The following is a 42,432-nucleotide window of genomic DNA, read 5'->3' as shown; positions in this document are numbered from 1 at the left end:
ATAATTATGAGTTAGCTCTAGGGGGATTAAATTGAAAACCTTCTATTATAGCATAGATTTTTTTTGCAAGAGGTCTATTATTGTGATGCAACCGGACACGATATCAGATCAGGAGATAAGATTAGAAATAATATCAATTATTGTTGACTGTTGACTGTTGACTGTTGACTTGGGGTGGAAAAACTCTAATGGTTGAGTGTTAACGGTTGACTCGATTTTATTATTGTGATGCAACCGGACACGATATCAGATCAGGAGATAAGATTAGAAATAATATCAATTCCGGTTGCGCCGGAATGATATCAAATCCGCGCTTCAAAAGTCGGGCGTAAACTAGAATCAAGCTGCCAACAAATAATTCGCGCAATTTTCCGTTTTTTGACTCACAGTCAACAGTCAACAGTCAACAGTCAACAATCATGGGATATCTGTTCGTAGCGGCAACCTCACGGTAAAGGTTGCCCCTTGTCCCTCACCAGGACTTTCTGCACTAACAGTACCGCCGTGGATCTCTACTAAATGACGGACAATCGAGAGTCCTAGCCCTAATCCACCCTCTCTGCGAGAGTGGGTACTATCGGCCTGACGGAAGCGATCGAATACATAGGGGAGAAAATCAGGGTGAATACCCTTACCAGTATCGCTAATTTGGATTTGAGCCATTCCATCAATGTAGTCTAATGCGATGTCAATTCTTCCTCCGGCTGGGGTGAATTTAATCGCGTTTGAAAGTATATTCCACAGCACCTGTTGTAAGCGGCTTGGATCGCCCAACACTTTTCGGGTTAAAGGACTGATGCTGCACTCAAGTTGAATATTTTTGGCTTCTGCTGCCAAACGAACCACCCCGATCGCATTTTCAAGCAGAGGATTCAGCTCAATTTGAGCAGGGTTGAGCCGAAATTGGCCTGTGCTAATCCGCGAAACGTCTAAGATGTCATCGATGAGCTGGTTTTGTGCTCTGGCGGTGCGCTCGATCGTTTTTAGCGCCTCCTCGGTTTTAGCCGCGTCAAATTTTCGCTGGCGTAGCAACTGTGTCCAGCCCATCATCGCATTGAGCGGCGTCCGCAGTTCGTGAGAGAGGACGGACAAAAACTCATCTTTGCCGCGGTTGGCCGACTCAGCCGCCGCGCGAGCCGATTGTTCCTGAATCAGGAGTTGGCTGTGTGCTTTCTCCAACCGCTTTTGCTCGGTGATATCCTCGATCGCCAACAGAATCATCTGTGTATCGCCGATCGGAGGCATTTTGCGGGCATTGAGCAGCATTATTTTATACCCGATCTTCTCAAAGTCATGCTCGACCTCAAAATCTTTAAACTCGGCATTTCCTTCCAGAACTTCCTCTAAGAGCGATCGCAACTGGGGAATATTCCACTGTCCGTTACCTAGATCGAAGATCGCTCGCTGCTGAGTTTGGACGGGCAGAACATGAAACGTCTCGTAGAAAGCCTGATTTGCCGTAATCGCCCGCAGGTTTAGATCCAGCACTAGCAGCGGTTCCCGCACGGTTTCGACGATCATTTCGGCGTAATTTTTCGCTTCCATCAAGTGCTGGGCGCTCAGTTTTAGTGCGTTGATATTCACCAACATCACCACAGCCCCATCAATCTTGTTGTCGATCGTCCGATAGGGTCTAATGTGCAGATCGTACCAATGACCATCTCGATCTTGAACCTCCTGAACTTTCAAATTGAGCGTGCGGATCACCTCTAAAATCTGTTGCTCTAAGTCCGGCACTATCAACTTGTGAGTGATGTCGCTCAAAGACCGCCCGACATCGCTAGACATCAAGTTGAAGATGCCTTCGACTGCGGGAGTAAACCGGCGGATTCGCAGGTCGCCTCCCACCATCAGAATCGGAATATTGATGCTGGCCAGCAGATTCTGTAAATCGTTGCTCACCTGAGTTGATTCAACATTGCGCCGCTGCAGTTCCTCATTAATCGTGTTAAGTTCTTCATTGGTTGCCTGAATCTCTTCTTTCGCCGTTTCGAGTTCCTCATTCATGCTTTGCAACTCTTCGTTGCTCGACAAAATCTCTTCGTTGGCGGCTCTTAAATCTTGATTAGCGGCTTGATGCTCGTGGACGATCGCTCCGAGGTGTTCTTTTGTGATTTTCAGTTCCTGTAGCAGCCTTTCTATCTCCAGGCTTTCACCCTTTTTCGGGTGGGAGTTGACTCTACCATTTTCCACCGTCTCCGAAGACACAGGGATCTGCGGCTGGTCTTGAAACAACACTAAAAAATAGTCTTTTGCCACAGGGCCGGCTTGCAATGGAATCACATTAATTTTCACCTGCCGGAGGATCTTGCCGTCTCTAACTTGCAAGCCTTCCCATGCGATCGGCTGCTTCTGCTGTGAGGCTTGTTGAATGGCAGTGCGCAGTTCCACGCGCAATCCTTCTTTTGCCATTGTCAGCAAATTCAAGCTCGCCCTACCGGGAGACGGTTCTAGGTAGGCACTCGTCTGTCCTCGAAATTGCAGAATCTCGCGGGCTGCGTTAATCACGACCCCGACAGGGGCATAGTGATTCAAAACAATGCGATCGGCGTCTTTCTCCAGTTCGGTTTCGTCCAACCTTTCCGTCGCCAGCGGTGGAGGGTTGAGGGGTGTCACAGGATAGTGGTTAGCAGTTAAATCAATGCTGAGCCAATGCGACAGCAGTTTTTTAGCATAAATTTTATTCTTTTTGTCGAATAGCGTAAACAATTCTGAAAAATCACCAACCGTTTCCGAAGTGCCTAACAGCAAAAAGCCTGCGGACTGAAGCGCGTAGTGGAAAATTGGCAGCAACTTTTTCTGCAACGGGGGGCCGAGATAGATCAGCACGTTCCGACAGGTAATCAAATCCATCCGGGAAAACGGCGGATCGCCGATCAGGTTTTGTCTAGCAAAGACGCAGAGTTCGCGCACGGGCTTAGCGATTTGGTATCCGCCCTCGACTCGGACAAAGAACCGATTTAGGCGTTCGGGTGAAATATCCGCGACTTGGGCCGGCGTATAAAAGGCACTGCGGGCCTGGGCGATGGCAGTTTCGCTGATGTCTGTCCCATAAATCTGAATCGGCAGATTAGTAGATCGAGCCGCTAAAAACTCTAGCAAGCAGATGGCGATCGAGTAAGCTTCTTCACCCGTTGAACAGCCGGCAATCCAAATGCGGATCGGTGTTTTCGAGGATTTATCTTTGACGATTTCGGGAAAAACCTTGCTGCTTAAGGCCTCAAAGCTTTCGGGGTCGCGGAAAAAGCTGGTGACATGAATGAAGACATCGTGATAAAGCGCCGTTACTTCTGTCGGGGTGTTTTGGAGATATTCGGCATAATCCTCGATCCGTTCCAGCTTGTACAGCAACATCCGCCGCTGCATCCGCCGCTGCAAGGTGGTTTGTTTGTAGTGAGTAAAGTCAACTCCTGTAGCCGCGCTCAGCAAACTGTAGATCGTGGCGATCGCATCTTTACTTTCGATCGCATCTTCGCTGGTGGTCGATTCTGTCGCAGGCCGATCTGCAATGTAGGGATGATGGCCGATCTCTGCTATTTTCTGGGCAATTTTTTCCGGTGGCAAGATAAAGTCTACCTGACCCGTAGCCACCGCAGTGTTGGGCATACTGCTGAATTGTGCCGATCCTTGACATTGGGCAAAAGTAATACCGCCCGCGGCCTTAATCGCTTTTAACCCTTGGGCACCATCCCCGTCGGCCCCGGACAAAACGACGGCGATGGCTTGGTTCCCGCGTTCTGCGGCGAGGGAAGCCAGAAAAATATCGACGGACATAAATACCCCGCGTCCTCTGCCGCGAGGCATTAGCTTCAGCACTGATCGATCGATGGTGATGCTCACATTCGGCGGGATAACGTAGACTTGATTGGGTGCTATGAGCATCCCATCTGTCACCTCATGCACGGGCATCAGGGTCGTTCGAGCCAGAATCTCACTCAAGGCACTTTCCTGATTCGCCAACATATGCTGAATTATTACAAACGCCATGCCGGTATCGATCGGCAAATGGCTCAGTAATTCGGTAAAGGCTTCCACTCCACCCGCAGATGCTCCTATTCCGACGACTGGAAATAACTCGTTTTGATTGTTCTGTTGCTTTGGCTCAGCAGCTTCGATATCAGCTTTAGGTTGAGATTTCTGGGAAAATTTTTTCTGACTCATTTTTTCTACCCAATATCGTGCTGGCTGCGTATTATTCTATTGCATTATATATATATATATATATATATTACAATGAAAAATGAGTCATCTACCTGCCGATATATCTAGGCGAACTCGGCGCGTGCGCTCAAGCGATTTTAAAATCCTTATTTTGGAGTTTTCCCTTTCCTAGTAGAGGACAAAAGTGAGACGAAAACTCCCTCCAAAGTTATACTAATTGTACTGTTAAGAGTTGAGAATTAGTGAAGTTTCCAGATTCTGCGATCGTAGCAATTCTATGGATGTTTGCGATCGAGTGGACTTCCCTAAATGCCCCTACTCATCAAAGAACTTCCAACCGGAATCTTTTGGGTTCTTCTCAAGCAAGAGAACACCCTACAGAACCGTAATTAATCTCGTTTTTATGCAGGTTTTGGGGATTAAGAGCGGGATAGCTTTGCTTCACGCAAATTCGCTAGCGCCCCGTCGATATAAACTATCTCTGGATTATTTCTTTAACTGCTTCATAACTTCTTGCTGGGGCGTTTTTACCTTGTGATTCCTTTCCAGAGCATCGTGGATTAGCGGTTGCCAATATTGATCAAATTCAGCAATTACTTTCTGAACTTCTTCTGGTGTTGGAGTTTGAGGCTGTTAATTTGCAGACACAATCTAATAACTAAATTTTTTATTTTCCCACAATCCGGCACTTTTTGCTAAAAGCTTAAATAAAAGTAACAAAAATATATTTTAATTGACTTAGAGAAATTAGGGAAATCCAAGCAGCGCTGCAAAGTTCGGATTCTCAAGACAGGCTACCGGGGGTAACGGCGGTGAGAAAGTGCGATGCTGCGGTGGCGCTACGGATGTTGCTGAGGAAAGTGAAGGATGGGGAGTTTATGGTGCGATGTTCGTGGCGATGGGATGCCGGCAGACTCAAACTGCGGAAGCTTTGGCGGCGCTGTTAAAAATGATGCAGTTCGATCGCGATCGGAATGTGCCTGCAGAAGCCGCTAACTCTTTGTCAATGTTCGGAAGCGAGGCGATTGCTCATTTCGTGGCAGCTTTTCGTGGCGATGACAATTTGCTCGTCCGCCGCAGTATCATGGCTCCGCTGTGCGATCGGCGATCGGCCAAAATTGATTGTCAAAATGCTATACTCAAAATCCGAAAATAGTTGTACAATGTTTTTCTAGTCGTTTTTTACCGCTGCGCCTCCAAAGTGAAAGCAGGTGAAAGCAAGTAAAAAACACTAAGCGCGGGCGTAATTCAGTGGTAGAATGTCAGCTTCCCATGCTGAACGTCGTGGGTTCGAGTCCCACCGTCCGCTTTGACTGAATTTTCATATAATTATGAAAATTAATTAGTGCTATAAATTCAATCTATGGCTTATTTCTTAACCGCTGCTTTATATAAGTTCGTTGAACTACCTGATTTTGCTGAGCTGAAAGCACCGCTACTCGATTGTTGCAACAACAACAACGTCAAAGGCACTATCTTGCTGGCCCAAGAAGGCATTAATGGCACGATTGCTGGCTCGTCTGAGGGCGTACACGCAGTGCTGGGATTCTTGCGTAGTGACCCGCGTTTTGCGGATCTGGTACACAAGGAATCTTTCTCGGAAAAAGCACCTTTTTACCGCCTGAAAATACGCTTGAAGCGCGAAATCGTCACGATGGGGGTACCGGACATTAATCCCCGCCTCATGGCTGGCAAATATGTTAAGCCTGATGAGTGGAATAAGCTGCTTGACGATCCCGATGTTGTCGTAGTTGATGTTCGTAACGACTTCGAGGTATCTATGGGTACTTTTGAAGGCGCTATTAATCCAAAAACAAAAAGCTTTTCCGAGTTACCTGAATGGGTGCTGCGGGAAACGGCTTTACGCAATAAACCCAAGGTGGCAATGTTTTGCACGGGTGGTATTCGCTGCGAGAAATCGACTGCTTTTTTGCGGAGTCAAGGTTTTGAGGAAGTCTATCATCTCGAAGGCGGAATTTTAAAATATTTGGAAACGGTACCGGAAGCAGAAAGTCGTTGGGAAGGTGAATGCTTTGTCTTTGATGAACGGGTTTCTGTTGGTCAGGACTTAAAGCCGGGAAACTATGAACTTTGTCGCGGTTGTCGTCACCCGATTAGTCAGGAAGATAAGGCTTCTGAATTATTTGTGCTTGGTGTGAGTTGTCCTCATTGTCATGACTCAAAAACTGAAACCAAAAAACAAGCCTTATCTGAACGTCAACGTCAGATTGAGCTTGCTAAGGGGCGCAACCAAGTACATATAGGCGCGCGCTACGATGCGAAAGAAAAAGTAGATGGTGCGATCGACTAATATTATTATTCACTAAGTTTAAAGAAACCCCGTTTCTACGAAAAATCTTGTTTAGCGACAAGAAATCTACGAATAAACGGGGTTTCTGACCCGAAAAACCCGATCGTGCGATCGACTAATTATATGTCAGCAACATACCCGATTTTGTATTCCTTCCGCCGCTGTCCCTATGCTATGCGCGCGCGCTTGGCCTTGATGGTTAGCAATCGGGTGTGTGAGTTGCGGGAAGTTGTTTTGCGAGACAAACCACCAGAGATGTTGGAAGTATCTGCCAAAGGTACAGTACCAATATTGATTGATGTTGACGGGCGCGTACTGGATCAAAGTATCGATATCATGTTGTGGGCATTGAGACAACACGATCCTGAAAAATGGTTGATGCCACAGCAAGGTTCTCTTACAGAAATGCTGGAACTAATCGCTCTATTTGATGATAGGTTTAAATATCATCTTGACCGTTATAAGTACCCCGATCGCTATCCAGATGTTGATGCCCAAGTACATCGTTATGAAGGTTCTTTATTGCTGGATCAACTCAACTCACAGTTAAGCACCACTAAATACTTATTTGGTAACAATGTAGCATTGGCTGAAATGGCGATCGCACCTTTTGTTCGTCAATTCGCTCATACCGATCCAGCTTGGTTCAACGAACAGCCTTGGCCTCCGCTACAAGCTTGGTTAGCAGGGTTTACAGACTCGGAAATTTATAGCAGTGTTATGCAGAAATATCCGAAATGGGAATCCGGTAATCTAGGCGTTATTTTTCCTTCTTCGTAATTAGTTATTCAGGACTTACGCACTCAAGGGCTTTGAATCAAGGGTTTGAGATTGTTTCACTACGTTCTCTTCGGACAGAAAATCGTAGTACGTGCCTAAGTCATATTATACTTATTCGCTGTCAGCATATTTATTCAATGCCCAAAATTTTAGTTATCATGCTAAACTTATTTTTTTCAGAATACAAGATTGACTGTCATTTGACTAGAAAAGTGACACAGGCAAAAATCGCATTTTGCTAAAAGTTTTAACTGGAAAGAATTGATTGTAATCTAGTAAGTATTGTCAGGTTGTAATTATGATTGATGTTGGTTCGTTAGTTCGATCGCCCAGAAACGATTTGGGCGTCGGAAAAGTTGTCGAGGTATCGCGTACCGATGCCGTAGTTGAATATTTTTGCTCAGTAAAAAACCGCATCCGCAAAACTGTGCCCTTAAGTCTACTGCAAGAAGCCATACTTCAGCGCCAAACCCGCTGCTACCTCTGGAGTACAAGTCACGAAAGGTGGATTATCGGTCGAGTTTATGACTGGGATGAAGATAAATTAGAGTACGAAATTGACCTCCCCGACAGCCAAAGTTTGCAAGCTGTCGAAACCGAACTTTATGTCCGCTGCAATATCCCGATCGCCGAGCCGATCGACATTTTAGCAGTCAAAGGTCAAGAAACGCCGTATTTTCACGATCGCCGATTGGCATTCGTTCAATCTGCGATCGAACAGCGGGCCGTCAGCCGCGGCATGACCGGTTTAATTTCTGCTAACATAGACCTCTATCCGCACCAAGTTGAAGTCGTCCGGCGCGTCCTAGAAGACCCAATCGTGCGCTATTTATTGGCAGACGAACCAGGACTGGGAAAAACAGTAGAAGCCGGGACAATTCTCCGCCAATTTCTGCTAGATGAACCCAACGGACGCGCTGTGGTACTGGTTCCGAAATACTTGCTCGAACAGTGGCGGCAGGAGTTGGAAAATAAATTCTATTTGTCTCATTTTGCTGACAGAGTGCAGCTTGCTGCTGTTAGCGACATCAATCAAATTAGCCGCAACGCTAACCTGGATTTTCTGATTATTGATGAAGCGCATGATGTGGCGGCCATGGCCACTTCGAGCGATCGCGCTCAGCAGCAGTCCTTTGAACTCTGTCAGAAACTAGCTCAGAAAAGCAAAAATGTATTGTTATTATCTGCAACGCCAGTTCTAGGCCACGAGCAAGATTTTCTAACGATGCTGCACTTGCTAGATCCCACAACTTACCGTCTTGATGACCTGGAAAATTTCAAAGAACAGGTGCAAAACCGTCAAGAAATCGGTCGCGCTTTGCTAAATTTTCGAGAAAATGCCAAGCCTGCTGTTTTGCAAACAAAACTCGCTCAACTTCGCACTATTTTTGCCAAAGATGATTATTTAATCGGATTAGCAACTGAGTTAGAAAGTTGTTTGAAAACGGAAGAAACCGCAGAACAGGCTCGGCTTGTCCGAACTATTCGCACTCACGTTAGCGATACCTACCGCCTGCATCGTCGCATCCTTCGCAACCGCCGGGATGCGGTTGAAGATGTGATTTTCGAGCGAGAGGCTGTCCCCAAAACTGAGTATGATCTGAATGATGAACAGTGGTCGGAAATTCAAACCGTACTCGATAAATGGCGCACAGTCGCTCCCAAGTCGAGCGAATATCAGAGAATTTTTCTGCTATTTTTCCGCGCTTCTGGTACTTGGCTGAATGTTTTAGAACGGGTTGTCAAAGCTCGCTTGGAGAAAAAATCGACTCCTGAACTCGATCGCGAATTTGGACAAAATGACACGGCGGTTTTGACCAAAACTGCGCTATTTCCAGAAGAAAAGGAAATACTGGAAACCTTGCTCAACACCCTAGAAAAGCCCCAGGAAGGACTCGATCGACTGAGTTTGTTACGAATCGCCATTCTCCGATTTCTGGCAGTGGCTTTGAAGGTTCCGCGCGAGTATCACAGCAAACCTCGCGATTTGCTGTCGAGAATCCAACAGCAAATTAAACGGCCGATTCCGGGCGAGCGTTTCCCGAAAATTGTGATTTTTACCAGTTTTACGGCAACTTGTAAAGAGATTGCGGAAAATTTAGCTAAAATCTTTGGTAAAAATGCGATCGCCAGCCATGACACGAGCAAATCGGCTGATGATGTTGAGGCTAGTCTCAAGCGGTTTAAGACTGAACCACATTGTTTTATCTTAGTGTGCGATCGATCGGCGGAAGCAGGGGTAAATCTGCAATTGACAGATTGGTTAGTTCACTTCGATTTGCCGTGGTTTCCCAACCAGTTAGAACAAAGACTCGGCAGAGTCGATCGCATTGGCAGCAAAATGGGAGTGCAATTTTGTTTGTTTGCAGGCCCGGATTTGCCAGAGAGTCCCCACGAAGCTTGGTTTCAAGTTTTAAAAGATGGGTTTGATATCTTCAACAAATCTATTGCCAGCATTCAGTTTTATGCTGAGGACAAAATTCTCAAACTTGAAGAAAAGTTGTTTGCTGAGGGAGGCAAGGGCTTATCCAGCGAAATTGAAGCGATTAAAACTGAAATGGAACAAGAGAAAATCAAAATTGACGAACAGTACGTTCTCGATGAAATTGATACTCTTGATGACAGCGCATCTCAGTATTTTGAACCTCTCGACAACTGTGACGCTAAGCATAAAGAAATGCAGCGGGCTACTGAAGGTTGGTTGTGTCAAGCTCTTCACTTCAAACAAATCGAACATCCGAGTATATCGGGGTTGATGCGCTATAAACCTACTCAAAAAACGTTAATTCCCTCGAAGGATTTGATGACCAGATTGGTTCCTTATTGCCAGCAATATGGTAGTTACAATCGCCGCATAGCTTATCAGAATGCTGATGTCGCTCTTTACCGAATTGGTGAGGGATTGATCGATGCACTTGGCTCTTATATTCGCTGGGACGATCGCGGTCAAGCTTTTGCAATGTGGCGGCATGATGAAAGTTGGGATGCTGCGCCTGGGAAGGAGTGGTTTGGCTTTCAGTTTAATTATTCAATCCAGACTGATGTGCAGCCTGCTGACAAAGTTTTGCAGGCACAAAACATCGAAAATTACAACTTGAAAGCTTTGCAGCGTCGCGCTGATGCTCTGTTTCTGCCAACTTTTGAAACTGTGTTTGTAGATGCTCGCAGCGAAGAAATTTCACTGGTGGAAGATGCGGAACTTCTGGCGATTTTGCAGCGGGCTTATAAGGGGAAAGGCGGGCCGAATCGTGATTACAATTTGTCGAAAAATCGCACGTCGCTGATTGACAGTTTTGTCGATCCGCTAGAATGGGATGATTTTTGTCAAAAGGGACGGGTGGTATCGGAGGAATTGCTGCGCGGGCGATCGGCTTTTGTGGAAATGTGCGATCGATCTGCTGTCAGTGCAGCAATCCAACTCGAAAACCGGGTGAATCAATTGCAGTTGCGCTTGAATCGACTTTCTAAATCGGAACAAGCTTTAGCATCGGTTTTAGCTGATGAAATCAGTACGGAAAGTTTGTTGAGTCAAGCGGTTTTAGCGGGAATTCGCCGCCCGCACATGACTCTTGAGTCTGTGGGATTCATTGTGATTTCTGGGCGTCCTCCTGTAAAGTCGGAGGATGAAGGATAATTTGTTTGGGAGGGCGATCGCTCTTTTTGACCCGATTCGGAAGCACAGGCGAGACGCCCGTGCCACGATGGATGGATATGGATAAAAGGGCGATCGCGCTGGGCGTTGCTGAATAACGGTATGATTTCCGGCAGATCCCCCACTTCTGAATCAAATTCAGTCACTGAAAATCCCAGTGGCAAGAAAGAAGTAGGGGATCTGGTTTGTGTTTTCATACTTCGGATCAGCAACGCCGAAAAAGTTATGTTGCGGATATATGACACTTAATCAACCTCTAAATGCAGTTTGAGAGCAGCATTTACCAACTGCATGATTTCCTCACTCAAACTTCCTACTGCATCGCTGCTGATTCGCTGTTTAGAAATTGTCCGTACTTGCTGTGCTTGCACTTTAGAAGGTTTGGGCAAACCACTATCCTCTGGATTTAGCAACACCTCGAAAGGGTAGACACGGGTTATATTAGAGGTAATTGGTAGAATTGTAACTGTATTGGCAGCACGGTTATTAGCGTCATTGCTCACCACCAATACGGGACGGCGTTTATCTATCTCAGAACCAACCGTAGGACTGAGATTAGCGTAGTAAATTTCACCACGTTTCATCTGTCAATCCATCGGCAACTGTTACATCCCAAGCGGAGTCTACTTCACTAGATGCTTGTCGGTAAGCAGATTCTAATTCTTGATTTCGCAGCAATTCCAAAGCTACTTCAATTACTTGGGAGGGCGATTTGCATCCTTTAGCAATTTTGTAAGTTTCAATAAACTGTAGTAGCGATTGTGATAAGGAAATTGATATTTTTTCAGCTTGCATTATCTTAGCAATTGGTAATTACAAAGATTTTTACTCAATTATAGCACAAGCAGTAAACCAGAGTAAATTTTACTATTTACATCCCGATCGCCCTTTTTGTGGCGAGATGGATGAAAGGGAGCTCGCACTTACGGACTAAACCTCCTCAAAAATTGCGCCTCGCTGCTGTAAATTCACCTGCATCTCCTCATCCATTCCTGAATTGTTCCCGAATCTGGCTGACTCAACCTTCGCACCGCTGAAATTAGTATTTGTTAAGTTCACTTCCAGCAGATTTGCGCCGCTCAAATTGGCACCGCTGAGGTTAGCTAAAGCTAGACTTGCTTTGTGCAAATCTGCGCCACTTAAATCAGCATTTCCTAAGAAAGCGCCACTCAAATCTGCACCACCGAATTTGGCCTTTTGCAGGTTGGCGTCGCTGAAATCGGCATCGTTTAAGGTTGCACCCCGAAAATTTGCCCGATCGAGATTTGCGCTGCTAAAATCCACTGCACTTAAAGTCGTTCCGCGCAAGGTGCTACCCGCGAAATCTAGTGCTGGGTTGAGATTGGCGATTTGGGCCAACTCTACAAAGTTGTCGGTTTCAGCGGAAATAATGCGATCGACTATTTCCTGCAATTCCGATTCAGCTTCCGGGACAATTTCCACTTCGCGGGGTTCAACCGGAGGCAAATTGTAGGAAAATAGCGCCCAACTGAGAGCAGGTTGGAGTTTATGTGTTTGCAGGTATATAGTCAGGATTCTTTCTAAAACCGAATGTTGATTTGGCGTGATTTCGTGTGGCCACAAACCCTCAGCATCTGTGAGATTAATATCTTCTTTAGCAACTTCAAAAGCCGCTGCTATCCGAAATTCTTTGGCAGCCAATTCTCCCAGCTTAACACTTTTTAGCAAACCTTTTAATACTGATTTGCCTTGTTCTACTGCAAAAATCCAAGCTGGGGTTGTATCATCGCTGATTGTGGAAACGTGACAAAATATGCTCTCTGTTTCCTTTGTTTTGTCCGGCTTCTCGCCGCCCTGAACTCCCCGCTGACTTTCGGTTACTAAATTTTCTGCACTGCGTTGAATAGCCAGGGTTTCTTCAATTGGCAAAAGCTTGAAATAACCGACTAACTGACGTGATGCTACGGGTATTTCGCAGTTTTCTAGATACAGTTTGAGCGTCCCGCCTTGCAGACCAAATTTGACGCGGCCGCCGAGCAGGGGTTCCCAATGCTCGTTAAAATTCAGGCTCAAGTGAATATCGAGCTGCTGGGTTTGGGGTGCAACCGATGGAACTGGAATTGCTTCTAATTGCATCCACAAGCAATCTGGGTATTTGTTGTGAGACTCTAGCGATCGCATATCGGGTAGAATTGCTGGCACTACCAGCCTGTAATTGATATTTAAATTATTTTATCATCTCTAATCGATCACAACACAGCTTTTTTTCGTGAGCTAAAATTGTAAATTTTGTTTAATTTAATCCGCAAGTCATTGGTTTTGCTGAATTTGGCTTTTTACCCAATTCCGAAATGCTTTTACTAATTCCAAATAGTCCATTCTTTCTGCTTGTTCCAAAAATATGACAATCTCTAATATCGGTAAGCTGGGAAATGCTAAACTGATCTCGCCCTCAACGTATTCTCCATTTTCTAATCTGTTGATTCTGAGTCGCGACCCATTATAAATCCAAACTTCCGGCACTCCCAGATCCGCATAAACCTGCAAGCTATTTTCCGAACGGCTGGTAATATCAATTTCCACCACTAAATCCGGCGGCGGATCTTGATTCATGTCGATTCTTTTTTTGCCTTTAACTGCACTAACATTTTGGATGTAAAAACATTCATCAGGTTCTACACCGCTAAGTTCAGGACGCTTGAAAGTTGTGGAACCCCGGGGGGCAATATTGAGTTCCAATTCTTCTGCTAGGGTTTCAACAAATCGACCCATTACTTTTTTGTAAAGTTCGTGTTCTGGAGAAGGTACCATAATTTTCAAATTGCCGCGATTATATGTCAGTCGAATTTGCCGATCGCCGATTTCGGCAAGCAAATTTTCGTAGGTTTGCCAACTGATACCCGATAGCTGGACAATTTGTTCGGGCGGGGAGAGAGTTTGAGCAGTCATAGTGCTACTTTGATAAAGAGTTCGTAGGCGCAAGCCGGGGCGTAGCCATCGCACTTTTGCATTATATCATCGAAAAAAGCTCGATCGCTCTTTAATTACTGAGTTAAAATATGCGCTATCGAGCCAGAATGTTTAGTCACCACTCTGCGCCGGAAATACCGAAGACAAATCTAGAGACAACTCTGGAAAACCCGGAATTGCCACCGTCTGATTTGGCAAAACAACTCGTTGCAATTGATAACTATAACTCCCGTTTTGTTTCTGATAAGGTTCGCTGTGCATTTCCAGTTGATTATCCACCAAATTAAATATCCAATAATTAGAAATCCCAGTCTCAGCATAGAGAGACAACTTGATTGTGCGATCGTACTTCAACGTAGAATCGGAAACCTCAATTACCAACAAAATATCAGCAGGCTGCGGGTGAGAAGAGAAATAACGATCGGCTCGATTGCGGGCAATAACCACATCAGGCTCTGGTTCGCTATCAGCAGACAAAATAATTGGCTCTTGTGCGCGCACGCGAGCGCGTCTTGCCAGTAAAATGATTAACTCCTCAACTAAAAGACTGTTACAAAAAGAGTGCAGCCTACCTTTAGCAGCCATAATGATAATTTCTCCGCGAATCAATTCAACTCGGTCATCGGGTTCAAAAAATCCCAGTTCTTCCAAACGGTGATATTCGGCGATCGAGAATCGTTTTGCAGTTACGGCAGTCATAGCTTTTCTTACCCTCTACAATTACCAACCTTTCCAATTAATTTTACTCAAAAATCCCGCCCCGTGCCCTCAATTCAACCTTCAGGGCTTCCGAAATTCCCAGACAACAAAAAAACTTCGCATTGTCAACCACCGTATTTGTCAAATCAGCGCGGCTCAAATCAGCACCATTTAAATTCGCACCACTCAAATTAACACCGCTCAAATCAGCATTCTTAAAATCAGTATTTGTCAAATTTGCATTTACTAAAATCGCATTCGGTAAATAAGCACTGCTCAAATTGGCGTTGGTTAAATTTGCACCGCTCAAATTAGCCCTGGGCAGCTTTGTCCGCAAATCTGCACCGCTCAAATTGGCGCTGCTGAGTTCAGCATCCCGCAAATTAGCATTGCACAAATTAGCATCAATTAAAATAGCAGCGCTCAGCAAAGCACCGCTGAGATCCGCCAAAGTCAAATCGGCGCCTCGGAGGTTAGTTTCGCGTAAATCCGCACCGTTAAAATCAGTGTAGTGCAAGTCAAAACCGCTTAAGTTAGCCCCGGCAAAATCCTCAACCAGGTTCAAACCCACTGTTTCTGTAAGTTGTAGAAAACTCTTATTTTTATCAGTTAAAAACAGTTGCCGGACGATCGCCAATTGCTGCTGTCGGTACTGGTTAGCCTTCTCGTAATCTGCTAAATACTTGTAAGCAAGCTTCAAATTCTTGAGAGCATTGCGCTCAATGCGATCGTCCTTGCTGGCGCGCGCGATCGACAACTGCTCGTCATAACATTCGATCGCACCAGGCAAATCTCCCTTAGCATCGTAAGCTAGCGCCAAATTGCCCAAAGTTTCCAGCTCAGAGCGCCCGTCGCCCGTTTCCCGCGCGATCGCCAAACGCTGCTGCTGGTAATCAATAGCACCAGAAAAATCCTCCAGAGCGCAGCAAGCATTGCCCAGATTTCCCAAAGCATTCGCCTCGCCCCGGCGATCGCCAATTTCCCGCGCTAACATCAAATGCTGCTGGTAGCAGTCGATCGCCTGAGCATAATTTCCCAGCGCTTCGTAAGCTACGCCCATATTACCAAGCGCCGCACCTGATCGGCGCTTATCGTCCATTGAGCGATACAGCGCCAGCGCTTCCTGCCAAGAACCCAGCGCCGCCTCAAATTGGTGCGCCTGATATTGCGAAATCCCCTGCTTGATTAGCTCGCTAGCTTGTTCGCTCATACTGTCAAAATTAGTTAATAACTAAAGTTGATATTAATCGACTCAAAGCGGTAATTGCTAATCGGTCATCAGTAATCGGGAATCGGTATGGCCAATCCCCCTCTCCCCCATCCGTATTTTCACGTCCGTGCAAAAAAAAAAGACAAAAAAAAGAGAGAGCTACCTAAGTAACTCCCTCTGCCATCAGGGTGCATCTACATAACACAATATAACACGAGCGGCATGAGGGGTGTCACCCCCAAACGTGAAGATGTTGTAAAGAAATGTAGATTAATTATAAAGTTACGATCCCGCGAGAAGGGCGAGCTCGGGAAAAACCGATCGCCCGCCGTTGTATCCGCTACACGACCCCCTTAACGATTGCTTAGCCTGGGCCGTTAAGCTTCGCCACCAGCAGCTCATTCGTCAGTTTGGGATCAGCCCGGCCGCCCGTTTCCTTCATCACCTTGCCGACAAAAAAGCCCAGCAGCTTAGTTTTACCGCCTCGGTACTGTTCGAGCTCCTTGGGATTGGCTGCCAACACGGCATCGATCGCTTGATCGATCGCCCCAGTATCCGAAATTTGAATCAAACCCTTGCTCTCAACGAACTTCTGAGGCGAACCACCGTTTGCCAGCAACTCCGGCAAAATATCCTTAGCGATTTTGCCACTGATCGTACCGGCATCAATCAGCGCCAGCAGTTCCGCTAAATCCTGCGGTTGGAAAGGAATTTCTGCGATCGCCAGTTTTTCATTTTTCAGATAAGCAGTAATATCGCCCATCACCCAATTCGCAGCTTGTTTCGCACCAGCACCGGCGGCGATCGATTTTTCAAAATACTCCGCCACCGCTTTGTCGTCAGTCAGCACCCGCGCGTCATAGGGAGAAAGAGCGAGCTCAGTTTCGTAGCGATTGCGCTTTTGGGCCGGCAATTCCGGCAGTTGAGCTTTCAAATCCTGCAATTGCTGGGCCGAAACTTCGATCGGAGGCAAATCCGGTTCCGGGAAATACCGGTAATCGCTCGCGCCTTCCTTAACCCGCATACTGAAAGTACACTGCTTGTTTTCATCCCAAAGCCGCGTTTCTTGGACGATGGTTTCGCCATTTTCCACAGCTTGAATTTGCCGCTCGATCTCGTAATCGATCGCCCGTTCGATCGCATTAAAAGAGTTCATATTTTTAATTTCCACCTTCGTGCCGAACTCTTTTCTGCCCACAGGGCGCACCGAAATATTCACGTCGCACCGGAGCGAACCTTCCTGCATATTCCCGTCGCCTACACCGATGTAGCGCACGATCCGGCGCAATTCTTGACCGTATTCGGCAGCTTCCGCGCCCGATCGCAAATCCGGTTCCGAAACAATTTCGATTAGAGGCACACCGGCACGGTTGTAATCCACCATTGAATAAGTTGAACCGCTCAACCGATCGCTGCCGCCGTGAACCAATTTTCCGGCATCTTCCTCCATGTGCAAGCGAGTGATCCCGATTTTTTTTCTAGTAGAATTTCCCGTCTCATCCACGAGTTCAATTTCTAGCCAACCGTTAGTAGCGATCGGCAAATCGAACTGAGAAATTTGATAATTTTTCGGCAAATCGGGATAGAAATATTGCTTGCGGTCAAACTTACTGTAAGGTGCGATTTCGCAGTTGAGAGCCAGCCCTGCTTTCACCGCATACTCCAGCACTTTTTTATTTAATACTGGCAACACTCCAGGCATTCCCATACAAATTGGGTCAATGTTAGTATTTGGAGCATTGCCAAATTCTGTAGAAGAACTGGAGAAAATTTTAGTATTCGTACTCAATTGACAATGAGTTTCGAGACCGATAATGGCTTCGTACTGAGTTTGGTTTTTTATCGAAGAGGGTGCGGCAGCAGTCATAAGCGATTTTAAAGACTGAATAACTTTAGATTTTATTTTAGCTTTTTATTGACCAAAGTGATTGGAGATTATTTGTAGGTAGCGACGGTTTCATTGGTGTCAACAAGCCCCTCAAACCCGCATTCGGGCTGGTTTAAACCCCTGCCCGACTGTGGGAAAGCGTGTTTAGTTGAGACAAATGGGCATCTGCATACGCAACACCCTGCTACAGATTGGCGATCGACCCAAGCCCCCAGCCATGCCGATCTCCTTGCGATCGCCCCCAAACAACAACTCTGTGCAAAAATATACTGAGCGCCTGCTCCTGCCCGCACCCTTCCCTTACCCAGGAGAGTTTTAGATCGATCCACCACAATTGCCGATCAATCTGCACGCCAAATCCTTTGATTGGAAGTTTTTAATAACGCCGCCCGCCTCCAACGATCGGCTTCACCCACCAACTAAAAATTAAAAATGTATAATTTAACAGGAAATTACATATTTTTAATTTATAAGCTTTAATTTTGAATTCTCAAAGTAACACTTGCCTAAGTGTCAAAACTATGCCTGAAATTCCAGTTGAAAGTGCAGCACTGTTTCAAAACAGCATCACTGAGCTAGAGCAGGCGGAATCAGCCCTCGAACTCGCTTGGAACGAACTCGAAAAACAAACAGCAGAAACCATTGCTCACATTGCCAAAGCCGGCTCAGCAAACACACAGGAAATCAGCGACCGCTTTGCCGAGGCTAAGCAACTTCGGCAGCAACTTCAAACTCAAATAAAAAAAGCCAACTCGCGGCGGGAATTTCACCTAGAAAACTCACCAATGGCAGTTGTAGAGTGGGATCAAGAATTTCGGGTAGTGCGGTGGTCACCAATGGCAGAACAAATATTTGGCTGGAGTGCAGCAGAAGTAATCGGCAAATACTGGCACGAATGGTCAATAGTTCATCAAGAAGACTTCGAGCGAGTGTGCGCCGTCACAAGTCAACTGTTACAAAGCAGAGAACGCCGCAATGTTTGCCACAACCGCAACTATACCAAAGATGGCTCGGTAATTTACTGCGAATGGTACAATTCTGCACTAATCGATGAATCGGGAAGAGTAGTTTCAATTCTCTCTTTTGCCAAAGACATAACCGATTGCCATCGCGCTCAAGAAAAACTGCATCGGCGCGAACAAGCTTTCAGCGCCCTCGCCAAAAATGCGACCGATATCATCGCCCGGTTCGATCGAAAACTGCGCCTCCTTTACATCAACCCAGCAATAGAATCAACAACCGGAAAACTCGCCGCAGAATTGATTGGCAAAACCAACCAAGAATCAGGAATGCCGCCCCACTTGTGCAACCTGTGGGACGAGACTTTTCTGAAAGTTTTTGGCACCGGGAAACAAGAAACCATAGAATTTGAGTTTCCCACTCCCGAGGGCATAAAACATTACCACTGTCGAGTCATTCCCGAGTTTGCGGAAGACAATTCAGTCGCCACACTCTTATCCATAGCCCGCGACATCACAGAACTAAAACAAGTCGAATCCCAGTTGCGACAAAGCGAATCCAAATTTAAAGCCATAGTTGATTCTAACATGATCGGCCTAATTTTTTGGGATCTTAACGGCAGCATTACAGATGCCAACGCGGCTTTTTTAAACACGGTAAATTATACGCGGGACGAGCTGCTTGCCGGACAAGTTAACTGGCAAGAAATGACACCGCCAGAATACGTGCGTTTAGATACAGAAAAAGTTGCAGAACTGAAGGCTAGAAATACGGTTGTCCCCTTTGAAAAAGAATTTATACGCTCCGATGGTAGCCGCGTTCCGGTAATATTGGGCAGCGCATTTTTAGAAGGGACGAAGCAGTTAGGCGTCAGTTTTGTACTGGACTTAAGCGAGCGCAAACAGGCAGAATCAGAACTGCAAAAACATCAACAACTTTTAGAGAGTATCCTGACAACTATCCCCAACTTTCTTTACATTTATGATGCAGTAGAAAACAAAAATATTTATGCAAATGAATCTGTCACAGCCATACTCGGCTACACTGTCAAAGAATGGCAAGATTTGGGTAGAGATGCTGTCGCTAACTTAGTTCATCCCGAGGATTTGTTAAAGCTAATTACAGGTATCGAGCGACTAAAACACAGCACCAATCCCTATGAAACGGATGACAGAGACTACAGAATCAAACACAAAAATGGGGAATGGCGCTGGGTGCACCATCGCTCTACAATCTTCAAAAGAACCCCAGACGGACAAATGAGGCAAATTATCGGTTCCGTACTCGACATCACCGATCGCAAACAAGCCGAAGAATCATTAAAACAGCAAAAAGAATTGCTGCAAACTATCTTCGACAACGTGCCGATCATGATCGCCTTCTTGGGCAGCAGCGGTCAAATAAACTGGGTAAACCGCCACTGGGAACAAGTGCTAGGCTGGAGTTTTGCAGAAATCAAAGACCGCGATATGTTGGCAGAATTTTATCCGCAGCCAGAATACCGTCAATACGTTTTGGATGAAATCCAAGCAGCAAATCAGCACTGGAGCGACTTCAAAACACAAGTTAGAGACGGGCGAATTATCGACACTTCTTGGGCAAATGTTCGCCTTTCCGACGGCAGGTGTATCGGCATCGGTCAAGATATCACCGAACGCAAACGAGTAGAAGCTGAACTTAAAGAACTCAACGAAACTTTAGAAGCTCAAGTTGCCCAGCGTACCGCAGAATTAGAGACTTTTTTTGATGCTTTGCCCGATCGCATTTATGTGGTCGAACGCGCCAATATGCGCCAGTCTTTTGTCAACAAAACAGTTGCCAAAATTTGCGGTTTCAACAGCAGGAAAGAGATGCAGGGCAAAACAGTTTTTGAATGTTTTCCCGCAGAACTCGCAGAAAGATTTTGCCGGGAAAACTTGCAGGTATTGGAAACAGGCGAAACTCTGCACTTTCAGGAAAAATTTGTGAGTTCCGGTGGCCATTCCTACTACGATACTTTTAAAATTCCCCTCAGAAATCTCGACGGCGAGGTTTATGCTTTAATTGGCACTTCTCGCGATATCACTGAGTTGGTAGAGACAAAACAAGCTTTGTCAGAACGCACAGAGCAATTAGAAGCTGCCAATCAAGAATTAGAATCTTTTTCTTACTCAGTTTCCCACGACTTGCGCGCACCTTTGCGACATATTTCAGGTTTTGTAGAAGCGTTGAAGCAGCGGCTAGAATTAACTGAGGCTTTGAGCGATCGCAAGATAGTTCACTATATGGAAATAATTGAAGACAGCAGCCAAAAAATGAGCCTATTGATTGACGGTTTGCTCGCCTTGTCGCGGGTGACTCGCACCGAGTTGAGGCAAATTCCGATCGATTTGAGCCGTTTGGTACAAAATGCGATTAAATTGACTAAACCCCCAACTGTCGCAGATCCGGCCCAAACTCCCCACAGCGTTGAATTTGCCGTCGGAAATTTGCCGAGGGTAATGGGAGATCCAACCTTGCTGCAACAGGTGTTCAGCAACTTGATTAGCAACGCCGTCAAGTTCAGCCGCGGACGCACTCCGGCTACAATAGTTATTGAGGCCTTACCTGATGGAACGATTTTTGTCAAGGATAACGGTGTGGGTTTTCCGATGGAATATGCCGAGCGACTGTTTGGAGCCTTTCAGAGGCTGCACTCCCAGAGGGAATTTGAAGGTACGGGCATCGGTTTGGCGATCGTCCAGCGGATTATTCACCGCCACGGCGGCACGGTTTGGGCCGAAAGCCTACCTAGTCAAGGAGCTACCTTTTACTTTAAACTAGGGCAAACAATCTCAAACGGTAATATAGATTCATAAGTTAAGTGGATAAGAGTTTTAAATTCTGAATTTAAAACTCTTATACACTTAAATAAGTCACAATCGGTGAGAGCATCAGAATTTTGGTGTGACAGGAGTGTTCATGGTTAGGGATGGAAGCGAAAGATCTAGGCTTGGCTGTGAAAGATGCTCGTACTCCTAAAAAACGCTATTTAAAAAATTGGGATGCTCCCCAATCGGTTCGGCTAGCCCTCGACTGCCAGTGCTAAATAAAGGTTTTGAGAGTAGAGTATATAATTGATTGTGCTAAAAATAACTAACAATATCGAGATAAAATTAACAACCAAACTCAGTCTCAAAAAATACTAGCAAAAACACGAATAACCAATTAAAAACATCCCGAATACCTTATGTTAGATATAAATCAGACCAACTATCTACTAAAAATGGTAGCGGAATCAACATTAAAATTGTTGATTATCGAAGACATGGCAGAAGATATGGAATTAATAGTGCTCGCCTTAGAAGCGGGGGGAGTAAATTTTAATTACGACACTGCCGAAACAGCAACAGAGTGCAGAAAACTGCTCGATAATTGCACGTACGATGCTGTACTATCCGATTACCGCCTCCCCGGCTTCAACGGTTTAGAAGTATTGAAATTAATGCAGGAATTAGGGCAAGACATACCCTTGATTTTAGTAACGGGAAGTTTGGGAGAAGAAGCGGCAGTTGAGTGCATCAAAGCCGGAATGACCGATTACGTATTAAAAGGGCGGCTGTTTAGGTTGCCAACAGTCTTAGAACGATCGCTCCAAGAATACAAAATGCGGCGCCAGCAACAAGAAGCGATCACCCAAATTCAGCGGCAAGCTCAGCGAGAAGCGATCGTCAACCGCATCCTCCAAGCCATGCGCTTCACCCTTGTACTCGACGAAGTGCTGCAAACCACCGCAGATCAACTGCACGAAGCTCTTGAAATCAGCGCCTGCGCCATCTTGCAGCCAGATGCTGAAGGCGGCATCAGAATTCGTTACATCAGCAAAGCATCCAACAGAGAACGGTTCGTCGGGTTAAATTGCAAAGTGGCCGAGCACTACAGATCGGGGCTCGCGGCCGGGGAAACCCTGATCATCGACGAGTTATCGACACTGTGCCTGTCCCTGCAAGAATCTGCAGAGTGTTTAGGGTTTCGCGCCGTCGCGATCGCCCCACTGCTCTACCAGCGGTCATTTGTGGGAGGAATTAGCCTCTATCAGTGCGATCGGGCGCGCTCTTGGAGCGTCGAAGAACTGTCGCTACTCAAAGCCATAGCCGATCAGTGCGCGATCGCGATCCACCAAGCCGAACTCTACCAACAAGCCCAAACCGAACTCGCAGAACGCAAGCGCGCCGAAGCAGCAGTTTGCGGCATCCAGCAGCAGCTAGCCACAATGGCAGCCAACATTCCCGGCTCAGTCTACCGCACTGTGCTGCATCCAGATGGCACAATGTCCATGCCCTACATCAGTCCGGGCGTGCGCGAAGTTACTGGGTTCGGGGCCGAAGAAGTGATTTCGCACCCGGAACTCTTGACCGAAATCATCCATCCAGAGGACAAAAGCTCGTGTGACAGCAGGGTAGCAGCATCGAGAGCGAGTCTTTTGCCGTGCGATCGCCAGTACCGCATCGTTCTGAGATCTGGAGAGGTCAAGTGGGTGCAAGACAGCGCTAAATTTTCCAAAAACGAAAACGGCGACGTAATTATAGACGGAGTAGCCCTGGACATCAGCGATCGCAAACAAGCAGAATCAGCCCTGCGCCAAAGCGAACAGCGATTTCGCTCGCTGATTGAAAACGCCACAGACATCACGATCATTCTCGACGCCGCAGGAATCTTCCGCTACATCAGCCCTTCGGTTAAGCGAATTTTAGGATACGCGCCCCACCAGGCGATCGGCCGCAGTGCTTTAGACATAGTTCACCCCGACGATTGCGCCACGATCACCGAGACCCTCCACAAAGCCATTAAAAACCCCAAAAGAAGCCAGTGCCCAGTTGAGTACCGAGTCCGCCACCGCAACGGTTCCTGGTGTTATGTAGAAGCTGTAGCCACCAACTTGCTGTATGATCCCGCAGTCCAGGGAATCGTGATTAACTGTCACGACATCACTCAGCGCAAACTCGCCGAAGAACAACTGCTGCACGATGCTTTTCACGACGCCCTCACCGGATTGCCGAACCGATCGCTATTTACCGATCGGCTGGAACACGCTCTGAGGATGGCAAAACGGCGCAAAGACTACTTGTTTGCGGTGCTGTTTCTCGATTTAGATAGATTTAAAGTAGTCAACGATTCCCTCGGCCACGCCATCGGCGATCAACTGCTAGTATCGATCGCGCGGCGTCTGGAAGCTTGTCTGAGGGCCGGAGATACAGTAGCCCGCCTCGGAGGAGACGAGTTTGTGCTGTTGTTAGAAGACATCGAGGGCATCAATGAAGCTACCACCATTGTCAACCGCCTGCAAAAGAAAATTACCTCCCCTATCCTCCTAGACGGACACGAAGTATTTATCACCGCCAGCATCGGCATAGCTTTGAGTTCTGGCGAATACCTGGAACCGACAACCCTGTTGCGCGACGCCGACACAGCAATGTACCGCGCCAAAGAACTCGGCAGATCCCGACACGAAGTTTTCAACAGTTCCATGCACGCCCACGCTTTGCGGCTGTTGCAGCTAGAAAACGACCTGCGGCGGGCGATCGAATCAATTAGAGAGCCGGTCAGAGAAGAAGAATTTCCCGCATCCTGCGAATCAGTCTTACCTCCCTTATCCGCAGCGCCCCAGTTTATTATTCACTACCAGCCGATCGTGTCGATCGCCAATAACACAATTACCAGTTTTGAGGCCCTAGTGCGCTGGCAGCATCCAGAACGCGGCTTAGTTTCCCCCGGTGAATTCATCACCATCGCCGAAGAAACCGGCTTGATCGTACCCCTGGGCCGCTGGGTACTTCGCACAGCTTGCCACCAAATCCGCCAGTGGCAGCAGCTATTTCCCAGCAACCACCCCTTGAGCGTTAGCGTCAACATTTCTGTCAAACAGTTTTCTCAGCCAGATTTAATCGAATACATCGACCAAGTTCTCGCAGAAACTCACCTAGACGGCAGCAGTTTAAAACTAGAAATTACCGAAAGCGTACTCATAGAAAATTCCGAATCAGTAACAGCAATGCTGGTGCAGCTCAGAACCCGAAACATACACTTGTGCATTGATGACTTCGGCACCGGCTATTCATCGCTTTCCTACCTGCACCGCTTCCCCACCAATACCTTAAAAATAGACCGCTCTTTTGTTAGCAGGATGGGAGGTGAGTTCGATTTCAGTAAAGGAGGGATTGACCCGACCGAAATTGTGCGGTCGATCGTTACTTTGTCCCACAATTTAGGCATGGATGTAGTAGCCGAAGGAGTCGAAGAAGCTTCGCAACTATCTATACTAAAAGGGTTAAAATGTGAGTACGCCCAGGGATTCTTTTTCTCAAAGCCAGTAGACTCTCAAACAGCAGCAGCCCTAATCCGACAGCAAGCAGAAAATCAGAATTTGCTGACATTTAGTTTGTTAGAGAAAGGCCATTAAAAAAACACGGCATTTTGTGAGTCCCGTTTCAGCATAAAATCTTAAAATATTTTAAAACAGTCCCTAACTGGCGTCAGTTAATAACTACGGCATCCAAATCACTGTCAACGACCCATGTCTAAAGATACTGGGCTTCCAGCCTCAGACTTAAACGATAGTTGACCAGATGTGTAGCTGCGTACTACGTTAACGGTAAGAGTTAAATACCTACCAGGGAGTGTTCTCGCTAGTTCCTTGCCAAGCGAAATTTAGGATTAAATAGACTTATTGGGTTAAATCAGTGTCCTAAATATAGTATCGGCCCTTAACTAAGGCGCAAGCTAACATTACCCATCTTATAGAGGCTCCTGATGGAGCGAACATTATGCGTACAGGATTGCGAGGTTTGATGTGGTAATTGTCCCACTGAAAGTACATTACAAAAGTACACTCCCATCTAGCGATCCTCGTGTAATGGAAAGATTCACGGCGCTTCAAACCGCCTAGCCGTTTCCCTCTCAGGTCTAAAGACACGCTCGTTTCCCACTTACCAAATTTTTTTATGACTATTGGCTACCTCGCCCTCGTTCTCCACGCCCACCTGCCCTTTGTCCGCCACCCCGAAAGCGACTACGTTTTAGAAGAAGAATGGCTGTTTGAGGCGATCGCGGAAACCTACATTCCCCTGCTGCAAGTCTTTGAAGGGCTCAAGCGCGACGGCATCGACTTTAAAATTACCATGAGCATGACGCCGCCCTTGGTGGCAATGCTGCGCGACCCCTTGCTGCAAGACCGCTTCGACGACCACTTGGCCAAACTCGAAGAATTAGCGGATCTCGAAATCGAACACAATAGCGGAAACGGTCACCTCCGCTATTTGGCAGAACATTACGCCGCCCATTTCTCTCAAGTCCGCAACTTTTGGGAAAAGTACGATCGAGATTTAGTCAAAGCCTTCAAAGAACACCAAGATACCAACAACCTCGAAATCATCACCTGCGGTGCCACCCACGGCTACCTACCGCTGATGAAAATGTACCCCGAAGCAGTTTGGGCACAAATTCAAGTAGCCTGCGACAACTACGAAGCAAACTTCGGCCGCAGACCAAAAGGCATTTGGTTGCCCGAATGCGCCTACTACGAAGGCTTAGAACGGATGTTAGCCGACGCAGGCCTCCGCTACTTTCTCACAGACGGTCACGGCATCCTCTACGCCCGCCCGCGTCCCCGCTACGGCAGCTACGCCCCGATTTTCACCGAATCTGGAGTAGCCGCCTTCGGCCGGGATCACGAATCCTCGCAGCAGGTTTGGTCTTCCGAAGTCGGCTATCCCGGCGCGGCCGAATACCGCGAATTCTACAAAGATTTGGGTTGGGAAGCTGACTACGATTACATTAAGCCCTACATCATGCCCAACGGCCAGCGGAAAAATACCGGGATTAAATATCACAAAATCACCGGTCGCGGATTGGGTTTAGGCGATAAACAGTTGTACGATCCTTACTGGGCAAGGGAAAAAGCGGCCGAACACGCCAGCAACTTTGCTTTTAACCGGGAACGGCAAGTCGAGCACCTCAACGGCATTATGCAGCGTCCGCCGATTATTGTTTCGCCTTACGACGCGGAACTTTTCGGCCACTGGTGGTACGAAGGGCCTTGGTTCTTAGATTACCTGTTCCGCAAGAGTTGGTACGACCAAAATACCTACGAGATGACGCACTTAGCCGATTATTTGCGGGGAAATCGGACTCAGCAAGTGTGCCGCCCGTCTCAGTCTAGCTGGGGTTTCCGGGGTTTCCACGAGTATTGGCTCAACGATACCAATGCTTGGATTTACCCGCACTTGCACAAAGCTGCGGAACGGATGATTGAGTTGGGAAGCATGGAACCTGCGGATGAATTGCAGTGGCGGGCTTTGAACCAGGCGGCGCGGGAAGTGCTGCTAGCTCAATCTTCTGACTGGGCATTTATCATGCGTACAGGGACGATGGTGCCCTATGCAGTGCGGCGGACTCGATCGCACTTAATGCGCTTTCACAAGCTGTACGATGAAGTGAAAGAAGGGAAAGTTGATTCGGGTTGGTTGGAGAAGGTTGAGGAGATTGATAATATTTTCCCTGAAATTAACTATCGGGTTTATCGCTCGCTTTAAGTCTCGTTTCCCCTTTCATCCTGTCCCCCCAGCCCTGCTTCAGGGAGGGACAGGATGTTAATTACAATTAGGCGTTGCTCAATCAAAGTATGATAAATTTATAATGTGATCGCGGGCGCAGAGAATGATTGCTTTGATTTTGATCTTTGATTTTGATACGGAATTGGAACATCGGCAAATTTTAGATAGTAAATTAGTAATTGAATTGAATATCTTAGAAAGTTGTTGTCTAATTTAGAATAACAAAAAATTTTCGTTTTATGCGCGCTATCCAGGTGCCTTAATCTTGTATCTTTACCCTCAACTCTTATCATATAGTAATCCTTGCAGGAGTCCTAAATTTTAGGATGGCTATATTTGTCAAATCTTTATAAGATTAAGACTTGTAACATATTAGTATTTCCCATCAATCAAGCGATTGTTGGTGTCAAAACATCAATTATTCTTAATAATTGCCAAAACATACTGGGTGAGGATAGACTTAAATTAATAATTGTAATCTTTGTTTAAATATTGTTAGATAAGTTAATACTCCGTGTTAGTCAAACAACTTAACTAAGGGGTCTAAATAATTTAAAATTATAGTGAAAAGAGGAGCCAGTACAGCAGTTAACTTCACACAAGCTTTACAATAGGATGAAATCTAAGTATTTCAACGGCAAAAAATGGCGACAAACATGGGACGATATTTGCACGTACTGAAATTGTTCTGGGGTGCGGCGATCTCCGCGGAACTAGAATACCGCATCAACTTTGTCCTCGCGGCCCTCAGCAGCCTCGGGAATCTTGCGGGCAGCTTGTTTGGGCTGTTTTTGTTCTACCGTACCGGCTACAGGTTTTCGGGCTATTCATGGGAAGAGGCTTTAGTTGTACTCGGTATTTTCACGATTTTGCAGGGGTTTTCGTCAACGTTTCTAGCACCTAATCTCAGCCGTATTGTCGATCGAGTCCAGCAAGGTACTCTCGATTTCGTACTCCTCAAACCCATCAGTTCCCAATTCTGGCTATCTGCAAACACAGTTTCCCCTTGGGGAATCCCAGATTTAATCTTGGGAACCGTATTGCTGCTGTATGCTGCTAACAAATTGGGAGTAGAAATCGGCAACTATTTTTTAACAGCAATACCGCTGTTCTTCGGAACTATTACTCTTTACAGTATATGGTTTATGTTAGGGGCAACCAGCATTTGGTTTGTCAAAATTTACAATGTTACCGAAGTTCTCGAAGGATTGTTAGAAGCGGGTAGATTTCCAATGGCAGCTTACCCCGCAGCTTATCGATTTTTCTTCACTTTCGTAGTTCCCGTTGCCTTCTTGACGACTGTGCCTGCAGAAGCCATGCTGGGGAGAGGTGAAATCGTTTGGATCGCAGGGGCGGGAATATTGGCGATCGGGCTGTTATTTTTCTCCCGCTACTTCTGGCAATTTGCACTCCGCTTTTACACCAGCGCTTCCAGCTAGTTAAGTCGGTAGGTAAGCTGCAGCAGATCTAGATTGTCTATTATGTTTGAGAGGGAGAGGATTTGAGACGGGGGAATAGGAAATTGAAATATACATTTTCAAGGCACAACAGCTTATCTAAAAAATATTTTTTTCTATTTACTTAGATAGTTAAATAAATGTAAGATTTCAACCTATCCTGGAAATGTAAACTGGAAATAAACCACGCAAACGAAGGCAAACCAATGAAAAGAAAAAAACTGGGTAACAGTAATTTTACTATCAGCGCGATCGGTCTTGGAGGTATGCCAATGTCCTTAAGTAGCCGGCCGCCCGAATCGCAATCTATTGCGGTAATTCACCACGCCCTCGATTTGGGTGTCACCCTAATTGACACCGCAGATTCCTACTGCCAAGATGAATCCGACAAACACCACAATGAGCAACTGATTGCCAAAGCTTTGGAACAGTATACCGGAGATACTCGGGCCGTTACTGTCGCCACTAAAGGCGGCTTAATGCGGCCTCAAGGTGCATGGACGCGCAACGGCAATCCCCATCATTTGCGCCAGGCAATTCGCGAAAGTTTTGAAGCGTTGGGCGGTCAGAAACCGATCGACCTTTGGCAATATCACTCGCCCGATCCCGCTTATACCATCGAAGCAGCCCTAGCACCCGCAAAAGAAGCAGTAGAAGCAGGAATGATTCGATTTATTGGAGTGTCCAACTTTTCTGTAGAGCAGATCAAACGTGCCCGCGATACAGTAGAAGTTGTCTCCGTGCAGAATCAATATAATCCTTGGCACAGACAGCCAGAATCAGACGGCGTACTGGAATATTGCGAAACCGAAAAACTGACATTTTTTCCTTGGAGCCCTTTAGGAGGAAGCCGCCGCGCCACAAGCTTGGAAGATATGCCTGCGATCGCAAAATTAGCCGAAGAAAAAAACGTTTCAGTTTACTGTATAGTGTTAGCTTGGTTGATGGCTCAATCGCCTTGCATCGTTCCGATTCCCGGTGCGACCAAAGTATCGAGTATTGAGGACTCTGTGCGGGCGCTCGATGTTAAATTGACTGACGAGGAATTGCAACAAATTGCAGTAAGTTAAGTAGATAAGGGCAAAAAAACAATAGAACAGGCAAGATGCCTGTTCCACAAAGAGAACTTTATTGTGGGGTGGGCATCTTGCCCGCCCCTGAAAGCGGGATTTAATGAGTAAAGTTGACATTTTTTGAGGAATTGGGTTTTATGGAAGCTAATCAAGTGAATGCCGATCTAGACGTAGCAATTGAACATCAAAACGTACCTGTCGCCCATGAAGGACTGCACAACTTTTTATACAGTTCCGACTCAGAACACAGCGCAGATGCAGCAATTTCTGAATTAGAAAATGACGGCACGCAAGTAATGTCGATCGATACGTGGCGCGATTTGGCAACTAACGCGAAAGTCGCCGGCGTTTACGCTGTAATGAACACTTCCCGCAACACTCAGTATGTAGGTTATTCCAGAAATATCCTGCTTTCAATCAACGGTCACATCGCCCAAAATGGCGCCGAAAATTGTGCTTTCCTGCGCGTGCAAACTTTCAAATTCCCGAAGCGGGAAGAAATGGAAAGTTTGCGGGATGCTTGGATAGCAGAAATTGGCAGCATTCCGCCTGGAAACGGTGCTGAAAGCGAAATGTGGGCGGCTACGGTAGGCCAAGCAGCGCGATCGGCAATGTCTGCGGAGGAACAAAAAGCTTATGAGGAAAAGAAGCTGAAATTGCGGAAAGCAATGGCCGATTCAACTCTTACCAAAGAGTTAGAAACAGCCGCCAAAAGTGATGGCGAACAGGCTAAGGATTTGGAAGCGGCTGTTAACAATGATGATTGGAGTGCGGTGATTCAATCGCAAACCCAGGAAACAAAGTCCGGCGAATAAAATTCGCTGCTACTTAAACTTTCGTCTACTATAAATGGGGGCGGGTTTATGTAGATTTTTGGTGGAAATTAAAGAGGGTTGGTGAACCAGCCCCTACTAATTAATGACTAATTTTGCGTTCAGTAACTAAAGTCAAACTTACCCATTCACCCCGCTCATTGTAACTGCGAATCATCCGAAACCGCAACTCAGGTTCTACCAACCAACCGGCCTCAAAAAATATAGGTTTTCTCAATTCAATCTTGACAGGTAAAGTGCAAGAACCGCCGTCAGGAAGCAGAATAACTTGCACGGGCGAAGCACCTTCGTTAAAGTGCAGAACTGAACCGTTAATCCTGGCGCTAGAACTGATAACAGTAGCATTACTGCCAAAAGTAATTTTCTGCAGTAGGCGATCGCTACTTTCCAAATGCAATTGCAGTTTGGTAGAATAAAAGTCAGGAGAACGCGAATCAGGATAAATTGTCACGGCCTCGCCCTGCCACTCTCCCAGCAAATCTTCAACAGTTAAAGGCGGACGTTCGGGGACATTTTTATCAGGCTGCTTTTCCCGAATTAAGGTAAGGTTTGATAAATTTCCGTCGGTATTGTAGAGCTGAACGAAGCGCAACCGGCGATAATTGTAGATAAAACCAAACTCGGCACCGCACTCAGAATAAGGCGCTAGTTGAATAGTTCCCTGACAAAAAGCTCCATTCTCAAAAAACAGGATATCTCGTCCCAAAGCTTGATATTCTCGCACAAGTTCGCTCACTTCCGGTTCGCCGATACCGCTAGGAGTTGGGGAAAACCGACGGAGTTTCAATCGCACGGTTTTGTTGTCATTGAAACCTTCGAGAGAAATAATGCTAGGAGTATCTTGAAGTACCTCTCCTCGCGGCGATAACTGGGTAAAAGAACCGTGCCATTCTCCCAAGTTTTGCAGAAAGTTTTCCCATTGTGATACCATATTTTTACCTGTGGATATATGTCTAAAAATAGAATTATAACTCTGCTGACGGATTTTGGATTAAGCGATGTTTATGTGGGAGTGATGAAAGGTGCGATCGCCCAAATTAACCCGCAGTTAAAAGTTATTGACATTACGCACCAAATACCATCTCAAAATATTCCGGCGGCGAGGTTTTGTTTGATGACTGCTTTTGCTTATTTTCCGCCGGAAACCGTACACGTTGCTGTCGTCGATCCGGGGGTGGGAAGCAAGAGACGCGGGGTTGCGATTAAATGTGCTAATTGCTTTCTTGTCGGGCCGGATAACGGGTTGTTTAGCGGGGTGTTGAGTCGGGAAAGTGCGATCGCATCTGTGGAACTCACCAACCCCAAATACTGGCGCACACATCAACCCAGCAGCACTTTCCACGGTCGCGATATTTTTGCAGTAGCGGGCGCTCACTTGGCGAACGGGGTGGCGTTGGAAGACTTGGGGGAGGCGATCGACCCTGCAAGTTTAGTAGAGTTAGAGATACGAAATTGTGCCGTTACAGCCACAGGTGCAGCAGGCTGCATTCAATATGTCGATCGCTTTGGCAACCTAATTACTAATATCCCCAATAATTGCATTATAGGTAACAATTGGTCATTGACTATTAGCAATAGTTCGGATGCAATTCGCATCCCCAGCGGTAAAACCTACAGCGACAGCGAACCGGGCGATTTAATTGCCATAACTGGTTCTGACGGTTGGCTAGAGATTGCCGTTAACGGCGGCAGCGCTCAATCTGTATTAAAATTGGAATGCGGAGCGATCGTGCAATTGCTTTTTGAAACTAACAATTAAATTGGACTTACGCATGGGTGCTCAGCAACCGGGTTGTTTACGAAAATACTTTGTTAGAATCAGCAGATTCGCTAAAAAACCGGGTTTCTTTGGCGGAGTGCGTAAGCCATAGTCGGGAAATTTTTAGATTACTCATTTTTGGAATGGCTACTTCTTAACTGCAAGTCTCTGAAACCCGGTTTATTAAAGAAACCGGGTTTCTCATCTTTATCCAGCTACCACGAAATTAACCAACTTTCCAGGCACTACAATTACCTTTTTAATCTCCTTACTTTCCAGGTGACGCTTGGCCAATTCCGACTCACGAGCAAACTTTTCCAACGCAGCTTTATCAGCACCAGAAGGCACTTGAATTGTGCCGCGAGTCTTGCCCATAACTTGAATTACCAGCGTAATTTCATCGGTAATTAATGCAGATGGATCGACACTAGGCCAAGTTTGCGTATGCACCGATTCAGTGTTACCAGTATTGTGCCACAATTCATCAGCAATATGCGGTGCAAAAGGCGCTAACAAGCGAATCAAAGTGTTAATTCCTTCTGCATAAACTGGCGAATCTTTAAATTTAGCATCATTCAAAGCATTGCTGAGTTTCATCATTTCCGAAACAGCAGTATTGAACTGATAATCACCCTCCAAATCGTCGCTAACTTCCTTAATTGCAGTGTGAATGGCCCGCCGCAAATCCTTCTCAGGTTTACTTAATTCCGCATTCTCTCCTGCTTGAGCGGGGGTGGCAGGGACTCGTCCAGCAAACTCTGTAACCACGCGCCAAACGCGATTTAAAAAGCGAAATTGCCCTTCCACATCAGCGTCGTCCCACTCCAAATCCTTCTCTGGCGGCGCTTTGAATAAAATAAACATCCGCGCCGTATCTACCCCATATTTGCCCATAACTTTCAAGGGGTCAACACCATTGTATTTTGATTTGGACATCTTCTCGTAGAAGACTTCCAAAGCTTCGCCCGTTTGAGGATCTTTAGGATTTGCGGGGTCTATATCTGCTGGGGGAACGTATTTGCCAGTAACGGGGTTTTTGTATGCCATTGCTTGTACCATGCCTTGAGTTAACAGGCGTTTAAATGGTTCGTCACAATTGATCAAACCCCGATCGCGCAAAACTTTGGTAAAGAACCGCGAATACAGTAAGTGCAAGATTGCGTGTTCGATGCCGCCCACATATTGGTCTACTGGCATCCAATCATTAGTTTTCGCACTGTCGAAGACTTGATCTTGATTTTGAGCATCGGGATAGCGCAAGAAATACCACGAAGAATCGATAAAAGTATCCATCGTATCTGTTTCCCGCTTCGCCGCAGTGCCGCAACTGGGACAAGGAACGTTTACCCATTCTTCCATCTTTGCCAAGGGCGAACCTTTGCCCGTAAATTCTACATTTTCCGGCAACAAGACGGGCAAATCAGATGCAGGGACGGGGACAGTTCTGCAGGTGGGACAGTGAATTACGGGAATCGGAGCGCCCCAATAACGCTGTCTAGAAATTAACCAATCTCTCAAGCGGTATTGGATTCGGGCTTTGCCATAGCCTGCATTTTCGGCATGGTGAATAATCGCTGCTTTGCCTTTAATTGAATCCATGCCGTTGAAGCTTTCAGAATTAATCATAATTCCGGGTTCGGTGTAAGCTTCCGTCAACGGAACTTCATCATCATCCACAATTACTACTTTAATTGGCAGTTGATATTGAGTGGCAAATTTGAAATCTCGCGTGTCGTGGGCTGGTACTCCCATAACTGCGCCGGTGCCGTATTCGTACAGCACATAATCGGCAATCCAAATGGGAATTTCTTCGCCGTTGAAAGGATTGATTGCTTTGCCGCCTGTGGGGATGCCGCGCTTTGGTTGGTCTTCGGCTGTCCGATCGATCTCGCTTTGGGCGGCCACTTCTTTGATGAAGGTTTCTACGGCGGCTTTTCTGTCTGCGGTTGTCACGCGCTGAGTTAGTGGATGTTCCGGCGCTAAAACAAGGTAACTGACGCCGTAAACTGTATCGGGACGTGTGGTGAAAACGGCGATTTTTTCATCCATTCCGACAATCGGAAATTCTAAGTAAGCGCCCACTGATTTGCCGATCCAGTTGGCTTGCATTAATTTGACTCTTTCTGGCCAATCTGGCAATTTGTCTAAGTCGTTTAATAACTGTTCGGCGTAATCGGTAATTTTGAGGAACCACTGCCGCAATAATTTGCGCTCGACTTTGGCACCGGAACGCCAGGAACGACCTTCGTTATCTACTTGTTCGTTTGCTAAGACTGTTTGGTCGATCGGGTCCCAATTAACTGCGGCTTCTTTTTGATATGCTAATCCTGCTTCTAAAAATTGTAAGAAAATCCATTGAGTCCACCGATAATAATCGGGAGAACAAGTTGTAACTTCTTTTGTCCAATCAAAGGAAATGCCGAGACGGCGAAATAAGCCTTTCATTTGGGCAATATTTTCATACGTCCATTTTGCCGGGGGAATTCCGCGCTCGATGGCGGCATTTTCTGCGGGTAAACCAAAAGCGTCCCACCCCATCGGATTCAATACCCGATAACCTTGCATTCGCTTGAGTCTGGCAATTACATCGATGATTGTGTAGTTGCGGACGTGCCCCATGTGCAGGTTTCCCGACGGGTAGGGGAACATGGATAAGGCATAAAATTTAGGCTTTTGCGTATCTTCTGGCATCTGGTCTAAGTTTTGCTCAGCCCATGTCTGCTGCCATTTTTCTTCTATGGATTGGGGGTTATATCTGGAATCCACAACAATTGCTCCGTGCAGGGTTTAGTAATGTTTGCTTCAGTATTTTTACACATTCAAGGGGCTTCGATTCTGATTTTTCTGAGCTCCAAGGATTTTGGCTCTAATATCTGTATTATATATTGTAGTATATGTAATTTTAGCTGGGGGGCGATCGACCAAATATCCCCGTTCGCCCTGAAAAAAGTAAATAACTGCAATCCCCAGAAACCCGATTTCTTTGACAAACCGGGTTTATTCTCCTAGTTCGAGCTTAAATGCTATCAGGATCGATGTTCAATTCGCGCAGTTTGGCGGCTAAACGTTCGGCTTTTTGAGCTTCTTGTTCGGCCCGCTGCAAAGCTTCTTCTGCGCGCTGCGAGGCTTCTTCTGCCCGCTGAAATTCTTGTTCGGCACGCCGTCGCTCTAATTCTCGCTGTTCATCTAATTCGGAATAGGAAAGAAACTTTTGTCCATCAGGTCGATAAATTTCTAACCCTTCCGATTCTAACTCAAACCGCACTCCCAATCTTGGACTTATCCAGCCCTCCATCGGTTCAATTACTTCTAACATTCCTTCAATTCTTTGCCAACCAGTCAACTCATTTTGTGCTGGGTTATAAAGGTAATACTCCTCGACTCCGTAGCGATTGTAAAATGAAAATTTCTTGTTCATTTTTATTTGGCTGTCGCTGAAAGAGCGAATCTCAAACACGACTTGGGGAGGAATATTATCTTCACGAAATTGTAGGTAAGAACGTCGATCGCCCTTTGGCCTCCCAAATATCACCATCACATCGGGCGCTTGAGAAATATCTGGTCTCCCCTCAACCGGATACCAGAGTAAATCGGCCGCTACAAAAACGTTAGGGTCATCTTTGAACAGCGATTCGCAGCCTTCTTTAATTTTGACAATTAATTTGTATTGAATTGTGCTATCTGCCATCGGTTGACCGTCGCTGCAGGGATAAATAATTTCTTCTGTTGTGACTTGCATTGTGGTTGTCCCCGAGAAGTATCTCAGCTTAATTATACTATTGTTTGAAGCCACTATCAGTGCCGGAAATGGCACTGCAACTTTCCAAGTGACAGAATATTCACAATAGCGAGCAGCGACGCTTCAAAGCTGCTTGCAAAAGAGTGTTGTACAGTTTTTCCTTAACAGTATAAGCTCCGAATCTTTCCAAGTGCGGATTGTTCATTTGAGCATCGAACATCAGATAAGATCGATCGCGCAATCTCTCCACCAACTTCACCATCGCCACCTTAGAACCCTCGGGAATTCGGTAAAACATCGACTCCCCAATAAACGCACCGCCGATCGACAATCCTAAAATACCGCCCGCCAATTCGTCGCCGCACCAAGTCTCGAAGCTGTAAGCCCAACCGGCCTCATACAAACCCCAGTAAATCTTCTTGAGCTCCTTAGAAATCCAAGTCGTTTCGCGATCGGCACAACCCTCAACCACCGCCCCAAAATCGCGGTTCACAGCCACCGAAAACCGATTTTGATTGAGTTGGCGGCGCAGCGATGTGGGATAGGTAAATCTTTCATCCAGGGGAATCAGCGCCCGCTGACGGCTCGAATACCACCCCAAACTTTCCTCGCCGTCATTGGCCATCAAAAAATAGCCTTGTGCATATCCTTGTATAATTGTCGGTATATCATATTGCATATATTTATCAGTTGTCATTTCTCAGTTAACTTTTCAAAGTCAACATTAGCAATTAGGAATAATCATGTCTGAAATCATCGAACCTATTACCTTACCGCCCGCCAAAAACCCCGAACAAGAAGGCCAATGGCTCCAACAAACGCTGCTGGCATGGCTAGACTCCGAGTTTATCCCAGAAGCAGCCAACCAGCAAATAGCTAAAAGAGCTGCCCAAATCTATGTCCGCCAGCGTATGGAAGGCGAAAACGACTTGGGCAGCCTCGTAATTGCGATCGTCACCGAAATGCAGGCCTATGATTTTTCTAAAAGCTTCTACGGCGAATTTGCGATCGCCAATGCCGTCAGCGACTTGTTACTCGAAAGTCTCGGCATCGATAAATGCTGTGGTCAGTGAAGCAAGAAGGAGGAAAATTTAACTCATAAGTCTGAAACAAAAATCAACCCCAAACATAATCCTGCCGATTAATTGTGAGTTTTTTTCTTCTTTCTTCCTTCTTCCTTCTTCCTTCTTCCTTCTTCCTTCGTGCTACCAGCTAGACTTCACAACACCGGGCAAAAGACCTTCGTGAGCCATTTCTCGCATCATGTTGCGAGACAGTCCGAAGTCACGATAGTAACCTCTGGGTCGTCCAGTTGCCCAGCAGCGGTTCCGCAAGCGAGTCCGCGAACTGCTGCGGGGTAGCTGTTGTAGTTGGCGGTGAATCGCCATTTTGTCCATCTGATTGTTAGCTTGGTCAAACTGGTCTTTCAGGTCTTCCCGCTTGTCGGCGTACTTGTCTACGAGTCTCTGGCGCTTTTTCTCGCGCTCGACCATGCTCTTTTTAGCCATAATCTGTTGATATCCTTAGATAAATCACAATCTACTATTTTACTATATTTTTGTGATTTCGGATCGGTTTTATTTGAATTATTTCTTTTGTCAACAAGATTTTTAGCAACAGGCAAGATGCCTGTTCCACAATAACTCAACATTTTTGTGGTACAGGCATCATGCCTGTACTTAACATTGGTGTAACACCTAACTATTAACAAAAGGGTACAAATCTGCAATAACTAAAGATTTTTGTGGTACAGGCATCTTGTCTGTACTTAACCTTGGTGCAACACCAAACTATTAGCAGAAGGACACAAATCTGCAAGTTCGCAAATATTGCAAGCCGGATTTCTCGCATTACAAACTGCCCTGCCGTGATAAACCAACCGAATCGACCAATTTTCCCAATCCGGCTGTGGCAACAATATCATCAAATCCCGCTCGATCCTTATAGGATCGGTATGTTCGGTCAATCCTAACCGTTGAGTCAAACGTTTGACGTGAGTGTCTACCGTCACGCCCATATTAATACCAAAAGCGTGGGCGAGAACGACATTAGCCGTTTTGCGGGCAACTCCGGGCAATTCTAGCAGCAGTTCCATCCGCTGCGGCACTTGATTGTTAAATTTATTGACGATCGCCTGACAAGCACCTTTAATATTTTTAGACTTATTGCGGTAGAAACCAGTCGATCGCACGAGACTTTCTAGTTCTTCTAAATCCGCATTTGCCAAAGCAACCGCATCGGGAAAACGCTCAAACAAAGCCGGCGTTACCAGATTTACTCGATCGTCCGTACACTGAGCCGAGAGAATCGTCGCCACCAGCAACTGCACGGGAGTTTCGTAGTTGAGAGTGCAAGGAGCTTCTGGATAGAGGCGTTTGAGGCGAATCAGAATTTCGAGCGATCGTTGTTTTAAACTTAACTTTTTAGTCATTAGTCATTAGTCATTAGTCATTAGTTATCAGTCATTTACAAAAGATTGGGGTCGATTCCCATTTCGCGGAGTCGAGCTTCTAAAGCTTCCGATCGCGATCGTTCTTGTTCCAGCAAAGTTTCTGCTTGTTCGGCTCTTTGGCGTTCTTGTTCGGCCCTTTGCTGTTCTTGTTCAGCTCTTAATTCTGCTTGCTGTCGCAGTTGAGCGAGTTCCACAAAACTTACAAATGGCGCTCCGTTAGGTCCGAATATTTGTAGTGCGGTTTCTGATAGTTGAAACCGCACTCCTAGTCTGGGACTTACCCAACCATCCGCCGATTCTACAGCTTCTAATTCTTGGTCTCGACGCTGCCATATAGTTAAATCCACTTGTTCAGGGTTGTACAAGTAATATTCTTCCACGCCGTAGCGTTCGTAAAATTTGAATTTTTGAATCATCGGAGTTAGACGGTTGCCAGGGGACAAAATTTCAAACACGACTTGCGGCGGAATGTTATCTTCGTTCCACTGTTGGTATGAACCTCGATATCTTTTCGGTCTGCCAAAGGCTACCAGCACATCTGGTGCTTGAGCAAGTTTATTATTTCCTTCTACTGGATACCACAGTAAGTTACCCGCCACAAAAACATCAGCAACACTCGCAAATAAAAGTTCTAAATTTTCTTTAATCCAGACGATTAATCGAAACTGTTCGGTATTATCTGACATGGGTTCTCCGTTGTCATCTGGGTAGACTATTTTTGATTTTTCGGGAGATTGCAGTTGTGTAATCATTGCTTTTTTTACCAAATTTAATGAGCGAATATTAGTCATGAGTCAAAATTGCTGTAATGACTAATGACTGTTAATTTTTAACTGTTGACTCATCTTATAGGTTATTAGTGGCCACCAACAAATAACAAATAATCAATAATCAATAATCAATAATCAATAATCAATAATCAATAACCAATAACAACCAACTACTGACTACTGACTACTGACTACTGACTACTGACTATTGTTGCCGAAGATTGCCCATCAAATCGAACCCAGCCAAATTAGCTGTATCCCGAATAATCAAGAAAATTCCCAAACCCAGCAACAACACCAAACCAGTCTGCATGACATTTTCCTGAATGCGGTTCGGCAGAGGCTTGCCCCGCAGTCCTTCTATCAACAGAAAAGCTAGCTGACCGCCGTCCAAAGCAGGTAAAGGCAAGATATTAATCACAGCCAAATTGACGCTAATTAGCACAGCATACTGAAACAAACTCGCAGCATCCGATTTGGCAATCCCTGCACCAATCGCCACAATCGCCACAGGCCCGGACAACTTGTCGGCAGTCTGGCTGAAATTGCTAAGTAACTGCCCGAAACCTTGAACCGTCAGCACCACAATCCGCTCAAATTCTTTGGCGGCCTTGCTAAACGCCTCTACAAATCCGGCCCTCTGCCGCACCACAGTGCCGTTAGAAGTTAGCTGCACGCCAATGCGACCTTTGCCGTCGGGCGACTCTTCAGGAGTTACTGTCACCACAAATTTTTGTTCTTGGCGCTGAATTTCCAACGCTAGGGGTTGGTTGGGATGATCTTGGATGGCTGTGACCAATAATTTGACTGCTTCGCGGGAAGCGCCCAATTCCTTGCCGTCAACAGACAGAACAACGTCGCCCGATCGAATTCCCGCTTGTTTCGCGGCCGAACTGACTTCTGCGGCGACTTCCGGGACTTTAACTCCCGGTAGGTAGTTCATTTCTGCCGCGCCGACAGTACCCAATTGCACCACCAACAGGAAGTAAGCAAAAATTAAGTTGGCAATTACCCCTGCGCTAATGACGATCGCCCGATCGAGCACGGGGCGATTTTTGAGCAAATTCGGGTCATTTGGGGGAATTGTACTGTCTGGATCGTCGTCCGGGAAACCCACGAAACCTCCCAGGGGAAAGGCGCGGAGGGCATATTCAGTTTCCGGGCCTTGGTACTTCCAGAGGACGGGCCCGAAACCGATAGAGAAGCGGTTGACGTGGATGTGTTGAAGTCTCGCCGCCAAGAAGTGGCCGAGTTCGTGAACGACAATCAAGATACCTAAAACTGCGATCGCTGCCAAAACTGACATGAAGGATTCCACTAACACTTTTACTGGACTTTGATTTATTTTAATATCTTTTTAATATCGGTGGCTTCGGAGGGGCAATTTTCAGTCAAACTGGAAGGTGGTGTTTTTGTCGGAAGTCCCGGCTGCTGCGATCGACCCGACGCTGCCAAACCGATCGCGCGATCGTACCTGAGTTTACCTCTAAAACCAATTCCCTATTACAAATTACTCATTACCAATTCCCAGTTACCCATTCCCCATTATGAAAGACACTTCTTTGAATATTATTGCTATTTCTATCTTTGCCATCACCGTTTCAATATTGTTGGGGCCCCTATTCAACTTGCCAGAAGCCGTACCTGCGATCGCCACTTTTTGCCTGTTGGGGCTAGCCACCCTTGACAGTTTCCAGTGGCAAGGTCAAGGCGGTACTATTTTATTAGATTGGCTGGGGGGAACTTCCAAACAAAAGCGCGATCGTATCCTTCACCACGAAGCCGGACACTTCCTAGTCGCGTACCTGTTGGGAATTCCCGTAACCAGCTACGCCCTCAACGCTTGGGAAGCATTTAAACAAGGTCAAACAGCCCAAGGCGGCGTCCGCTTTGAAGACGAACAATTAGCATCTCAACTGCAAAACGGCACTCTTTCCGCCCAACTTTTAGACCAATACTGCACAGTGTGGATGGCCGGAATAGTCGCCGAAAAATTTGTTTACGGCAGTGCACAAGGAGGAGCAGAAGACCGCACAAAAATTAGTGCAATTTTAACACAACTGCGCCGTCCCAGTTCCGAAATTCAACTCAAACAAAACTGGGGTTTGCTGCGAGCAAAAAACCTGATAGAAAGCCACAAATCAGCTTACGAAGCCCTAGTAGCAGCAATGGAAAAAAGAGCAACTGTCGCTGAGTGCTGCGACATAATCCAGCAGAGTTTATAGGAAAAAAAGATTACGCACTCTTGCCTTGTTAACCCGGTTTCTATCGATATTTTTTTGGCGTAAAAACAGAGTTTAACACCGTATTTTAGATATCAAAAATTCATGTCAGAACCAAAATTTTTTCCAACAACACTGCAAACAGCGAACCCAAATACAGAAAAATTGTTGTGGCTGTTCGGTTTTCGGATCGACCCCGGCACCGAAATACCAAATCTATATACTCTCATTGTCTATGGAGAACAAGAGCCGCCCTTAGTAGCCGGGGGTCAACTTGTATTTTTTACCCGTCCAGAACTAGCGATTAACGCTCTCCAATTGTGCAATATCGATGTCAGCGAACTGGGAAAGCCACCCACACAAATAGACGCTATTTGCGACATTGCAGAAACGCTGTACTTGCTCGATGCCGAAGATTTTGACGAGTCAGCTACTATCCTCAACTGTTTGAACGCGCTTTTCGATTTAGTGAAAGCTACTTTAATACCGATGCCAACTGAATACAAGCGCATACTTTATGATTTGGCAGACCATTTGAATATTGAGGAAGAGTTTGCAAGTTTTTTAGACGCAGAAGATATTCAGCGCTCGGAAATTCTCAATGCCATTTTGTGGTGTGTGGGAGCAATTACAGCTAAATCTAGATTGTTGACCGAGTAATTTAATAAAAACTAGAATGTGAATCGATAATAGATAATATCGCCCAAGGAAATTGTGCCATGACTGTAACAGAGTTACGCTTGTGGACTGTAGAGGAATATCGCCTCATGACCGAAACTGGCATTCTCAATCCCGATGAACGAGTCGAATTAATTGACGGGCAAATTATTGCAATCAGTGCAAAAAATCCTCCCCACGCAGCAACTAATCTCTGTGCAGCCGACTATCTAGGACTTGCTGAATAAGCGCCAAAAGCTGACGGACCTGGATTATTCGAGCGGGCGAGCGAGAGAAGTGTGCAAGAA

Annotated in this window: 32 protein-coding genes, 1 tRNA gene and 1 pseudogene; 17 read left to right on the top strand and 17 right to left on the bottom strand. The window is 46.1% G+C overall.

The annotated features are described in order from the left end of the window. Nucleotides 1-417: 417 nt before the first annotated feature. Complete coding sequence (locus QUA70_RS21550; RefSeq protein WP_333349715.1) at nt 418-4,161, bottom strand: chemotaxis protein CheB; 3,744 nt, start codon at nt 4,159-4,161, stop codon at nt 418-420. Nucleotides 4,162-4,403: 242 nt separating this feature from the next. Between QUA70_RS21550 and QUA70_RS21545 the strand changes: the two genes are divergently transcribed. The 6 genes from QUA70_RS21545 (at nt 4,404) to dpdE (ending at nt 10,886) form a co-directional block, all read left to right on the top strand. Continuing rightward, complete coding sequence (locus tag QUA70_RS21545; protein ID WP_333349714.1) at nt 4,404-4,550, top strand: hypothetical protein; 147 nt, start codon at nt 4,404-4,406, stop codon at nt 4,548-4,550. A 431-nt stretch (nt 4,551-4,981) separates the two neighbouring features. Further along, entirely contained in the window at nt 4,982-5,317 is a 336-nt protein-coding gene (locus tag QUA70_RS21540; protein ID WP_333349712.1) for a HEAT repeat domain-containing protein, read from the top strand. An 81-nt stretch (nt 5,318-5,398) separates the two neighbouring features. Then, a tRNA-Gly gene (locus QUA70_RS21535) sits at nt 5,399-5,470 on the top strand. Nucleotides 5,471-5,524: 54 nt separating this feature from the next. Next, nucleotides 5,525-6,472 carry an oxygen-dependent tRNA uridine(34) hydroxylase TrhO gene (gene trhO / locus QUA70_RS21530; protein WP_333333387.1) on the top strand — a complete coding sequence of 316 codons (948 nt, stop codon included), beginning with the start codon at nt 5,525-5,527 and terminating at the stop codon, nt 6,470-6,472. A 123-nt stretch (nt 6,473-6,595) separates the two neighbouring features. After that, complete coding sequence (locus QUA70_RS21525; RefSeq protein WP_333333389.1) at nt 6,596-7,252, top strand: glutathione S-transferase; 657 nt, start codon at nt 6,596-6,598, stop codon at nt 7,250-7,252. Between the two features lie 298 nt (nt 7,253-7,550). Beyond that, nucleotides 7,551-10,886: a protein DpdE gene (gene dpdE, locus QUA70_RS21520; protein WP_333349710.1), complete on the top strand. Its 3,336-nt coding sequence runs from the start codon at nt 7,551-7,553 to the stop codon at nt 10,884-10,886. A 263-nt stretch (nt 10,887-11,149) separates the two neighbouring features. On the opposite strand, the gene QUA70_RS21515 is transcribed toward dpdE, so the two are convergent. The 7 genes from QUA70_RS21515 to gatB form a co-directional block, all read right to left on the bottom strand. Beyond that, on the bottom strand, nt 11,150-11,488 hold the full coding sequence (locus QUA70_RS21515) for a type II toxin-antitoxin system PemK/MazF family toxin (RefSeq protein WP_333333393.1): 339 nt from the start codon (nt 11,486-11,488) through the stop codon (nt 11,150-11,152). Further along, nucleotides 11,475-11,699: a CopG family transcriptional regulator gene (locus QUA70_RS21510; protein WP_333185262.1), complete on the bottom strand. Its 225-nt coding sequence runs from the start codon at nt 11,697-11,699 to the stop codon at nt 11,475-11,477. Before QUA70_RS21510 ends, QUA70_RS21515 begins: the two co-directional genes overlap by 14 nt. A 135-nt stretch (nt 11,700-11,834) precedes the next feature. Beyond that, nucleotides 11,835-13,067 (bottom strand): pentapeptide repeat-containing protein, encoded by a 1,233-nt coding sequence (locus QUA70_RS21505; RefSeq protein ID WP_333349708.1) that lies wholly within the window; start codon nt 13,065-13,067, stop codon nt 11,835-11,837. Between the two features lie 108 nt (nt 13,068-13,175). After that, nucleotides 13,176-13,814 (bottom strand): Uma2 family endonuclease, encoded by a 639-nt coding sequence (locus QUA70_RS21500; RefSeq protein WP_333333397.1) that lies wholly within the window; start codon nt 13,812-13,814, stop codon nt 13,176-13,178. 132 nt (nt 13,815-13,946) lie between these two features. Further along, nucleotides 13,947-14,534, bottom strand: a complete 588-nt coding sequence (locus tag QUA70_RS21495) for a Uma2 family endonuclease (RefSeq protein WP_333333399.1) — start codon at nt 14,532-14,534, stop codon at nt 13,947-13,949. 43 nt (nt 14,535-14,577) lie between these two features. Beyond that, nucleotides 14,578-15,744: a pentapeptide repeat-containing protein gene (locus QUA70_RS21490; RefSeq protein ID WP_333349707.1), complete on the bottom strand. Its 1,167-nt coding sequence runs from the start codon at nt 15,742-15,744 to the stop codon at nt 14,578-14,580. A gap of 364 nt (nt 15,745-16,108) precedes the next feature. Next, nucleotides 16,109-17,611, bottom strand: coding sequence for an Asp-tRNA(Asn)/Glu-tRNA(Gln) amidotransferase subunit GatB (gatB, locus tag QUA70_RS21485; protein ID WP_333349705.1), 1,503 nt, complete (start codon nt 17,609-17,611; stop codon nt 16,109-16,111). A 542-nt stretch (nt 17,612-18,153) separates the two neighbouring features. Here gatB and QUA70_RS21480 point away from each other — a divergent pair. The 3 genes from QUA70_RS21480 (at nt 18,154) to QUA70_RS21470 (ending at nt 27,141) form a co-directional block, all read left to right on the top strand. Then, nucleotides 18,154-21,429 carry a PAS domain S-box protein gene (locus QUA70_RS21480; protein ID WP_333349703.1) on the top strand — a complete coding sequence of 1,092 codons (3,276 nt, stop codon included), beginning with the start codon at nt 18,154-18,156 and terminating at the stop codon, nt 21,427-21,429. A gap of 371 nt (nt 21,430-21,800) precedes the next feature. Next, the gene (locus QUA70_RS21475; protein ID WP_333349701.1) at nt 21,801-25,010 is read left to right on the top strand and encodes an EAL domain-containing protein; all 3,210 of its coding nucleotides are present in this window, start codon (nt 21,801-21,803) and stop codon (nt 25,008-25,010) included. A 541-nt stretch (nt 25,011-25,551) separates the two neighbouring features. Continuing rightward, nucleotides 25,552-27,141, top strand: a complete 1,590-nt coding sequence (locus QUA70_RS21470; RefSeq protein WP_333333410.1) for a glycoside hydrolase family 57 protein — start codon at nt 25,552-25,554, stop codon at nt 27,139-27,141. Nucleotides 27,142-27,239: 98 nt separating this feature from the next. On the opposite strand, the pseudogene QUA70_RS21465 reads toward QUA70_RS21470, so the two are convergent. Further along, nucleotides 27,240-27,458 (bottom strand): annotated as a pseudogene (locus tag QUA70_RS21465) (hypothetical protein); the annotation flags it as partial. Between the two features lie 348 nt (nt 27,459-27,806). Between QUA70_RS21465 and QUA70_RS21460 the strand changes: the two are divergent. From QUA70_RS21460 to QUA70_RS21450, 3 genes are all read left to right on the top strand, one after another. Then, nucleotides 27,807-28,601 (top strand): ABC transporter permease, encoded by a 795-nt coding sequence (locus QUA70_RS21460; protein ID WP_333333412.1) that lies wholly within the window; start codon nt 27,807-27,809, stop codon nt 28,599-28,601. A 224-nt stretch (nt 28,602-28,825) separates the two neighbouring features. Continuing rightward, complete coding sequence (locus tag QUA70_RS21455) at nt 28,826-29,689, top strand: aldo/keto reductase (RefSeq protein ID WP_333349699.1); 864 nt, start codon at nt 28,826-28,828, stop codon at nt 29,687-29,689. 140 nt (nt 29,690-29,829) lie between these two features. Then, complete coding sequence (locus QUA70_RS21450; protein ID WP_333349697.1) at nt 29,830-30,507, top strand: GIY-YIG nuclease family protein; 678 nt, start codon at nt 29,830-29,832, stop codon at nt 30,505-30,507. Between the two features lie 100 nt (nt 30,508-30,607). On the opposite strand, the gene QUA70_RS21445 is transcribed toward QUA70_RS21450, so the two are convergent. Next, nucleotides 30,608-31,456, bottom strand: a complete 849-nt coding sequence (locus QUA70_RS21445) for a DUF3598 family protein (protein ID WP_333349695.1) — start codon at nt 31,454-31,456, stop codon at nt 30,608-30,610. 18 nt (nt 31,457-31,474) lie between these two features. Here QUA70_RS21445 and QUA70_RS21440 point away from each other — a divergent pair, with 18 nt between their 5' ends. Continuing rightward, nucleotides 31,475-32,284, top strand: a complete 810-nt coding sequence (locus QUA70_RS21440; protein ID WP_333349692.1) for an SAM-dependent chlorinase/fluorinase — start codon at nt 31,475-31,477, stop codon at nt 32,282-32,284. Between the two features lie 207 nt (nt 32,285-32,491). Here QUA70_RS21440 and leuS read toward each other — a convergent pair whose 3' ends face one another. From leuS to aat, 3 genes are all read right to left on the bottom strand, one after another. Then, nucleotides 32,492-35,050 (bottom strand): leucine--tRNA ligase, encoded by a 2,559-nt coding sequence (leuS, locus tag QUA70_RS21435; protein ID WP_333349691.1) that lies wholly within the window; start codon nt 35,048-35,050, stop codon nt 32,492-32,494. 250 nt (nt 35,051-35,300) lie between these two features. Next, nucleotides 35,301-36,023 (bottom strand): Uma2 family endonuclease, encoded by a 723-nt coding sequence (locus QUA70_RS21430; protein WP_333349689.1) that lies wholly within the window; start codon nt 36,021-36,023, stop codon nt 35,301-35,303. A 100-nt stretch (nt 36,024-36,123) separates the two neighbouring features. Beyond that, complete coding sequence (aat, locus tag QUA70_RS21425) at nt 36,124-36,720, bottom strand: leucyl/phenylalanyl-tRNA--protein transferase (RefSeq protein WP_445251663.1); 597 nt, start codon at nt 36,718-36,720, stop codon at nt 36,124-36,126. A gap of 46 nt (nt 36,721-36,766) precedes the next feature. On the opposite strand from aat, the gene QUA70_RS21420 reads away from it, so the two are divergent. Continuing rightward, on the top strand, nt 36,767-37,096 hold the full coding sequence (locus tag QUA70_RS21420; RefSeq protein ID WP_333049991.1) for a hypothetical protein: 330 nt from the start codon (nt 36,767-36,769) through the stop codon (nt 37,094-37,096). 132 nt (nt 37,097-37,228) lie between these two features. On the opposite strand, the gene rpsN is transcribed toward QUA70_RS21420, so the two are convergent. The 4 genes from rpsN to rseP form a co-directional block, all read right to left on the bottom strand. Continuing rightward, entirely contained in the window at nt 37,229-37,531 is a 303-nt protein-coding gene (rpsN, locus tag QUA70_RS21415) for a 30S ribosomal protein S14 (protein ID WP_006633844.1), read from the bottom strand. Nucleotides 37,532-37,791: 260 nt separating this feature from the next. Next, complete coding sequence (gene nth, locus QUA70_RS21410; protein ID WP_333200319.1) at nt 37,792-38,454, bottom strand: endonuclease III; 663 nt, start codon at nt 38,452-38,454, stop codon at nt 37,792-37,794. A 35-nt stretch (nt 38,455-38,489) separates the two neighbouring features. Continuing rightward, nucleotides 38,490-39,227 carry a Uma2 family endonuclease gene (locus tag QUA70_RS21405; protein ID WP_333336204.1) on the bottom strand — a complete coding sequence of 246 codons (738 nt, stop codon included), beginning with the start codon at nt 39,225-39,227 and terminating at the stop codon, nt 38,490-38,492. A gap of 223 nt (nt 39,228-39,450) precedes the next feature. Then, entirely contained in the window at nt 39,451-40,551 is a 1,101-nt protein-coding gene (gene rseP / locus QUA70_RS21400; protein ID WP_333336201.1) for an RIP metalloprotease RseP, read from the bottom strand. A gap of 241 nt (nt 40,552-40,792) precedes the next feature. On the opposite strand from rseP, the gene QUA70_RS21395 reads away from it, so the two are divergent. From QUA70_RS21395 to QUA70_RS21385, 3 genes are all read left to right on the top strand, one after another. Further along, nucleotides 40,793-41,470 (top strand): ATP-dependent Zn protease, encoded by a 678-nt coding sequence (locus QUA70_RS21395; RefSeq protein ID WP_333336199.1) that lies wholly within the window; start codon nt 40,793-40,795, stop codon nt 41,468-41,470. A 102-nt stretch (nt 41,471-41,572) separates the two neighbouring features. After that, the gene (locus QUA70_RS21390) at nt 41,573-42,127 is read left to right on the top strand and encodes a hypothetical protein (RefSeq protein ID WP_333336196.1); all 555 of its coding nucleotides are present in this window, start codon (nt 41,573-41,575) and stop codon (nt 42,125-42,127) included. Nucleotides 42,128-42,186: 59 nt separating this feature from the next. After that, nucleotides 42,187-42,372, top strand: coding sequence for a hypothetical protein (locus QUA70_RS21385; protein WP_333336193.1), 186 nt, complete (start codon nt 42,187-42,189; stop codon nt 42,370-42,372). Nucleotides 42,373-42,432: the final 60 nt, after the last annotated feature.

This window comes from Microcoleus sp. LAD1_D5 (genome assembly GCF_036702115.1).
Taxonomy (GTDB): Bacteria; Cyanobacteriota; Cyanobacteriia; order Cyanobacteriales; family Microcoleaceae; genus Microcoleus.
The sequence above is the reverse complement of the archived record's forward strand: the minus strand, read 5'-3'. Positions and strand labels throughout refer to the sequence as shown.

Excerpts from the sequence above, each read along its gene's own strand:
- QUA70_RS21470 (WP_333333410.1), top strand. The coding sequence starts at position 25,552 with ATGACTATTGGCTACCTCGCCCTCGTTCTCCACGCCCACCTGCCCTTT.
- QUA70_RS21390 (WP_333336196.1), top strand. The coding sequence starts at position 41,573 with ATGTCAGAACCAAAATTTTTTCCAACAACACTGCAAACAGCGAACCCA.
- dpdE (WP_333349710.1), top strand. The coding sequence starts at position 7,551 with ATGATTGATGTTGGTTCGTTAGTTCGATCGCCCAGAAACGATTTGGGC.
- QUA70_RS21525 (WP_333333389.1), top strand. The coding sequence starts at position 6,596 with ATGTCAGCAACATACCCGATTTTGTATTCCTTCCGCCGCTGTCCCTAT.
- QUA70_RS21510 (WP_333185262.1), bottom strand. The coding sequence starts at position 11,699 with ATGCAAGCTGAAAAAATATCAATTTCCTTATCACAATCGCTACTACAG.
- QUA70_RS21440 (WP_333349692.1), top strand. The coding sequence starts at position 31,475 with ATGTCTAAAAATAGAATTATAACTCTGCTGACGGATTTTGGATTAAGC.
- nth (WP_333200319.1), bottom strand. The coding sequence starts at position 38,454 with ATGACTAAAAAGTTAAGTTTAAAACAACGATCGCTCGAAATTCTGATT.
- QUA70_RS21480 (WP_333349703.1), top strand. The coding sequence starts at position 18,154 with ATGCCTGAAATTCCAGTTGAAAGTGCAGCACTGTTTCAAAACAGCATC.
- QUA70_RS21500 (WP_333333397.1), bottom strand. The coding sequence starts at position 13,814 with ATGACTGCTCAAACTCTCTCCCCGCCCGAACAAATTGTCCAGCTATCG.
- QUA70_RS21550 (WP_333349715.1), bottom strand. The coding sequence starts at position 4,161 with ATGAGTCAGAAAAAATTTTCCCAGAAATCTCAACCTAAAGCTGATATC.
- QUA70_RS21420 (WP_333049991.1), top strand. The coding sequence starts at position 36,767 with ATGTCTGAAATCATCGAACCTATTACCTTACCGCCCGCCAAAAACCCC.
- QUA70_RS21495 (WP_333333399.1), bottom strand. The coding sequence starts at position 14,534 with ATGACTGCCGTAACTGCAAAACGATTCTCGATCGCCGAATATCACCGT.
- QUA70_RS21385 (WP_333336193.1), top strand. The coding sequence starts at position 42,187 with ATGACTGTAACAGAGTTACGCTTGTGGACTGTAGAGGAATATCGCCTC.
- aat (WP_445251663.1), bottom strand. The coding sequence starts at position 36,720 with ATGACAACTGATAAATATATGCAATATGATATACCGACAATTATACAA.
- QUA70_RS21490 (WP_333349707.1), bottom strand. The coding sequence starts at position 15,744 with ATGAGCGAACAAGCTAGCGAGCTAATCAAGCAGGGGATTTCGCAATAT.
- QUA70_RS21450 (WP_333349697.1), top strand. The coding sequence starts at position 29,830 with ATGGAAGCTAATCAAGTGAATGCCGATCTAGACGTAGCAATTGAACAT.
- QUA70_RS21515 (WP_333333393.1), bottom strand. The coding sequence starts at position 11,488 with ATGAAACGTGGTGAAATTTACTACGCTAATCTCAGTCCTACGGTTGGT.
- gatB (WP_333349705.1), bottom strand. The coding sequence starts at position 17,611 with ATGACTGCTGCCGCACCCTCTTCGATAAAAAACCAAACTCAGTACGAA.
- rpsN (WP_006633844.1), bottom strand. The coding sequence starts at position 37,531 with ATGGCTAAAAAGAGCATGGTCGAGCGCGAGAAAAAGCGCCAGAGACTC.
- QUA70_RS21445 (WP_333349695.1), bottom strand. The coding sequence starts at position 31,456 with ATGGTATCACAATGGGAAAACTTTCTGCAAAACTTGGGAGAATGGCAC.
- QUA70_RS21455 (WP_333349699.1), top strand. The coding sequence starts at position 28,826 with ATGAAAAGAAAAAAACTGGGTAACAGTAATTTTACTATCAGCGCGATC.
- QUA70_RS21395 (WP_333336199.1), top strand. The coding sequence starts at position 40,793 with ATGAAAGACACTTCTTTGAATATTATTGCTATTTCTATCTTTGCCATC.
- rseP (WP_333336201.1), bottom strand. The coding sequence starts at position 40,551 with ATGTCAGTTTTGGCAGCGATCGCAGTTTTAGGTATCTTGATTGTCGTT.
- QUA70_RS21430 (WP_333349689.1), bottom strand. The coding sequence starts at position 36,023 with ATGCAAGTCACAACAGAAGAAATTATTTATCCCTGCAGCGACGGTCAA.
- QUA70_RS21475 (WP_333349701.1), top strand. The coding sequence starts at position 21,801 with ATGTTAGATATAAATCAGACCAACTATCTACTAAAAATGGTAGCGGAA.
- QUA70_RS21405 (WP_333336204.1), bottom strand. The coding sequence starts at position 39,227 with ATGATTACACAACTGCAATCTCCCGAAAAATCAAAAATAGTCTACCCA.
- QUA70_RS21460 (WP_333333412.1), top strand. The coding sequence starts at position 27,807 with ATGGCGACAAACATGGGACGATATTTGCACGTACTGAAATTGTTCTGG.
- trhO (WP_333333387.1), top strand. The coding sequence starts at position 5,525 with ATGGCTTATTTCTTAACCGCTGCTTTATATAAGTTCGTTGAACTACCT.